The 57,671-nt window shown below is 38.1% G+C and carries 40 protein-coding genes (1 of these 40 cut by a window edge); 6 read left to right on the plus strand and 34 right to left on the minus strand.

The genetic code is table 11. The annotated features are described in order from the left end of the window. Window positions 1-186: 186 nt before the first annotated feature. Window positions 187-1,680: an ATP-binding protein gene (locus J0L83_09355; protein ID MBN8664769.1), complete on the plus strand. Its 1,494-nt coding sequence runs from the start codon at window positions 187-189 to the stop codon at window positions 1,678-1,680. Between the two features lie 343 nt (window positions 1,681-2,023). Here the strand turns inward: J0L83_09355 and J0L83_09360 are convergent, their stop codons facing one another. The 10 genes from J0L83_09360 to J0L83_09405 all read right to left on the minus strand — a co-directional run bounded on the left by J0L83_09360 (window position 2,024) and on the right by J0L83_09405 (window position 18,201). Continuing rightward, the gene (locus tag J0L83_09360; GenBank protein MBN8664770.1) at window positions 2,024-4,102 is read right to left on the minus strand and encodes a redoxin family protein; all 2,079 of its coding nucleotides are present in this window, start codon (window positions 4,100-4,102) and stop codon (window positions 2,024-2,026) included. Between the two features lie 52 nt (window positions 4,103-4,154). Continuing rightward, on the minus strand, window positions 4,155-5,579 hold the full coding sequence (locus tag J0L83_09365) for a RagB/SusD family nutrient uptake outer membrane protein (GenBank protein ID MBN8664771.1): 1,425 nt from the start codon (window positions 5,577-5,579) through the stop codon (window positions 4,155-4,157). Between the two features lie 18 nt (window positions 5,580-5,597). Further along, the gene (locus J0L83_09370; GenBank protein MBN8664772.1) at window positions 5,598-8,939 is read right to left on the minus strand and encodes a SusC/RagA family TonB-linked outer membrane protein; all 3,342 of its coding nucleotides are present in this window, start codon (window positions 8,937-8,939) and stop codon (window positions 5,598-5,600) included. A 158-nt stretch (window positions 8,940-9,097) separates the two neighbouring features. Further along, window positions 9,098-10,552: a thioredoxin family protein gene (locus J0L83_09375; GenBank protein MBN8664773.1), complete on the minus strand. Its 1,455-nt coding sequence runs from the start codon at window positions 10,550-10,552 to the stop codon at window positions 9,098-9,100. 9 nt (window positions 10,553-10,561) lie between these two features. Beyond that, window positions 10,562-11,977: a RagB/SusD family nutrient uptake outer membrane protein gene (locus J0L83_09380; GenBank protein MBN8664774.1), complete on the minus strand. Its 1,416-nt coding sequence runs from the start codon at window positions 11,975-11,977 to the stop codon at window positions 10,562-10,564. 17 nt (window positions 11,978-11,994) lie between these two features. Next, window positions 11,995-15,414: a SusC/RagA family TonB-linked outer membrane protein gene (locus tag J0L83_09385; protein ID MBN8664775.1), complete on the minus strand. Its 3,420-nt coding sequence runs from the start codon at window positions 15,412-15,414 to the stop codon at window positions 11,995-11,997. A 94-nt stretch (window positions 15,415-15,508) separates the two neighbouring features. After that, window positions 15,509-16,714: a FecR family protein gene (locus tag J0L83_09390; GenBank protein MBN8664776.1), complete on the minus strand. Its 1,206-nt coding sequence runs from the start codon at window positions 16,712-16,714 to the stop codon at window positions 15,509-15,511. A 58-nt stretch (window positions 16,715-16,772) separates the two neighbouring features. After that, on the minus strand, window positions 16,773-17,366 hold the full coding sequence (locus J0L83_09395) for a sigma-70 family RNA polymerase sigma factor (protein ID MBN8664777.1): 594 nt from the start codon (window positions 17,364-17,366) through the stop codon (window positions 16,773-16,775). A gap of 62 nt (window positions 17,367-17,428) precedes the next feature. Next, the gene (locus J0L83_09400; protein MBN8664778.1) at window positions 17,429-17,749 is read right to left on the minus strand and encodes a LytTR family transcriptional regulator; all 321 of its coding nucleotides are present in this window, start codon (window positions 17,747-17,749) and stop codon (window positions 17,429-17,431) included. A 275-nt stretch (window positions 17,750-18,024) separates the two neighbouring features. Then, window positions 18,025-18,201: a hypothetical protein gene (locus J0L83_09405; GenBank protein ID MBN8664779.1), complete on the minus strand. Its 177-nt coding sequence runs from the start codon at window positions 18,199-18,201 to the stop codon at window positions 18,025-18,027. A gap of 44 nt (window positions 18,202-18,245) precedes the next feature. Here J0L83_09405 and J0L83_09410 point away from each other — a divergent pair, with 44 nt between their 5' ends. Further along, entirely contained in the window at window positions 18,246-18,416 is a 171-nt protein-coding gene (locus tag J0L83_09410; protein MBN8664780.1) for a hypothetical protein, read from the plus strand. Between the two features lie 25 nt (window positions 18,417-18,441). Here J0L83_09410 and J0L83_09415 read toward each other — a convergent pair whose 3' ends face one another. The 22 genes from J0L83_09415 to J0L83_09520 all read right to left on the minus strand — a co-directional run bounded on the left by J0L83_09415 (window position 18,442) and on the right by J0L83_09520 (window position 53,480). Continuing rightward, window positions 18,442-18,783 carry a hypothetical protein gene (locus J0L83_09415; protein ID MBN8664781.1) on the minus strand — a complete coding sequence of 114 codons (342 nt, stop codon included), beginning with the start codon at window positions 18,781-18,783 and terminating at the stop codon, window positions 18,442-18,444. Between the two features lie 135 nt (window positions 18,784-18,918). Beyond that, window positions 18,919-19,944, minus strand: coding sequence for a hypothetical protein (locus J0L83_09420; GenBank protein MBN8664782.1), 1,026 nt, complete (start codon window positions 19,942-19,944; stop codon window positions 18,919-18,921). A gap of 160 nt (window positions 19,945-20,104) precedes the next feature. Further along, on the minus strand, window positions 20,105-21,412 hold the full coding sequence (locus J0L83_09425; GenBank protein MBN8664783.1) for an MFS transporter: 1,308 nt from the start codon (window positions 21,410-21,412) through the stop codon (window positions 20,105-20,107). Then, complete coding sequence (locus J0L83_09430; protein ID MBN8664784.1) at window positions 21,405-22,076, minus strand: bifunctional 4-hydroxy-2-oxoglutarate aldolase/2-dehydro-3-deoxy-phosphogluconate aldolase; 672 nt, start codon at window positions 22,074-22,076, stop codon at window positions 21,405-21,407. Before J0L83_09430 ends, J0L83_09425 begins: the two co-directional genes overlap by 8 nt. Next, window positions 22,069-23,079, minus strand: a complete 1,011-nt coding sequence (locus J0L83_09435) for a sugar kinase (GenBank protein MBN8664785.1) — start codon at window positions 23,077-23,079, stop codon at window positions 22,069-22,071. The genes J0L83_09430 and J0L83_09435 overlap by 8 nt, the downstream gene beginning before the upstream one ends. 85 nt (window positions 23,080-23,164) lie before the next feature. Next, window positions 23,165-24,286 carry a DUF4861 family protein gene (locus J0L83_09440; GenBank protein ID MBN8664786.1) on the minus strand — a complete coding sequence of 374 codons (1,122 nt, stop codon included), beginning with the start codon at window positions 24,284-24,286 and terminating at the stop codon, window positions 23,165-23,167. A gap of 328 nt (window positions 24,287-24,614) precedes the next feature. After that, a complete protein-coding gene (locus J0L83_09445) occupies window positions 24,615-26,795 on the minus strand; it encodes a glycoside hydrolase family 3 C-terminal domain-containing protein (GenBank protein ID MBN8664787.1) in 2,181 nt (726 codons plus the stop codon). A 3-nt stretch (window positions 26,796-26,798) separates the two neighbouring features. Next, window positions 26,799-28,076: an acetylxylan esterase gene (locus tag J0L83_09450; protein MBN8664788.1), complete on the minus strand. Its 1,278-nt coding sequence runs from the start codon at window positions 28,074-28,076 to the stop codon at window positions 26,799-26,801. A gap of 12 nt (window positions 28,077-28,088) precedes the next feature. Next, window positions 28,089-30,863, minus strand: a complete 2,775-nt coding sequence (locus tag J0L83_09455; GenBank protein MBN8664789.1) for a hypothetical protein — start codon at window positions 30,861-30,863, stop codon at window positions 28,089-28,091. A 54-nt stretch (window positions 30,864-30,917) separates the two neighbouring features. Beyond that, on the minus strand, window positions 30,918-32,378 hold the full coding sequence (locus tag J0L83_09460; protein MBN8664790.1) for a sialate O-acetylesterase: 1,461 nt from the start codon (window positions 32,376-32,378) through the stop codon (window positions 30,918-30,920). A gap of 4 nt (window positions 32,379-32,382) precedes the next feature. Then, window positions 32,383-34,341, minus strand: coding sequence for a heparinase II/III family protein (locus J0L83_09465; GenBank protein ID MBN8664791.1), 1,959 nt, complete (start codon window positions 34,339-34,341; stop codon window positions 32,383-32,385). After that, window positions 34,320-36,113 carry a hypothetical protein gene (locus J0L83_09470; GenBank protein MBN8664792.1) on the minus strand — a complete coding sequence of 598 codons (1,794 nt, stop codon included), beginning with the start codon at window positions 36,111-36,113 and terminating at the stop codon, window positions 34,320-34,322. Before J0L83_09470 ends, J0L83_09465 begins: the two co-directional genes overlap by 22 nt. Window positions 36,114-36,397: 284 nt before the next feature. Next, complete coding sequence (locus J0L83_09475) at window positions 36,398-38,494, minus strand: hypothetical protein (protein ID MBN8664793.1); 2,097 nt, start codon at window positions 38,492-38,494, stop codon at window positions 36,398-36,400. A gap of 3 nt (window positions 38,495-38,497) precedes the next feature. Continuing rightward, window positions 38,498-40,294: a RagB/SusD family nutrient uptake outer membrane protein gene (locus J0L83_09480; protein ID MBN8664794.1), complete on the minus strand. Its 1,797-nt coding sequence runs from the start codon at window positions 40,292-40,294 to the stop codon at window positions 38,498-38,500. Window positions 40,295-40,322: 28 nt separating this feature from the next. Beyond that, a complete protein-coding gene (locus J0L83_09485; protein ID MBN8664795.1) occupies window positions 40,323-43,190 on the minus strand; it encodes a SusC/RagA family TonB-linked outer membrane protein in 2,868 nt (955 codons plus the stop codon). A gap of 23 nt (window positions 43,191-43,213) precedes the next feature. Continuing rightward, window positions 43,214-45,163, minus strand: coding sequence for a RagB/SusD family nutrient uptake outer membrane protein (locus J0L83_09490; protein ID MBN8664796.1), 1,950 nt, complete (start codon window positions 45,161-45,163; stop codon window positions 43,214-43,216). A gap of 26 nt (window positions 45,164-45,189) precedes the next feature. Further along, the gene (locus J0L83_09495) at window positions 45,190-48,588 is read right to left on the minus strand and encodes a TonB-dependent receptor (protein ID MBN8664797.1); all 3,399 of its coding nucleotides are present in this window, start codon (window positions 48,586-48,588) and stop codon (window positions 45,190-45,192) included. Window positions 48,589-48,629: 41 nt separating this feature from the next. Then, window positions 48,630-49,778 (minus strand): FecR family protein, encoded by a 1,149-nt coding sequence (locus J0L83_09500; protein ID MBN8664798.1) that lies wholly within the window; start codon window positions 49,776-49,778, stop codon window positions 48,630-48,632. 80 nt (window positions 49,779-49,858) lie between these two features. Beyond that, entirely contained in the window at window positions 49,859-50,431 is a 573-nt protein-coding gene (locus J0L83_09505; protein ID MBN8664799.1) for a sigma-70 family RNA polymerase sigma factor, read from the minus strand. Window positions 50,432-50,522: 91 nt separating this feature from the next. Further along, window positions 50,523-51,353, minus strand: coding sequence for a 5-dehydro-4-deoxy-D-glucuronate isomerase (kduI, locus tag J0L83_09510; protein MBN8664800.1), 831 nt, complete (start codon window positions 51,351-51,353; stop codon window positions 50,523-50,525). 4 nt (window positions 51,354-51,357) lie between these two features. Beyond that, entirely contained in the window at window positions 51,358-52,122 is a 765-nt protein-coding gene (locus J0L83_09515; GenBank protein MBN8664801.1) for an SDR family oxidoreductase, read from the minus strand. After that, entirely contained in the window at window positions 52,119-53,480 is a 1,362-nt protein-coding gene (locus tag J0L83_09520) for a hypothetical protein (protein ID MBN8664802.1), read from the minus strand. The genes J0L83_09515 and J0L83_09520 overlap by 4 nt, the downstream gene beginning before the upstream one ends. Before the next feature lie 196 nt (window positions 53,481-53,676). On the opposite strand from J0L83_09520, the gene J0L83_09525 reads away from it, so the two are divergent. After that, entirely contained in the window at window positions 53,677-54,690 is a 1,014-nt protein-coding gene (locus J0L83_09525; GenBank protein MBN8664803.1) for a LacI family DNA-binding transcriptional regulator, read from the plus strand. A 41-nt stretch (window positions 54,691-54,731) separates the two neighbouring features. On the opposite strand, the gene J0L83_09530 is transcribed toward J0L83_09525, so the two are convergent. Continuing rightward, the gene (locus tag J0L83_09530) at window positions 54,732-56,018 is read right to left on the minus strand and encodes a site-specific integrase (GenBank protein ID MBN8664804.1); all 1,287 of its coding nucleotides are present in this window, start codon (window positions 56,016-56,018) and stop codon (window positions 54,732-54,734) included. Window positions 56,019-56,268: 250 nt separating this feature from the next. Between J0L83_09530 and trmB the strand changes: the two genes are divergently transcribed. From trmB to J0L83_09545, 3 genes are read left to right on the plus strand one after another with little or no spacing between them, the layout of a single operon-like run. Next, entirely contained in the window at window positions 56,269-56,973 is a 705-nt protein-coding gene (trmB, locus tag J0L83_09535; protein MBN8664805.1) for a tRNA (guanosine(46)-N7)-methyltransferase TrmB, read from the plus strand. Continuing rightward, the gene (locus tag J0L83_09540; GenBank protein ID MBN8664806.1) at window positions 56,954-57,169 is read left to right on the plus strand and encodes a hypothetical protein; all 216 of its coding nucleotides are present in this window, start codon (window positions 56,954-56,956) and stop codon (window positions 57,167-57,169) included. Before trmB ends, J0L83_09540 begins: the two co-directional genes overlap by 20 nt. Further along, window positions 57,169-57,570: an MGMT family protein gene (locus J0L83_09545; GenBank protein MBN8664807.1), complete on the plus strand. Its 402-nt coding sequence runs from the start codon at window positions 57,169-57,171 to the stop codon at window positions 57,568-57,570. Before J0L83_09540 ends, J0L83_09545 begins: the two co-directional genes overlap by 1 nt. Here J0L83_09545 and J0L83_09550 read toward each other — a convergent pair. Next, window positions 57,564-57,671 carry the 3' end of a hypothetical protein gene (locus tag J0L83_09550; protein MBN8664808.1) on the minus strand. The gene runs 342 nt beyond the window's last position, so 108 of the gene's 450 nt are visible here — the last part of the coding sequence; its start codon lies off the right edge, out of view; it ends in the stop codon at window positions 57,564-57,566. The genes J0L83_09545 and J0L83_09550 overlap by 7 nt on opposite strands.

Here is a 57,671-nt window from a genome sequence, read left to right on the forward strand (position 1 = left end):
CCACTAAAGGTTTCACTAATTTCTCAGACTCTATAGGTCTATAAAACTTGAGGCAATCATCCAGATGCTAAATCTTTTATTTATACGCACACTGCATAAGGCTTAGGGCAAACCTTTCTATGTAAAGAAAGGAAAGTAGATTCATAAAATCAGACTAAAATTACAATAATGTACAAATAAGAAGATATGAATCTTCTTAAAAGAGCTATTTTTGTAACTATTGATAAACACATGATCAGTTTAAATCTTATTCCAGAGGATAAAATCATTGAGCGCCTCCGCTATGAAAACCCATGGTGGGCTAGTAAGGAAATACCAGAAGTGTATAGTAAGATGCATAAGCGCTTATATTTTGATTTATTTTATCCTTTTGTAACCGAAAAGCAGATAAGAAGAGCTTTGGTATTAATGGGGCCAAGACGGGTAGGCAAAACAGTCATGCTTTTTCATAGTATACAGCGCTTAATTGAAGATGGTGTTAACCCTCAACAAATTTTTTTTATAGGCATTGATAACCCTATTTATGTACACCTAGGTTTGGAAGACATACTGGACATGTGCAAAAAGGCACTCAGTTTAAAGCATCTTCAAAATTGCTATGTCTTTTTTGATGAGATACAATACCTCAAAGACTGGGAGAGACACCTTAAAGTATTGGTTGATTCATATCAAAATACCAAGTTTGTAGTATCAGGTTCTGCAGCTGCTGCACTAAAGTGGCATAGTACCGAAAGTGGTGCTGGAAGGTTTACTGACTTTATATTGCCACCCCTTACTTTCCAAGAATACATACATCTAAAAAAAATGCAGCATCTCATTTATGATGGCTTTATTCAATATGGCGATAAACCTATTGCCTATTGCCTAACTCATGATATAAAGATTCTGAATCAGGAGTTTGTTAACTATTTGAACTTTGGTGGATATCCGGAAGTAGTGCTTTCTGAAAAGATACAGAGTGATATGGGGCGATATGTAAAAAGCGATATCGTAGATAAAGTTTTACTAAGAGATTTACCAAGTTTATATGGAATCAAAGATGTTCAAGAATTAAACCGATTCTTTACATACTTAGCCTACAATACGGGTAATGAATTTTCTTATGAAGCTATGTCTAAAGATAGCGGTATACAAAAAGATACTTTAAAAAAGTATTTGGACTATCTAGAAGCAGCTTTCCTAATTAAAGTGCTGAATAAAGTAGATATACATGCCAAACGATTAAAAAGGGTAACAAGTTTTAAAGTGTATTTAACTAACCCATCATTAAGGACGGCATTATTTTCACCTATAACAGCCACTGATAATGAAATGGGCAACATGGTAGAAACTGCTATTTTGTCTCAGTGGATGCACCGTGAAAACATGGACTTAACTTATGCACGCTGGAAAGAAGGGCGACAGGAAGGTGAGGTAGATCTGGTTTTGTTAGATGACAAAAAATTTAAGCCTGTATGGGGTGCAGAGATCAAATGGAGTAATCGCTATTATGATAACCCCCAAGAACTGAAAAGTCTGAATCATTTCTGTAAGGCTAATAGCTTTCCGTATGCCTTAGTAACTTCTATTGATCAGCAAGGTGTAAAAAATATTGAGGGCTTACAATTATGCTTTCTTCCTGCCGCCGTATATGCATATAATATTGGCGATATTACCTTGAAAATGAAAACCGGAAATTAGAACACCCAATCTAAAAGATATGTACATTAAGCAGAAGCATACCGTGTGAATGGATGCGCGGTTAAATAATCAAGTGATAGATATCTATCAATCAAATGCAAATAGAAAACCCTTTAGAAACGAATTCTTATACCACTTATTTGTATTAGCCTTCAGTAACACTTCTTGATAACTGATAAAAGTTACAACCCCCAGTAGGCCTTACCTGATATAATAGGTATATATTAAATCACATTTTATGAATAAGCAAATAAGGGCTTTTAATAAAAGCCCTTATTCTAATTTTCAGGAAGAAATGGTTGTATTGGCCCCCGGCTCATCAACAAACCACACTTCCAGATTTTTATTGATTATTAAGAATTTGATTTGTATCAAAAATTGATGATTCCATTGGCTTAAGTTCTGCTTTATCTAACTTAATAGAAAGAATATTAGCCTGATTTACTTTAAATGGAATCATCACGCCCTGAATATTCCGATAATCACTGTAAGTAGTAAATGTTTCAAAGAATCCACCACCTTTTCTTGGCTCTAGTTTATTAGAGAATAAAACAAATTTATCAATCAGGAAAGTCCTTTTGTTGATGTAGTACTTTTCAACGTAATCTTTATAGTTAAGCTTTAATACATATGCACTATCCTTTTCATTATTCTCTTCTGCAAATTTTATTACAGCTCCAAAGACTTGTTTACGTAAATACAAATCGAATCCATATACCCTGTTAACCCAATTACCTTTTACATCAGATTGGGAAGGGAAGTTTGACACATACTTATCACCCGAAAGCAAAGAATATCTTGGTTTGAAATAATCTGCACCCAAGATCATCCTCATTTGCTCAGTTACTTCAAAGAGAAAACTATTCTTTAACTGATTGGGGTATTTAAACCAAAGCTTGTTATTTGCTTTCATACCCGGCAAAGACTGAACATACTCAAAATACAACCCTTGCATTTTTAATTTTTCCGCACCGATAGCCTGAAAGTGCTTTTCTAAAATGCCCTCTGTATTTTTTGCATATAATTCCTCATCAAAAATGGCACTGATCTCCTTTTTATTTTGCGGTTTCATCATGTTATCAGAAATAATATTGCCAGCAGCGTCAATCAATAAATACCGAGGAATAGCATCTACTATATAAGCTTTCGGAAATGGATTTCTGAAATCACCTTCTGCATGCAATACATATCCATGAAGGTCTTCTTCTTTTACGGCTTTCAACCAATCTTCTTTTGATCTGTCAAGAGATACACTTAAAAAAACCACATCCTTACCCTCATAAGCTTTTTCCAACTCGCGCTGGTAAGGGATTTGTGCTCGGCATGGCGCACACCAGGATGCCCAGAAATCAACAAAAACCATTTTCCCTTTAAAATCATCAAGACGATACACTTTACCTGAGGCATCCTGTAATGTAAAATCAAAAGCACGCTTTCTAGCCTTACTTAAATCAGGTAGCTTATTCTTAGTCAACTGGGACAAACGATCTGCATAAAAGTCGCGTACAAATTGATCAGAATTATTCAGTAAGAAATCAACATAAGCTTGATTCTTTAGCCCATTAACCGCTAGCTCAATTTTTAATTTTTCACCATAAAGGTAATTTTTGAGTCCTTGGTCTGTTATGTACTTCTGGATTGCCTCAGCTGCAATAAACTGACTGATATTCTTTTGCTTAATTGCATCAAACGAAATACCATACTTCTCTAAGGTTCTAGCTGCATATGCATTTGTCAAGTCTGTTACATATTCCTTCATAAACGGAATATTAACTACTGTTCTTCCAAGTTTTGCCGCTTGTAAATACCTAAGGTTACTTTCTATTGTTACTAATGACATTGTATCAATTTCCGTAAATCTTCTTAATACAAGTTTAGACAACTGCATATCCTGTTTGAATTTTGGAATAGCATTTACGAGTGGAGATTCCGCTTTCATCGCTGCATCAAGACTTACTTCAGCTTTATTCAACGGTGAATTATCTAGGAATAAAATTTGATGCCAATCTCTAATACTCAGATCAATACCTGTTGCTTCCAAAGCCTTGTAATAAGACTGATATATAGTCTGCAACTTACTTCCTTTAGCATTACCTGAAATACTTATAACACTTTGTTGCAAGGAAGGCTTATCAATCGTGATGTTAAATGACTCTCCAGGCACTAAATAATAATACTGAGATTGCGTATTCCCTGCTTTAATCTCAACAAATTGAGGTTCGTGCAGCTTAAGCTTCCCGGAAAATTGCTGATTAGTACTATCCACTGTAAACTTTTGCATCTTGCCGTCCCTGATCATCTGAACCTCTTTTACCATTTTCGCAATTGGGCCTGTTAGCTTTCCAGCAACTACTGCTTCCTGTGCAATAAGTGAAATAGAAAGGGATAATCCAACGAATAACAGATGTATATACTTTTTCATATTAACTACATTCTAAATTTGATTAAAGCCTTTTAAATTGTACAGGCAAGTGTTAGTATCCCGGATTTTGTGTCAGATTAGGGCTTGTATTCATCTCCGACTGTGTAATAGGCCAAAGGTTATAGTGTGGCTTGTAATTTGCGGCCTTATGCGGCAATGCTCCTAATACTGTGTTTAATCTATTGGTACGTTTCAAATCATACCATCTATGACCTTCACAGAACAGCTCAGTTACTCTTTCTTTTTCAATAGCAGCTAACATTGTTGCTTGTGTTGTTGCTGTTGTATTGGGTAAACCTGCCCGATTACGAATAAGATTTAGATCTTCTGCAGCAGAATTAGTACCTGTAATCTTAGATTGCTGCGCTCTAGCTTCTGCACGAATCAAATACATTTCTGCGAGACGCTGTACAATGAAGTCTTGTGGTGCGGCTGCAATTGTTGCAGCTGCTGCTGAAGTATTATAGAGATATTTATTGGGAAAATTGAATCCAAATAAATTAATCACCCAATTACCATTAACTCTTCTTTGGTCTCCTGTTTCAAAACTGCTGATAACATTGGTAGTAAGGGCACAATAATTGGTGGTTGCATTACCTACAGAAGCAGGGATCGTTAACCATCCAATAACTGTTCTGTTATCGAAAAGTAAACCCGTACCAGTTGAGCCAAAAGAAAAGATCGCCTCTCGTGAACCTCTGCGGAAAACGTTATTGACGCCTGTAACCAGCTGGTATTGCCCGCTACTGATCACTTCACTTGCAGCATTTTCGGCGTTTGTCCAATTGCCAAGATATAAATGAACTTTTGCTAGAAGTGCCAATACTTGATACCGATTATGAATAGTTATTGAATTACTAGCATTAACAGTAGTAGGCAAATCGGCAGCAGCTTCTGTTAAATCTTTAATGACAGCAGCATACACTTGTGCAACAGGTGTTCTTGGTTTGGTCAGATTTTCCGATGTACTGGTAGAAGTAATCAATGGCACGTCACCCCAAGAGTTTGCCATAAGAAAATGCTCATATGCGCGCACATATTTTGCAGCAGCAATGATTTGCTTTTTTTCAGTTTCATTCATAATTGTCGGGTCAACTGAAGGCATTTTAGCAATTAATTCATTTGCTCTATATGTCGGTAAATAGAACCAACTCCAAGGAATCAGGTTGGTATTAGTGGGAACAATATTTCCAGATATTATATCACCCACCTCAGAGCCGGGCATAGGGGTAATAACACCTTCATCAGATATCCAATACGTAAAGCGAATATAGTTGCCATGTAATGCACCTGATGCCATACCATTGTACATACCGTTGACTGCCGAAAGAATGGTTGGCCGGCTTTTGAAAACAGTTTCAGTGGCCAGTTGATCAATAGGCAAAGGTGCTTCTAAAAATTTTTTACAACCCTGTGTAATCAGGATGAAAACGGCAAGAATAAAGATTACTGTATATTTATTTTGATACTTATTCATAACTGATAAATTTTGAGGTTATAAAGTGACCTGAATACCAGCTGTCCATGATTTGATCATGGATCCTCCCCTTGAAAAAACTTGCTCTGGATCTTTGTAAATGAACTCAGAAGTCCAGGTAGCTATATTCTGACCTCTTAAATAAATAACCACTCTAGATAGTTTCGCTTTCTGTAAAAATTCTGTCGGAAAGCTATATGACAATGAAATATTCTTTAGTCGGACATACAAAAGGTCTTTCAATGTAGCAGATGACAATGGATAAATAGCCGTCAACAAGTTGGTAGTTGTATTTGAAGCGGCACCGGAGAATAGCCTTGGAAATCTTGCATTATCACCAGGCTGCTTCCAATACCCGCCTGTAATAATGGATACAGGATTATTTAATTGACCCGGATAGGTATTATTAAACATCCAGTTAGTAGTTAACTGTCTAGAGAACTGGAAAAGAAAGTCTAATTCAAACCCTTTATAACTTAACGTATTACCCAATCCACCAAACGTTCTTGGTATTGCAGAACCAATAAAAGTTCGATCATTATTATTAATTAAACCATCCTTATTTAGGTCAGTAAAAATAGGCAGGCCTGTAGCCGGATCAATACCTTCATAAATCTGTGACCACTCAGCATTTAAAGGTAGTCGTGGGCTATTGACCGGCAGACCAATTTTCATCCTGCTTCCATATGTAGATTTTTCAAGCTCAGGAAATTTCAATAACTGATTCTTCAATAGGGTGATATTGAAGTTTGTTTTCCACTGAAATTTTTTCTGGGGCAAAGTATTTCTTGTAGTCAACTCAAATTCCCAACCTTTATTTTCAACTACAGCAGGGAGATTGGTAATAAAGCTTGAGAAGCCTGTTTGTGTTGGCACTGGCGTACTGGCAAGCAAATTGGTTGATCTTGTTCTATACCAGTTTGCACTAACTAATACACGATCATTAAAGAAACCAAGCTCTAATGCCAAATCTAACTTTCTACTCATTTCCCAACTGATTGATGAATCTGTAAGATAACTTGGAGAAAGACCGGACTGACCATTATAGAAGTTGGAAGAATATAAGCTGGTAAATCTATAATCAGAGATATTATCATTTCCAGTTGTACCAAAGCTGCCACGTATTTTACCATAACTTAAAGCAGGTAAAATATTTTTCATCCATTTTTCACTGGTAAATATCCAACCCAGACCTACAGCACCAAAATCGCCCCATTGCTTTTTAGGTCCAAATCTTGAAGATCCATCTCTCCTGAATGTTAGATTAATCAGGTATTTGCTATCCCAATTGTAATTGAATCGACCAAATAAGGAATTAAAACGATATATATTAGATGAATTGGAGCGTCCCGAAATACTGGTTGCAGCAGCCCAACTCTGTAATAATAAGTCTGAAGTAAAACCATCTAGACTTAAACTATTGTTTGTATTTTTTCGATCGAAAAAGGTGGAGCCCAATAACATATCCACCTTACCCAGACCAAGTTTGGTAGTATAGCTTAATTGAGGTTCAATATTGATTGAAGTAAATACCGCTTTTGACCAGCCTGCATTAGGAATAGTAGTACCAGGATTTAATGGATTGATTGCTGAAGAAGGGGTTGTTGTTTGATTAATACGTTGTTGTTCATTATATCCAAATTGTGTTTTAAAAATTAACCCAGGTAAAATTCTATATGAGATATCCAGATTAGCAATTAGGTTATTCGTACTATTTACCGTTCTAGCTTCTTCAACAGCAAGAGGATTTAGCAATAAACTGTTCTGTGTTATAGATGGCAATGGCCACCAAGGTGTACCGTCTGCATTTCTCATAGGCATATTAGGTGGCATACTTTGTAATAAACCACCAGATCCGCCTCCGCGCGATGGTCGGAGATTCGTTACAGTAAAACTTGTAGAAAAAGCTAATTTAAATCTGTCATTATTTGACGTATGATTCACACTTAGCGAAACAGAAGATCTTTCTAGATTTGGGCTACCACGTGTAATATCAGCTTGTTTGAAATATCCCGCACTAGCGTAGAAACTGAGCTTTTTATCTCCTCCTGATAAATTAGCCTGAGCATTGACAGCTGGTGCTCTATTACCAAACTCATATTTTACCCAATCTGTTGTGGCAAAAATCTGATCCCATGAAATAAGATCGGGCGCGTTAGCTGCTGTAGGTGTAATAGGATTTATTGCCACTCCTGTTGTGGGGTTATGATTTCCCATTGCAAAAGCATCTCTACGCATGGTCAGATATTCAAAAATATTCATTCGGGGTGGCAGATAGGTAGAAGTATTTGCCCATGTATTTACATCGAAGTTGAATTTTGTCGAACCAAGTTTCGCTTTTTTAGTACTAATTAATACCACACCATTAGCACCTCTAGAGCCATAAATGGCTGTTGCGTCAGCATCTTTTAAAATTTCAATGCTTTCAATATCTGCGGGATTAATATTATTCATTGTAGTACTTCCTAGTAACATATAACTACCAACAGCGGTACCTAAACCCCTATTCTGATCAGGCATAACAGCTCCATCTACAATGTACAAAGGTTGATCACCTGCTTCTATGGTATTAACACCCCTAATTCTAATTTCCATACCACTTCCTATAGCACCTGAAGTTTGTGTAATTGATACACCCGCTACCCTTCCTTGTATTGCCTGTAATGGATTTGTAATTGACTGACGATCGATAACATCTGACTTAACTGTTGACACAGCGCCTGTTTTGTTTCTACGTGTTGTTTGACCATAACCAATAATCTGTATATCGTCTAAGGGCGACACTTTAGACTTCACCTCTACTCGCTGAAAAAGGCTTTTGGCATTAACAATATACTCACGCGTTTCAATATTAACAGAGCTTACCACAAGAATGGCAGGCAACTCAATATCTGCAAGCTCAAATACGCCTTTGTCATCTGTTGAAACACCTTTGTTCGTACCTTTTACAACAACAGAAGCACCAATAACTGGTTCATTGCTTTCATTCACCACTGAGCCAATGATTTTAATTTTTGGTCCAAGATCAACAGGCACAGTAGCAACTTGATCAAATGCTAAAACAGATTGCACTTTCGGCTTTATCACAATCGTTTTCTCTATAAAAGAGTAAGTAAGTGGTTTATTATTTAAACATCGATCCAAAGCCTCAATCAAAGTAACATTTTTTATATCAATGCTAACTCTACCTGCCTTATTTAGAGTCTCTACATCATACAGAACATCATAGCCTGATTGGCGACTTATAGAACGTAAAACCTTCTGTATAGAGGCATTTTTCTCAGCCACGCTAATTTGGGCAAAGCCTGCAGCAGTACCTTGCAGTACCATGAATAACAAAAATGAAATCATCATTTTCATACGAAGCAGTTTAGGTCTTGTCAGCTTGAGGGCGCGTGCATTTATGAGTGCGCCTCTAATGCTGAAAAAAATCTTTTCCATAAAGCTGGTTGTTTTGGTTTAGTAAATACAAGTCTTGCCTTTTAATGTATAACGGTTTTGCATTGCCGTGCCCAACCCTAATTTTTCTGTTTTTTTGAAGTAGATACTCTACCTGAAACTTCATCATCAAAGACAGTCCAAGTTGGTTCGCCTTTTTTCATTTTCTCCATATTTGAATTGATCCTGTTTAAAGCTTTTTCATTTCCAACCGAAAGTTTTGCTAATGTTTTTTGCAATTCAGCCAAAGCAATTGATTGCGTTTCCAGTGCATCTACACTCTTACCTAGCTTATACTGCACTCCAGCTTTAGCTTCAAATAGTGTAAAGTTTTGGCTATATGTCAAAGCCTGATTTATCAAGTCTAATGATTGTGTTAACATTTTTTTTTCATCAATCACCTGAAAAACAGAGCGCACGATCTCTCTTATTTTATAGGCATAAATCGTCAGTTGATAATTAGCCCTTGCGTTTCTGGATATCTGAAGAGCTTCTTGAGTTGAAAACTTTAGCTTTCCGGCAGCGACATCTTTATCAAATGCATCCAATGCAAGCGAATCTCTGTACTTGATTTTCTGTACATCATATGCTAAAACACTTGTAGTGTATTTTTTCAGAACATCAGTTAGCGCTTTTCTTTCCTTATTTTGTGTATAGAATTTCATCCTCGCTTCCATCCCTCTCCATTCAACGGGATATTCATCTTTCGGGTCTGGAGGGAAGGAAAGTAAATGGGCTTCTATTTTCTTTAGCAATTCAACATCATTATTCAGTATTGCACGATCTACGTCATTCTTAGCAACAGCAATTAAAAAAGCATCTATCTGAAATTTTCTTTTCATTCTTTGCTCATATAGATTTGCCACAAATGCACGCTCAGATTTTAAGTAATTATACAAAGGCCCATCTGTATTCATATAAATAAACATACCCATATCTGCTAAAAACTCCTGACGCTCTACAGACGATTTACCAACTAGTAGAAAAATTTGATCAAGGATATCTGCTGAATTTAAACGTTGCTTTTTACGCTTATTCAAATATTCAAAAAGAAACTCAACATCATTTTTCTTGCTTTGATATGCTTCTTCCCAAACTGCTAATGGCTTAGGATCTTTGTACTCATTTAATGCAATACCGGCTTCATTTATGAAACGTTCAGCTGGCATGGAACCAGAACTTTTATAGACCAAATTTCCGTTTCCATCTACAAACAAATAGGTAGGATATGCTGTAACCTTATATTTTGCTGCTAATTCAACACCCTCACCTTTCTCAGCATCAATCTTATAATTAATAAAAGAAGCATTAAACTTATCAGCAACCTCTTTTTGTGTAAAGACATTTTTAGACATTTGTTTACAAGGGCCACACCAGCTGGTATAGACGTCTACAAAGACAGGCTTTTCCAAGCGCTTTGCTTCATCAAGTATTTCTTTCCAAGAGCCACTTGAAAATTGAATATCTGTTTGTGCTGTTACAACAGCTGAGACAAATAGGAATGTTAATACAAAGCTTATAATTAGTTTCTGCATAATAATTGTTTAATAGCCTGGATTCTGAGTTAAAGCGGGGTTAGCGAGCAGCTCTCGTGGAGCCACCGGCCATAAATCATAATAAGATTTATAGTTTGCTGCTTTATATGGAACGGCTGAGAGAACCGTATTCAACCGACCAGTTCTCTTCAGATCATACCATCTGTGTCCTTCGTAGAATAATTCGCACACCCGTTCTCTTTCTATTGCTGTAAGAATAGCAGGCTGGCTTGAAGAAATGAAATTTGTTAAACCTGCACGGTTTCTAATTACGTTGATATCTGATACTGCACCCGCAAGATTACTTTGTTGTGCTCTTGCTTCAGCACGGATCAAGAAAAGTTCAGCGTATCTTTGTAAAACATAGTCTTGGGGGTTTGCTGCAGCCTGTGCAGTGGTTGCATTTAGACTATACAAATACTTGTTAGCAAATTTTTTCCCAAATAGTGTAACCACCCAATTACCCTCAACCGCTCTTTGATCACCAGACTGAAAAGTTGCGAGTAAGCTTACTGGTATTGCGCAATTGAGCGTATTTGTATTACCGGCATTAGCTGGAAGTGTATTCCAGCCAATAGCAGTCCTATTCAAAAATGATGCACTTGTAGCAGTCTCAGCCAATGATAAAATAGCCTCTCTAGACCCTCTTCTGAATACATTATTTACTCCTGTAACAATCTGATACTGACCACTATTGATCACTTCTGTTGCAGCGGTTTCCGCATCAGACCAGCTCCCTTGATATAAATATACCCGAGCTAAGAACGCCATAGCTTGAAAGCGATTATGAATAGTTCTTGAATTCGAAACATTCACGGTTGCTGGCAAATCGTTTGCAGCTTCTCTTAAGTCTTTTATGATAGCATCATATACTGTACTTACAGGTGTTCTGGTGATAGATTTATTGATATCAACACTTGTATTCATCACCAAGGGGATATCACCCCATGAAGTAACCAGCATGAAATGATTAACTGCTCTTACATACTTTGCTGCTGCGATATATTGTTTTTTCTCTGTCTCAGTAATAACTGTTAAAGGTACATTCGGTAGTGCTTCAATCAACTGGTTAGCTCTGTAAATTGGTGTATAAAACCAAGACCATGAGGGGAACCACTGATTGGTTGCAACAAGATTTGCGGTAATCATATCTCCTATTTCTGTTCCTGGGGCAGGCGATATTTCACCCTCATCAGAAAGCCAATATAAAGAGCGCATTCTTGTAGCGATGTTGGATTGATTTGCAAATGCACTATACATACCATTCATCGCTGAAAGGATTGTTGGTTTTGTCGTAAAAAGGGTTTGATCAGAAATTTGGTCATTCGGTAAAGCAACATCTAATGATTTGCTACAGGAACCCACCATTAAAGTGAGCATTATACAATAGGCTATTCTCGTAGCGTATATTGATATATTTTTCATGACAATAACTTTAATATTTAAAAAGAAACTTGTATCCCGGCTGACCAACTGCGCATCATCATACCGCCTCTTAACTGTACCAATTCAGGATCTTTATCAATGCGAGTACTGGTCCATGTAAGCAGATTCTGACCTCTTAGATATAATGCCGCCCTACTTAGTTTTGCTCTAGATAAAAAAGCTGTGGGTAGATTATAGGTAATGGAGAGATTTTTAAGTCTTATGTACATTAGGTCTGTTAGTGCAACTGAAGAAGTTGGAAATACTGAAGACATTAAATTGGTTAATGTACCTACTGTACCAGAAAAAGGTCTTGGATACTTGGTTATATCCCCAGGTTGTCTCCAGTAGTTCCCTTCCCATTCTGCTACAGGATTGGATAACTGCCCAGGATAAGTTGAACCATATAGCCAATTACTGGTGAATTGCTGTGAAAATTGAAAGAAAATATCCAGGTCAAACCCTTTGTAAGAAATAGTATTACCTAAACCACCAAATGTTCTGGGAATAGCAGAGCCTACAAAATCAATGTCGGTTGCGTTTATTATGCCATCCTTATTAAAGTCCTTGAAAACTGGCAGCCCTGTTGCAGGATCAACCCCTTCATACTTTTGCGTCCATTCTGCAGCTAAAGGATACCTAGGGCTGTTTACAGGTAAACCTATACGCAGGCGATTTGCAAAGGCAGATTTATCAAGGTCTGGGAACTCCAGCAGTTTATTTTTTAGTAACGTAATATTAAAGTTGGTTCTCCACTGCAGCGTTGCATTAGGACGCGTATTATTTGTTGTTAATTCAAACTCCCATCCTTTGTTTTCTACCACTGCGGGAATATTCGATAAAAATGAGTTGAAACCAGTTGTAGATGGTACTGGGTAATCCGCAAGCAAATCGGTTGACTTGGTACGATACCAGTTGATATTGAAAAGAATACGGTCTTTTAATATGCCCAACTCTAAAGCAGCATCAGTTTTATAACTTGATTCCCATCCAATTGAAGGATCACTCAAATAGGTTGAAGCAAGCCCGGAACCTCCATTATACCAGATATTACTGGCGGTAAAAAGATTCGTCCATCTAAAGTCTGGGATATTGTCATTACCACTTTTACCATAACTCATTCTCAGTTTACCGAAGCTAACAAAAGGAAAGAGTTGCTTAGCCCATTGCTCACTACTGAAAATCCATCCCAGACCAAAAGCACCAAAATCTCCCCACTGTTTATTAGGCCCAAATCTAGAAGAGCCATCTCTTCTAAATGTTAGGTTTAATAAGTACTTATCATTTAGCTGATAATTAACTCGACCGTAAAGAGAAGAAAATTTATACTCGTTAAAAACAGAGCTTCTACTGGAAACATTAGTAGATGCCGACCAGCTTCTCAATAAAAGATCAGATGTAAATCCGTCAAAATTAATCTGGTAAGTTTCACTACTTCTACTAAATGAAGTGGCACCCATTAAAACATCCAGCTTTCCGCTGAAAAGCTTACTGGTATAATTCAACTGCGGTTCAATATTCAAGGATTGAAAAAAAGCATCAACAAAGCTCGCATTAGGAATTAATACCCCGGGATTAATTGGGTTCAATGCTGTAGATGGTACACCACTTTCTCTTGTATTAACTTGGTAGTTAAAGCCGATTTGTGTTTTAAAGGTTAATCCTTTATATATCCTATAATTTAAATCTAGGTTATTTACATAACTTTTTGTAATTGAGCTCTGAGTTGCATTTTCAGGAGCATCTGGGTTTAACAATAAACCATTTTGTGATATACTACTAGATGGAAACCAAGGTGTACCATCAGGATTTCTCAAGGGCATATTCGGCGGCAATGATTGTGTTAAACCACCAAGGACTTGAATAGCCCCCCTTGAAGGATAAAGTTTATCCAAAACATAGTTTGTATTAAAGTTGATTCTCAGTCTATCATTCACAGACACGTGAGCTATATTCAAACTTCCTGAAATTCTCTCCTGATAAGGATTTCCTCTCGTAATATCATTTTGCTTAAGATAGCCGGCACTTGCATAAAAGTTCAGCTTTTTGTTCCCACCAGAGAAATTTGTTTGAACATTTAATACTGGAGCTCTGTTACCAAACTCATACACAGCCCAATCTTGTGTTGCATTATTCTGATCCCATGTAACAAGATCTGGAGCAGAAGAGGCCGTTGGAGTAATTGGATTAATTGCTACACCGGTAGTTGGATTGTAGTTACCTAAATTAAATGCATCATTCCTGAGCTTTAAATATGCAGGCAGACCCATTCTTTTAGGAAGATTAATAACTTGGTTGATACCAGTACTCACATCTACTGTTACCTTAGATGCTCCTAACTTTGCTTTCTTTGAAGTGATGATAACAACACCATTAGCACCTCTTGAACCGTAAATAGAAGTGGCATCAGCATCTTTCAAAATCTCTATGCTCTCAATATCAGCAGGATTAATCGCATTCAAAGTTGATGCACCCCAAGGCATATAACCACCCGAACCTGATCTGTTCGCAGCTGGCAATATTGCTCCATCCAGTATAAACAAAGGCTGATTACCAGACTGTATAGTGTTCACACCACGAATCTGCATTTCGATATTACTACCTAATGCGCCCGATGTTTGTGTAATAGCAACACCTGCCACACGGCCTTGTAAAGCTTGAATAGGATTATATACAGGCTGTTTTTCAATTACCTCAGCTTTAACCGATGTAACTGCACCAGTTTTAAATCTTTTGGTTGTTTGTCCATAAGCAATCAATTGAACTTCATCCAAGGGAGAAAATCTTGATTTAACTGTAATCTGCTGAATCAAACTTTTACTATTGATTTTAAACTCAGTCGTTTCTATATTCACAGCAGAAATAACTAATATGGCTTCAGGATCAACATCAGTCAATTCAAAAACACCATTTTGATTCGTTGCAACACCTTTAGTAGTTCCCTTAATTAATACGGAAGCACCGACTACAGGCTCTTTATTCTCATTCAAAACAAGCCCCGAAACTTTAATTCCTTGACTAAGTTCTTTATTACTGACTAACTGAACTTCATCCTTGGGCTTTGTATCAGCAAGAGGCTTAATCACGATTGTACGATCGATAACTGAAAAAGAAAGCGGTTTTGATGCCAATAGTTTTTCCATTGCCTCATTCAAAGAAACGTTCCTTAGATCTAAGGTGACTTTTCCTGCATTTTCTAAAGAACCAACATTATACAAAACATCATAACCTGCTTGCTTGGCAATCTGCCGTAAAACTTTTTGAAGTGGTGCATTTTTCTCATTAATGCTAACCTGTGCAAATCCAGATGCGTTAGATTGTAGCACTACAAAAAGTAGACAGGAGACTAATAGTTTCATTCTTAGTAGTTTTTCTCTTGCAAGTTTGATCAACATTCCGTTGAGGCTTTGTTGAGCAGCGGAAAAAAAGATTTCCATAACTTTGGTTGTTTTGGTTGATGAATACAAGTCTTGCCGACTATTTTTATCTCCAGAATTTCGCCGGAAGTGTTGCCGCACTTCCGGTTTCTGTTTATTTCTTTTTACTTCCAGAACGCACAATCACCCGCTTATCCTCAATACTACAATGCACCGTACCTGTTAACTCGATCATTTCCAATACTTTGGATGCTGGTACGTTACGTGAAATGCTCCCCCCAATCTTACTATGCACTTCGCCTTCATACACCACTTCTATATCATACCATCTTGCCACCTGACGCATCACATCCTGTATATCCATTTCACTTCCAAAATCAAACTTGCCATTTATCCAAGCCAATACGGCATCCATATCTACCTGCTTGTTAATGCTTATATCATTCGATAATTCAGCCTGCTCCCCCACATCAAGCTTTTGGTATTGCGCAACACCTTGTTTCCTTACTTGTACTTTACCTTCCGCTAAGGTTGTTTTAATAACAGCTTCTTCTTTATATGCATTAACATTGAACTTGGTACCTGTTACTAAAATTTCTGCCCTTTCATCTACCTGAACATAGAATGGCTTACCAGACTTGGCTACATCAAAATAAACCTCACCTGTTATTGTTACCCGTCTTTCAGAATTACTAAAAACAACCGGAAATTTTATTGAAGAGGACGCATTTAGCCATACCTGTGTACCATCTGACAACAATATTTTATACTGCCCGCCTCGGGGCGTAGCGACTGTATTATACAGTTGAGCAGAAATAGTCGATTGCTGATCTTGTTCATAAGCAAGCATTCCATTATCTCCTTGTACAATATGCAATGAGCCTTGTTTCGCAAGCGTATCGGATTTTGTATCATCTAATAAAACTACAGTTCCGTCTGCTAGTGTCAGTACAGCTTTGTCGCCTCCGGGTGCTACGTCAGCTTTTGAAACCTTTGCAGTTGCTGACTTGGGAACTGATTCCTGATGACGATACATCAATGAAAAACCTATCACAAAAATCAAGACAGCCGCCACGGCTGAGAGATAAATTATTAAGCGCTTTGATATCACGGGTTCTTGCTGACGAGACTTTACAAAACCCAATCTCACATGTATATGCTGTAGCATCGCTTCAGCCAATACATGTTCTTCTTCCGTCAAAGGTGTAGCGAGCTGTTGTTGAAATGATTCATACAAAATAATCCTTAAACTATCGGCCTCATCCGTTTGAAGAAAAGCCAACAGCCATTCTTTCTCCCCATCCGTCCATTCCTGCTCATTAATTAGCTGCAATAATTGTAGCCTAAGGCCTTGATCCATAAAAGCACTTTATGGATAAATACAATCGAATTCAAGGAAAGGGGGGATGTATGGCCCACTAACTATGCTGTAAGAGTACAATTAGGGTAATGGCTGCCAGTTTATCGGCATCCTGCTGTGCATGATTTTTAATCTGCAAAATGGCCGCTGCAAGATATTCTTTCACGGTATGCTTCGAAATACCCATTTCCTGTGCTGCCTGCTCATAAGTATAGCCTTGCAGCTTACATAATTCAAATACACGTTTGCGCTGGGGAGAAAGTAGGCTTATTGCTTTCTCCAGAATACTCAATTGTATATCGGTTAAATCATCCTGTGTATCATCTTCTGCTAACTCTTTAGCTGCCTCTTGCAGCAGTACTGCTTCCCGACTCTTCTTCTTCAGTGCGTTAATAGCCCGGTTATAACTGGAAATAAACAACCACCCCCCAATGGATCGCTCTTGATCTAAGCTGGCTCTTTTTTGCCATAAAGTGCTAAACACTTCCTGTACAATATCCTCTGCAACACCCGAATCCTTGGTTAACTTCAATACGTTCATATAAACAGCTTTCTGATACAACCAGAATAGTTGGTCAAAAGCGGCCATATCATCTTTGATAAGACGCGCTACCAAGTCCATTTCAGCTATCGTATCCAGCTTTTCAGTCATGACACATTGAAAATCAATGCACCTAAGATAATGAAAAGGATTGTAGCGCTATATAATGCTTCTTAGATGATTAGTATTTTGTTCTCAAAGTCTGATCTGAAGTTTGCTCCAATTGGCAGATTTACTGCACCAACTTGTAAAGAATAACGATCAAAAGATTTGACTTGTGTAATGTTAACTAGATATGACTTATGGATACGCACAAACTGTGCAACCCCGAATAAGTCTTGTAATTCCTTAATCGTTATATGAACTGCATATGTTTGCCCTAAGGTTACAATCTTGCAATAATTACGGGCACCCTCTATAAAAAGTATATCCTGAATTGCAATTCGCAGATATTTATTGTGCCACTTTATAAAGAAAAAGCCATTACTCGTCATCTGCTTTTTTGAATAAATACAGCACGATGGTTAAAATGGGGGGATTCCGGTTTGACCATTTAATGAGAGAAGGATATTCTATAACACTTATGGTGTCATTGTTATAGGTTCTTATATACTAATTTTTATACCGCTTAAGCGTCTTAGACTTCTGCAAAACTTCGGATAATTTGTAAAAGGTTCGACCACCCATTTGATGTTTTTCTATTAGCCCTTGGTCAGCCCATTTAGTTAGGGTAGTTTTAGAAAGCTTAGGTTCAAATCGCTCACATACTTTAGCTGGCGAAAGTAACTTCTCCGGCTCTTTCTCCAAAGCAGCTCTTACCTCCTCTTGAATGATAGGACGCAAAGCCTGTACCAATAGAGCAGTGAACTCCTCTACTGTAAAGCCAGATAGTATGACTTGTGGGTTCTTCACTTCTGAAATCTTTTCCTCTCTCTATACTCTTCATATTTTTTGTAGGCCAATACAGCTACTAATCCAAAAATCCCACCAATGATTAAGTTTCTAAAAGTCTTTGAATATGACTTACTACCACTCGACGGTGGCATTGGCGGAATATTTGGCATTGTCTGTTGTACAATAGGTGTTATCTGTACGGGTGTTGGTGCAGGGGGCGGCGGCGGCAGAGGCATCTTAGGTGCTGACTTCAATGCATGTAAGTAATCTGCTCTTGATGACAGGACTGTTTTCAAAATTTCCATGTAACAATTTTTTCGTTATCAAAAAGTGTGTACCCGTAGTTGATTAAAATTTTAACAGGTATGCCGTCAATCGCCTTTATTTCAGAATAGACTGCCCAGTTAAAGTTTGAATCCAACAATACTTGCGCGGAAAAAGGGGTATTCCCATATTTATTAAAGGCATTCTTCAAGAGAACCTCATTTTCAAGAAGCGCAATTTTATTCCGATTAAACTCAGCACGATTGCGCTCACGTTCTAGCTTGGCTGCATACGCGCAGTCATCACTACAATAAGATGTTGACTTTCTGAATGGGGGGATTTGCAACCCGCATTGGAAACATGTATACATACGCTCTATTTATAGAGCAAAGCTAGCTGACACATGCACTGAAACCTAATACAGAAGAGGGTTTTATGAATGTTTGCGTACGCCTTAATACGAAGGCGTACGCGTTGTTGTTTTAAAAAATAATATTGACAAAATCTACAACATAATTCGGGAAGGCCTAAACTTCTTATACCTTTCAATTGAATAATAAGGCTTAATATTCTTAACTGCATAATCAAAATCCTTCTCTGTTAGCATAGCATCTGCATACTGTTCAATGTAACAGGCAAAGAAAAAGTAGAGGGCCGATTTAAGATTCCTTTTCCCACCATTTTCTTTGAAGAAAAAATATATACCAGCATCCAAGAACCTCTTAGGAACTTGAGGTGTGTTTCTTAAGGAAATTTTATTTGAAAGCGGCACAGTCGGAATTCTAAGGCCATGTTCAAAAATCACATCAAATTCATCTTTAGTTAAGAGAGTATCGCCGATAGCAGATTTCATTTTATATAGAAAAGAGAAATATTCTTTTACCTCATCATCATTCCAAATACTCGGGATCACATAACCTGGCTTACATAATCTTTTGGATTTCCATTCATCTTTTTGCTTTACACTATGATCGCTCGCATTTTCAAATAGAAGATCATCAACTGATTTAACTTCATCAGAAATAAATGAATTGAGCCCATCGTTTACTTCAGGCAGTTGCCAGCAATTGTCGGCAGTTGCCGGCAAATTCTTCAAGAAATTATCAAACTCATCTTTGTTTCCATAGAAATTATCATAGAGCTGAAAATCAAAGAATTTTGCTAAGTGCGTCTTGTTTGAGTCTTGTATCTCCTCAAGCTTTAGTTGAAAAAACAACCCAAAAACTTCATCACCTACCTCCTCCCTTCTGATGTAGTGAGTTTCATTCAAATCATAGAAATCACCCTGATACTCAAAAAAGTCTGGGACAGTTTTTTCAACTTCCTTGACACTCTCTTGAAGATATCTTTGATAATAATCGTCATCGGCTTGTGCTAGAGTTAAAAATGGCTTATGCGGAATTTCCAAATAAGAGCTGATGGCATATTCATACATATGCTTGGCAGTTGCCGGCATTTGCCTCCCTGATAGAACCTGATCGTTAAAGTAGGCAATGATTGAGGATAGTTCAATATGAAGGTCTACGAACATATAGCTCAATTTATATATAAGTTGTTACTAAAAAAAGCCTCCAAAGCATGGAGGTTTTTTTGTCATCTTAGGAAAATACTTATTTTCTAAGATGACACATAGCAGTATGTTTACAATTTTCAAAACTCTTAGGCGATGCTCATATCCTCTATACCAACTCCTATTTATCCTCTATGATTTGCATTTTAGGAACAAGTAAATGCAATATCATCCAGGCTGTTATGTACGCTAACCCACATACAGCAAACATCACATAGTAGGCAGTCTCAATCTGATTGATAGAACGATAATGCACAAAAAGGGTTTTTTGTACAAAAAGAGACAGAAAAATTCCACCAAAAGCACCAAACATGCCACCAATGCCTGTTACAGAACCTACCGCTCTCTTAGGAAACATATCGCTTACAGTGGTGAAGATATTTGCACTCCATGCCTGATGAGCAGCAGCCGCAACTGCAATAATCAATACAGCCAACCACATATTGATACTTCCCAGCAATTGTGCACTGATTATCGGGATTACCAGAATAGCGTATAATAACATAGAGGATTTTCTTGCTTTAAAAACCGGCCAGTTACTTTTAATCAGGAAAAGTGGTAACCATCCGCCGCCAATACTACCTACTGTTGAAATAGTATATACCAAAGCAACAGGCAATACAATGGCTGTTCCTTTTAACGCATACTCGCTCTCCAAAAAATCAGGCAGCCAGAAAAGATAAAACCACCAGATAGGATCAGTGAGCAACTTACCTAATGCAAAAGCCCAGGTTTGTTTATACCCAAGTAATCTTAGCCAGGTGAAAGCTTTTTTATTCGCAATCTGATCTCTCGTTTCGGCTACCGTATCACTTTCTATATAAGCCAGTTCTTCTTTCGATAGTGAGGGGTGTTGCTTTGGCGCCTGGTAAAACTTATTCCAGAAGAAAAGCCAAATAAAACCAAGACATCCTGTAATAATGAATGCCCATTGCCAACCCATATAGACTGCGATAAACGGAACCGTAAGTGGTGCTACAATAGCACCAATATTGGCACCTGAGTTAAAAATACCGGTGGCCAATGCACGCTCTTTTTTGGGAAACCACTCTGCCACTGCTTTGATGGCTGCAGGAAAATTTCCCGCTTCCGTTAAACCAAGTGCAGCCCTTGCAGCAGCAAAACCAAGAACATTTGCCGCTGCGGCATGTGCAACTGCTGCTGCACTCCATAATCCAGTTGCCCAAGCATAACCCGACTTTGTTCCAACTTTATCAATTATTCTACCGGCAAATAATAAACCAAGCGCATAGGCGACTTTAAAAGAAATTTCAATATTCGCATAATCAGCATCATCCCAGTGCATTTCAGCACTGAGGGTGGATTTAAGCAAACTAATTACTGCCCTATCAAGATAATTGATTGTAGTAGCAAAAAATACAAGACCACATATGGTCCAACGATACCTACCGATAACCTTCTTATCCATGTGGCTGATTTTTATAATCCTGAATAATATGGACGACTTGCCTAGTGGCGTTGCGCAATGCAATTAAAGCTTGTTCATGCTGTAACTGATCAGGCTTAATCAGTTTACTGCCCATGCCCAATACGGCAGCGCCTGCAGAAAGCCATTGTAGAATATTTTCCTGCTCGGGCAAAACACCTCCGGTCACAATGAATATAGTATCCTTGAATAAAGGCTTTACTGCTTTCACAAAAGCTGTTCCCAATACTTCACCGGGGAATAATTTCACCAAATGACAACCATAAGCTAACGCCCGATGAATCTCGGTTGGCGTCATACATCCCGGAATCCATAGTTTCTTTTGCATATAGGCATAGTCTGCAACTGATGCATCAAAGAAAGGGCTCACCAGAAAATCTGCTCCTGCATCCAAAAAAGCGGCTGCTTGCTCTGCATCATGTATGGTACCTACGCCAAGATAAAGGTCCGGTAACTGATATTTCAATTCCACCAATGCAGAAAAATTATGCAGTGCAGCTGTACCCCGATTAGTAAACTCTACATAACGGATACCAGCTTGGTATAAGGTAAGTAAAATATTCCTGCAAAGCTGCGTATCATCAGCATAAAAAAGTGGTAGCACACCTGCCTGAGACAATCCCTTTGCCAGAGCATCGCTATTCATGATTATACATTTTGGCTTCTATTGATTCCACAGTTTGTTTGGTGTGGTCACCCAATTCCTGCAATTTACCTATGGCTGCAGCAGAAGCGAAGTTGACCATATAAGAAGCTGGTTTATCTAATTGCATACAACGAATCAGTGAAGCCATAAAGCAATCTCCACTGCCCACTTTGTCTATTACGCTTTCTGATGTGTAGTTAGCAGAAACTGTTGTGCCTGCTTGGGAGTGCAAGCTGGCAAAATAGTTTACACCCGAATCATTGGTAAAACGAAATGTGTTTGCTACCAACTGTACATTAGGAAACAACTCCTGTATCTGTGCTGCACTATGCGTTGCACCGGCAACAAAAGCTTCTTTTGTACCGGCTTCTAGCAAGCTTTCATTTAGGGGTATTCCCAATAAAGCAGCCGAACTCCAGATATTCCCCATGACAACATCACAATAGGGAAGAATTTGACGCATTACAGATTCGGGCTGCGGGCCGTATTTCCATAAAAGGGATCTGTAATTAAGGTCTACCGAAACAGTAAGGCCAAATTGCTTGGCTTGTTGTACTGCTTCTAAACACACTGCCGCTGAGGTAGCATTCAAAGCTGGCGAAATGGCGCTAAAATGAAACCAACTGGAATTCTTGAGCAATGCCGGCCAGTTGAACATACCTGGTCTCAGTTCCGAAAATGCAGAGCCTGCCCTATCATAAATAACACCAGTATGCTTCAAATCTGCACCCTGTGGCAGATAATACGCACCAATTCGATTGCCCTGCAGTAAAACACTACTGCTATCAATTCCGGATGACTGTAAATGTTGTAAGATTTCTTTTGACAGATAGTTATCCGGAATAGCAGTAAGATACTGCACCGGCAATCCCCATCGCGCCAAAGCATGTGCGACATTTAATTCTGCGCCACCTATATAGGTGTGCATGGATTGTGTATGAATCCAGTCGCCACCTAATTGAGGCGAATAGCGAATCAATAATTCTCCAAATGTGCAAGTCATAATTTTAAACAAGAGCTTTATAAAATCAATCACTACAAAAAATCAATCTAAGCTTAGTATTTACTTTATATAAGCATTAGATCAATTAATTCCTACGATACCAAACTTGAATCGCACCTGTACTTGTTGAAGCTATATTGTCTATGTAACCAATCCACTCTTCAAATTTTTCTATATCCTTTGCTTTATTCCATGCAGCACCTATAAAATATTCTATATAATTCGATTTAGGCTTTACGATAAAAAGGTGATGTTTAATGTCAGAAAAATACTGTGCATTTCTGTTAAGCAGAATAGCCGTACCAGTAGTACCATTTACGGGATCTTCAGGCTCCCAATAAGTTAATAAACCCCTAGCCTCATCAACATGTACTTGACCTGGCAATTTTCTTCTGGTTAGACCAATACAAAATAGACTGTCAAATTCACCAACCACATCGAAACTAAAGTTCACTTTAGATAATTGGCTTGAAGCATCAATAGTAATCCGCTTTTTACACGTTATCAAAGACTTACCTACAGAGAAAGGCAAGTACTCGAGATCAAAAACTGTTCTTAAAGGACCATTGGCAATAATAACTGATCTATAAAAGTTTGGGGAATAAACTATTTTCTCATTTACAACAGGAGCAATATTGCCAGCTCCTAATGTATACCCAACGCTATAGTAATCGAGTCCCTCACCATGATCCTTATGATAATCTGCATTCTTATACCATTTATCAATCACCATTTTCTCTGTCTTCTTTACCCAAACATCAAAGCCATAGGCATTTTCCTTTGTAGCTTCAAGGGCTTTACCATATGCCCTGAAAGCAATTCGATTATTTTCCCAAGCAAAGTCATCGAATCTTTCTGGAACAAACCTTCCATAAGTTAAAGGGGGTAAGACGGCTCTTTTAGCTTTCTTAAATTCAATCTCAACATCTGAATGGGCTGGTAAAGAAAGCATAACCAAACACTCGATTATCTTCCCTGAATCAACAAACCATTGTATAGGTAGTTCTTTCTTGTCCCGTTTATTAATAACTATTAGGCTTGTAGTATCCGCTGCCCGAAAACCTAAGCTATCCCAACTAAGGGATACCAACCTGTTCACTATTGAGTATGCAGATAAGTTTCTAACTTGAATACTGGATACGGTTTTTTGTCCAACAGCATAAACAGAAATACACAATAAGAGAGCAATAATTGTTTGTCGCAGCATAATAATAAACTTTATAGTAAAGCAAATCCCTTAAAACAACTAAATCCAATAAGACTAAATGATGTCACCCAATAAGCCATTCCTAATACTACCATGATACTTCTTGAGCAGTATTCAGATACACGATAAAGAAAACCTTCACTTTCCACATTATTAACATCTTTTCTCTTCACTACTAAATCAACAAAGGATCCAAGTATTGGAAGAGCCCACTTATTTTGAATAGTACTATAACTAATTATATCAGCTTGTTTAACCTTCACGATAAGATAGATACGAAGTAGGTTGACCGTATAACATAAAAAAAATACTATGGTGAATACGGTAGTCATAATTTAGTAATACTAATAATTTGAGGCTGACTTGAACCCAGTTTCTCAGCACGCAGTATTGGCAAACATCCTCCAATAATTAAATTTGCCTGACCTGGTTTTATAACCCGACTACCATCTTCCTCAAAAGTTGAAAGCTCTATATAAGGTAATTTGAAATATACAATACGTGACTCACCGGGTCTTAGGTTTTGCTTTTGTATGCCTTTTAAAATATAGTTAGGTGCACCATCATATAAATGCTGTATGTATAATTGAACTGTCTCCGTACCAGCAACTTTTCCAACATTACTCAACTTACATGATACATAGACAGAATCTCCATTACTAAATGCATTTTTGCTTACACGTATATCGCTGTATGAAAACTTGCTGAATGATAATCCAAACCCGAATGGGTACATTGGCTCTGTTTTCATAAACTTATAAGTTCTGCCTTGCATGCTATAATCTTCAAATGGAGGTAACTGATCCAAAGACATTGGAAATGTTACTGGCAATCTGCCAGATGGATTCGACTTTCCAAAAATGACATCAGCAATAGCATTGCCGCCTTGTTCTCCAGGATACCAGCACAATAAGAGTGCATCAGCCAATTCATGGATTACAGATAGATTCATCGGGCTACCACCTGCAATAACTACAATCACAGGCTTATGGAAATTATTTTTAATTCGCTTCAGATAATCAATCTGGTGTTGAGGAATATCATATTGCAACCTATCTCCCATTGTCCCTGAAGCAATAGCCTCTCCTTCTTCACCTTCAAGTAAACCATTAATACCTAGTACACAAATGACTGCATCAGCCTCTTTGGCTTCATTTGATGCCCAGTCAATTGGATTCACATTAGGCTTATCTAATAAGACACCAGTTCGATATTGCACCTGTGAAGTAGCTGCTACAGCATTTGTAATACCCTCTAAAACAGTAATAAATTTTTTGCTTACACCATGATAATTTCCAATTAACATTTCGATGTTCGCTGCCAATGGTCCTGTGACAAAATACCTACTTAAATCATTTCGCAATGGAAGTACAGTATTTTTTAGCATAACAATAGATGCCTGCGCAGCTCTTCTTGACAAAACACTATGTTCAGTATAGTTCACTTGAGCATGTGATAAACTGGCATAGGGATGCGATTTCTGGTTAAACAGCATACCCAGTTTATGCTTTGTCTCTAGGAGCTTAAATAAAGCGGCATCCACTTCTTTCTCGCTTACCATTCCTTCTTTTACAGCATCAATTAAAGAGGGAAAAGTTGAACCACAGTTAAGGTTTACTCCTGCACGTAATGCCAATACTGCAGCTTCTTTCGAGTTTTTGACAACAGAATGCCCTTTATAAAAATCGACTAAGGCCCAACAATCAGAAACAATATGCCCCTTAAATCCCCATTCTTTTTTTAATATCTCTTGAAGGAGAAAATTATTTCCGCAACAAGGCATACCATTTACTGCGTTATAGGCACACATAACCGCCTCTACATTATTCTGTACCAGTGATTTAAATGCGGGCAAATATGTTTCTCGTAAGTCGCGCAATGAAACAACCGCATTAAATTCGTGTCGTGTTTTCTCCGGTCCGCTGTGTACAGCAAAATGTTTTGCACAAGCAGCTGTTTTTAGGAAATAAGGATGATCTCCTTGCAAACCCTTAACAAAAGCAACCCCCATAGACCCAGTTAGAAATGGGTCCTCTCCATAAGTTTCCTGTCCTCTTCCCCATCGTGGATCTCTAAAAATATTGATATTGGGAGTCCAAAAAGTAATACCACTATATTGCTGACGCTTATCTTTTGCTATAGAACTATTGAATAAAGCTCTAGCCTCTGTAGATATCGCATCTGCAACTTTATGAACCAAATTTGTATCAAAGGTTGCAGCAAGTCCAATTGCCTGAGGAAAAATAGTAGAAGGAGCTGATCTGCCTACACCATGTAATGCTTCATTCCACCAGTTATACTGGGGCACTTGCAATCTGGGTATAGCTGGAGCATTATACATTAACTGCATAACCTTTTCTTCTAAGGTCATTTTAGCAATCAAAGTATTAATAGTTTTTTCGCGCTGCTGCAATAACTCAGTAGAAGAAATTTGGCCTGATTGACCAAAGCAGGTTGATACAGCCAACAGAAACAAGCAGATGATATAATAGAAAATATTCCTCATCATAAATTATTTTAAATGATGAATCAGCCAGAGATTCAGTCCTGCCTTTTGTTCTGGATAAAACCAATGGCCCGTTTCTACATATAAAGCCAATTCTTTTGGGGCCTTAATAGAATTGAAAGCTGCATACATGGAAGAAGGTGGACATGTTTCATCATTAAAGCCCCAAGTGTATAATCCAGGTACATTTAAGCGTTTGGCGAAATTTACCACATCATAATATGCGAGAGATTGTTGTAAAACTTTGGCATCGTATTTTGAAAGATTGGATTCCTGAAAAAAGTGGGGCCAACCACCGGCTCTACCACTTAAATAGGCAGGCAGATCACATAATGCAGGATGAATCGCTGCCAATACTTTTACTCGCTTATCCAGAGCAGCGGTCACTATACTCAATGCACCGCCCTGACTATTACCTGTTACTGCAATCTTTGCAGTATCTACTTCAGGCATCATACTTAAGAAATCAATTGACCGAATACAGCCTAAGTAAACACGCTTATAATAATACCTATCTCTGTGCTCTGGATTAAACAAAAAATAACCTTTTAGTGCACCGGCTTCAAGAGAGCTATATACCTGAGGTTCCATATTTACAGGTATTCCATGAATACCAATACTCAAAACAACAAACCCTTTTTCTGCCATTTCAAGATCAGGTCCATAGGGTCTGATACCAGCACCAGGCAGATTAACAATAGCAGGATACTTACCCGGAGATTTAGGCGAACACAAAGTTCCATACAACCTGCTACCACCAACGTTTTGAATATTTACATAACTAACCTGAACCTTATCCGTAGACTTGTCATAAGCGGGAATCACTTTAACATCAAGAGGAGTTTTAGCTAAATCCGACATTGCATTTTTCCAGAATAAATCAAAGTCTTCAGGGTTAGTAACAACCGGCTGAATCTTTTCTGCATCAATGGCAGCGGTTGCCACCCCTCTATATAGCTTACCATCTATTGTAACACTAGCAATACAGCGTAAAAAACCAGGCACCTGCATTTCACTGTTAACCAAAATGGCATCAGCTTGTATTGTTTCTTCTTTCTGTAAAAATGGGGTTATACGCTCTGGACCAACCTGATAATTTATCTTAATATTTTTAAGCGGATGGCCATTCTTCAGGACCTGAATTTTGAAAAAAACTTTTTCGCTAACCTGATAGACTGCATCAGGTTTATCTGTTTTAATATCTACTCTAATTAAGCTTTGAGCAGGTTGTGCATGTAAACATGTAAACAAAACTGCAGCTATAATGGCTAAACAATATTTCATTGTATTAACTAATTATTTACTAATTGATAAATTATAGCCTTCCATAAGAATATGCGGAACATAATTAAATACACCTGTTAGATCTATCTTTCTTGACTCCCCTGGCATTAAGTGTATATAGCCATCTGAAAATAATGCTGGCAAAATATCTTCACCTCCTTTATCTTTTGCAAAAAACCTGACTCCAATAGCTGGATTTTTGCCCGTATTGGTGACTATAAATCGATACCCATCTTTATGCTTCTCTAAGGAACTTATTACTACCGAAGCTTCAATGAGCGTATTGAAATCTCTGAAATTAAGCTTTGTCCCACTGTTCCAATAATCATTATGGCTGACAATGACATTCTTATGTGAAAGCTGTAAACGAAGTAGCCAAGGCTGATCTACCATCATAATTGGCTTTATCACATTCTCTGAAAGATGCAGAGCACTATTGGCTAAAATTTTTATTGGCAGTGTCGTATCTGAAAGTCTTATACCATTCAGGTCAAATTGCTGTATACGCGCTTCCACTTCTATATGTTTGCTACTATTATTAACAGCAACAATCTTTTTGTCGTGCATATTTTGCTGTATGTGCAATGGCTCTATTGCTTTTTTAGCGCCATAAAAAGATCCAAAGGTTTCATAATCCCATGAATAGGTTTGCCATATCATACTCGGCCATGCCGGGTGAGTCATCCATAGTAATACACCACTTGCATTCTTCCACAACTTATTATTCCAAGCTTCAAAAATGGCTCTGTGACTCTCATAATTAATCAACTGCACTTTTCGGGAAAAATCAGCAAGATTCTTAGGCTTCCCGTACAAACTATCTACTGCATTTAAATAACCTTCTAAATTCTGATTATTACTATGCAGATCATGATAGTGCCAAGCATCATTTATTGGCCACCAATCTTCCTTCTTAAGAAACTTCTGGATTGTTTTCTCAAGTGGAACAGAGAACGTACCAATTTCAGTACTAAATCCATCGGCATACTTTGTGAAATACTCACGTGGATCTTCTACATAATGCCATCCTCCACTCTGTCTTAAATTGATTTCTCTTGAATTTCCAATATAATGTCTTGTTCCATCTTCGTGAGTCAACATATCTGCAAGCTCATCTTCAATACCACTTGGTGCATACCCCTCATTTCTGGGGCACCATATGGCAATACTAGGATGATTTCTAAAGCGCTTAATAACCTGTTCAGCATTCTTTAACCATAAGGCCTGATCGCTTGGATTAAGATTGTATCCTTCAGTGGAAATCCAGAAATCATTCCAAACCAACATGCCATATTCATCCGCGAGTTCATAGAACACTTTCTCAGTAGATTCTCCAGTCCAATTTCGGATCATATTAAAATTTGCATGTTTATGCAGCTTGAATGCAGGCTCAAGAGATGCTCTACTTATTTTTTTCATTGCATCATCCATTCCCCAGTTTCCACCTTTACAGAAAATTCTTTCTCCATTCACCTTGATAACCAAATATGGATGAAACTCGGGAAGTATCTTCAAGCGAGAAGTATCAATACCCGACCTGATAGTTGGAATAAATATCTTATTTCCGACATCTAATCTTTGAACATTATCCAATAATGGAATAGTACTCTTTATATCTGTGGGGCTGTACTCAAATCGCTTTTGAATATGATCGGGAAACTGTGCAGCCAACTCATAACTTAATTCACGCACGCCAAACCGAATGACATCTTTATCAGACAAGACACCATTAATAAACACTTGTGTCTGGAGCGTATACAAATGTTGATTTCCATAACCATTTGGCCACCAAAGTTTAGGCTGCTGAAAGACAAGCTGAGGAAATGATTGCGGATGAAATGCGATTTTTTGAATCTCGCCAGGCTTTAACTCAGCTTTTTGAATAACAGTAACTGAGTCAATACGCGCCACAAACTCAACAATCTGTAATTTATTGGAGTGATTTTGAATTTCTGCTTCTACATGAACAAACGCTTTTGTTGTATCAGGCAAAGGCAAATCAGTAACAACTCTATGGTTTTGTACAGATACCACGCCTTGCATTTCGAGGTATACAGGTTGCCATATACCAATATTTCTATCTCTTATGCCCGGTACCCAATCCCATCCTTCGCTCGATATAAATGTTGGTCCATCCAGACAAAGTTGTCCTCCATTTGGCCCCATACCGGATTTGTAAGACTGTTCATGTGGAATACCAGGATTATGCGGCGGCTGTATCTTAATATATAAATGATTGACCTTTCCTTTTGTAACTAAGTGGGTAATATCAAACCTGCCTTCTACAAATGCCCCTGTCAACCCTCCTAAACAATGCCCATTAAGCCACACTTCTGCTTTGTAGTTAACTCCTTCCAGATTTAACCACATTTTTTTGTCAACGGGAAATGATTTTATTTCAAATGACACATAATACCACCAGCTTTTTCTTGCTAATGACTCAGGAATACTAATATTGTTCAGCCCTATATAAGGATCCGGATATTTTCCTTGTTGGACCAGACTGGTTAATACAGTTCCTGGAACTGTAGCATTGTTCCACTGCTTATATTGACGTACTGGCTCTGACAATGCTGTTTTCTGTTGTAAAAAAATACTGTCCTCTGCGAGTAGCCATCCACGTTTTAGTTCAAACTTCTGCTGCTCAAAATTTACCTGTTGTACTTGGGGTGGGGCTGTAGCCTTGCTTATGGGACGATCAATCATTCCCTTCGATACAGGCATTACTGAGTCGGCCTGCTTTTTTGTAAGCCCAAAATTCAATCTCGACTGAGCATCAGCTGCCATAAGAAAATGTAGTAGTAAACATGTGTATATATACTTCTTCATAATTGCTATATATTATTCCCAATTATCTGTTCTAAATGGGTATGCAGGCAACCCATGCTTATTCTGCAGATTGGTTACAGGAAAGTTGGTAAAAGCGTATCTAACTGCAACTGGAGCTTTTACAAGGGTTGAACTGAGCAGAATGCTGCTTCCCTCAATAAATGCATCCGCTTTATAAAAAATCTTATCCGCACCAGCAATATAGAAATGCCTTGGTGCAGCACCATCATTGGTGTTCAATCCATTTACTACTGTTGACTTCTCGAATTCAATAATTACTTTTTCATTTCGAATAATCATGTTGCGAAAAACTGGTCCATATGGATTCTCCATTTTTCTTTTATATGTATTATGCAAGGCCATCATAGCCAACCTTTCCCCAACAGGTTTTTTATTTGAAGGGTGAATTTGATCAGGGTCTCCTACATCCATCGTACAGACCATGGCAGTATTTTGAACAAGGGTAGTAACTTTGGCCTGAGCCTCGCGAAACAAAGCATACCTAAACTCTGTACTATCATTTTTCTTCCAATTATAGGGAGTCATTTGTACATAATAAAAGGGCATATTTGGCTGTTTGAAGAGACTACGCCAACTGTCAATAAGTTTAGCCATTAGCTTAGGATACATCGTAATTTCACCTGCATTCGATTCTCCCTGATACCAGAGCACCCCTTTGATAGAAAATGGTATTAGCGGATGTATCATGGCATTGTATACATACATCGGGCGTAATACAGGAATTTTATCCTGTGGATTCTTATCGTATGGATCAATATAGACTCTTTTTAAATCAGGATCGCCTGCAAGTACACTCCTACTCATAAAAGCCTGACATGATGCACTGCCGATGGATGATTGAAATAAACCGATGGGCACGTCTAAAACCTCACTCAAACGTTTTCCAAAATAATAAGCAACACCACTAAACATGGCTGCATATTCTGGCAGACATTCTGTCCATTGCCCTTTTGTAAAATCTCTCTGCACAGAATCGTATAATTTTTCATTACGATAAAGTCTTATTTTATCTGAAGCAGCACTGGCAATTTCTTGTGAATTATTCAATACACCCTGATGGTAAGGAGGAACAGGACGCATACTCATTTCCATATTAGACTGCCCGCTACACAACCACACTTCTCCGATAAGCACATCCGTAAGGTTGATACTCGTATCCTTTGTTCTAACTAAGAGCTCATAACGTGTATAATCACCCTTCTTTGCTTTAGGCACCTTAAGTTGGCAGAAAAAAACACTATCCGCTAAGGCCTTTACAATTAATGAGTCTTTTAGCCAGCTTGCCTTTATACTTACCCAATTACCAGGCGTTGTTTTACCCCACACGCTAAAAGGCTGTGCCTGTTGCACAACCATTTTAGACTGCAAAGGTGTTCCAAGCTTTAGCTTTTGGGCAAAAAGCTGTCCTGTATAGATGAACACAAATACGATCATCAATATTAACTGACGCATATACTTATTTATTGAACAGCACAACACTACTATTATCACGAATAACAGCTGTATTGCCGAAATCAATCTTGAATAAAGCTTCTTTAGTGTTATTGATTTTTATCGCCAACTTCTTGAAAGCATTATTCGGCGAGTTTCTCGTTAACGGGAATGACTGGCCCGGTAAATAACTAGCAGACAATACTACAAACGATGCATTTACAGGGCTTCTCAGATATACTTTCATTTGTTTTTCACCCTGCTTCAACACAGCTGTTTTACCATTATCGCTAAGTTCAATATTGGCACCTGTATGCATAGACCACCATATCGTAGATGCTTGTTTACATATGACCGTATCTTGCACGGTGATAAAGCCATTATTTGTATGCATACCAATACTTCGCTGATACAATAGTACATCACGACTATAACAGGAAGTAAGATCGGCTGTATAGAACTGATACCCCTGTTTCAACTGAAGTGGGCTTATTTGTGCAACCCCTTTCTCATTCTGATCTGGTCGTACATCAGGATTAATGACAAGCACATTTTTACCTTCTGCCCTCAATCGATAAAAATGCCATCTACCAGCTGTAGCTTGTATTTCAGGAGTGTCTAAATAATCTGGCTTTGTTGTTTTAGAAAAATAACCTGGAAAAGTATAATCATCCCTACCAAGATTACCAATGGCCCAAACCACTCCGTATGATTGTATGTCAAAACTTCCTGCGTCAAGATGCCCATGATTAGCATTGTTTGCACCACCATGTATTGAAATAAATGCAGCAGTATCATTCCAAGATGATCTGATACTTGCAACTTCAATACCTCTCGTATAATTGGCAAGCGGAATATCTAACCTTTCATTTGTATTCTTCTCTACCAAAGCAGGATCATAATAAAGCAGATCTTGCCAGGTAACATTTCTCTGAGTAATACTATTGTGATAGTTTAATGTGGCCAGCCCTTTATCTTGATAATGTCTAGCGAACCAAAAAAGTGTTTTTGCCTTTTCTGTTTTTATTGGGTCATCACCAATATTCAAGGCTGCTACCGGACCTGACATCAATACAGGAAACCACCCTGTTTTTTTAAAGCCTGAAATTGTATCCAGACCAAAGACTGTGCCCAGTCTTCTTTTAAGTGCTTCAAAAGTAATCGTGGTGTACATTAATCCATAACCCCAGTACATTAACCCTTCTTCGCTTTGCCCATCCGGAGAAAAATGCTGAATATATGTAGGTAATCTGTTCACTGCTAGGCTGATCACCTCTGCACACAAGGCCGGATTGTACTCAAATATTGCTAAAGCAGCCATGATGATTCCCCCATTACATATTCCATTCCAGTTATGATTGGCAGTTGACCACCATATATTCTTTCGCATTTGCTCTCTGCCGGGTATTAGCACAAACTTCATTACCGCATCGGCAAGCAGTTTTTTTTGTTCCTCTTTGATATAAGTTCTCAATCCGTTAATAGCAAATGCGACATCAAAAGCACCAATACCTGCATCTAAAAAATGGCGGTTAGCTCCCCAATCAGGGTAATTTGCCATTAATGCTAATTGTTTCCATGCCCTTGCAGCATAAATAGAATCTTTAGTAATCTGATAACTAAGTATCAGTAAAGGTAATTGCGACGCGAATTGATGGACCGCTTTTACCCTTAGCTTGGCTTCATCCAAAGAATATTCCAATAATGGTTCTTCCAGAATTTTATTTGCTTCATGTATTGCTTTCCTGACTCCCAAAGCAACCAGTGAGTCTTTTGACTGAAGTTCATTAATACGCTTAATATCCTGATCATTGAAAAAAAAACCTGTTTTATCTGCTGAGTGGCTGTTTGTATGCAGATAGCTTATTTGTTCGGGAGTGGTAATTTGAAAAACCTGTGCAGGAACACACGGAATGTAACTAAAGCATACAAAAAGCTGAATGAGAAATTTATTCATTTCTTTTATTTTAGAAAAGATGACCAATTTCCTGAGTAATAGGCTTTGTCTAGTTGTTGCTTTAGTTGTTGGTCATTACGGATTATTGCAGCATAACGCATATCCTGGTATAAATAAAAACTCAGCCAAAATCCATAGTCATATTTCTCTTGCAACGAATTAGGCGCTTTATAAAAAGCATACCAATATGTATTTATACCAGCAGCTTCAGCTATTTGAACAATCTGTTTAGCAAGTGTCCATTTTTTCTCTACTTGTTGCTTGAATAAAGTAGATAACTGTTTATTGGTAGTTGTACCCGTTAGTATCAGCCTTTGTTTGTCTGAAATACCCAGCTTCTTAAATGAGACAGAATCTTCGAATACTTTATCACCATCTAAATCATATAAAAGTTTGTCTACAAAACCATTTCCATCTGTATCCTCATACTTAATTACTGCAAATTTTTCGGGCATCAATTGCAGTCTTTTTCTATTCCATTTTTCGTAGAATCCACCGAATCCTTGATAGGAAAAGGCTGTTTGGTCGATACGCCACGCCCCCCATTCAGCTCCAAATAAGTGAATTTTCCCATCAAAAGCACCAAAATAGATGGCGCCTTTACCCGAGTTATCCATATCAAATTCGCCTCTATCGCCTACTGCATCGGCTTGGCTATTATGGTCCAATCCGCCATTTTCAACCCCTGTCTTCCATAAATCCAGCGGATCATAAAATTCAACTCTCTCCCATCTGTTACAATCATCGTCTTCATCAAAAACAAGCCTGCATTGTTGCCAATCTCCATTTTTGAAAATCATTGAATAGGCGGTATCTCGATCTGGGTAATAGAGCTGATCAATTTGTCGCCATCTTGGATCATAAAAAAAGGAATCAGCCGCCTTTAATCCTCTTAGGTACTTATACCGATGCACTTGGTTTTCGTATGAAAACCCTTTACCTCTAAACAACAAACTCATATCAAAGTCAAACTCATTACCTGCAGAATTATCATTATCAATATCCCATGTTATTGCAGCATAATCGATTCGCTTTGTGAATGCTACGTCATAAACTGTGTCAATTTGGTGAAAATTATTTTTCTGTGGTTGTGCGGGATCCCTGAATACGGGGGAGTCCACCAAGCGTATAGCCATCTCCGTAAGCTTATCTCCATCAGTATCATAAAAAATAAAAGGGTTCTCCCAGTTAAACCTCAGATCATTTATTCTAAAACTTGAAGCATGCATCTTAAGGAAAGTAGAATTACCATGGTAATCTTTATAAAAGTTACCGTGCCCGTAATGTTCCCATGCACGCATCATTATAAGATTCCAATCAACATAGTGCATGATTTGGTCCTTATCAACATCCAATACATACATAAAATCAGCACCCCAATCATAATAGTTGCGCACTTTCGTTCCTGCATTATTCACAATCAATTGTACATCGGCTTTACCATCTCCATCTTCATCACTCCAATCTATAGAGAAATCATGTGGGCCTGCGAAAATTCCATCTTTGTTTTTATCTATCAAAAGGCAATCGTTGTCAGTATCTCCTTCTGTAGCATTTTTAAGCATATCATCATCATCGTCAATCCAAATAATAGGAATTGAATCATTCAGCATTGACTTAAGCACATCAGGATCCCCGTCTTTATCTAAATCAATTCTTTGAACAGATGTAACGACAAAAATCGGCCTCCATGGAATCAGCTGCGTTTGCTTATTCCAGTATGTTGTTTGCTTTTCCTGTGCTATTGCAGCTCCACTGAAGTATGCAATGCAAATCATCAATAAAACTATTTTCTTCATACAGATCATTAATAAAGCCCTTTATACCCCTAATCTATTTTTTCTCATTAAACCGTTTAAAGGAATCTGTATCCCACCTGTATTCCCTAACTAATTCCACACTTCTATTCGCAATGCGCTTATCATATCTTGATATTCCCGTTGACCATAAAGGTTATTTTTTCTCCTATATATTTCAACAAATCATACAATTCATTTAAACATTAGATAACAAGTATACTGTGTACAAAAAGGAATCAGGGAAATAACAAGCTGTTTTAAACGTACTTCTCATTACATCTGGTTTAATTAGTTGTTGTCCAGTTATCCAATGGCACTAAATCTGTTGTAGCTGTCGTAAGAGAGGTCACAAAATCAACACGAATTGTTGTTGCAGCAGAAATGCCTGTTAAACGTATTTGCAGTTTTCCATAAAACGGGTTCAGTGAATTCTTTCCAGACATCAGCGTTCCGAATATTGGTGCTGTTTCATTAAGGTAAAGGACAGTTGAAGTAGAACGATCCACTTTTTCGAATACCGCTGTAGCCGGTGCCTTTAATACTGCATATATTGTTTTCCCATTCCGAACCATTGTAGCGGTTTTGCCATCCGGACTTAAAGTAATTCCATCTGATGCAGGTGTCTGCATCAGCCAATACACAAGTGATGAAGATTTTGGCGTGAATTCGTCTTGAACAGTAACCAAACCTCTTGATCTGTTCAGCTTGATCCCTCTTCTATATGCATTAACATCTCTGGTATAACAATCTCTCAAATCAAGCAGAAAAAAACCGCCGGATGCGTCCAGATCACTTTTGGAAAGAGAAGCTTTGCCTGCAGGATTTTGCTCTGGTCTTGCGTCAGGATTAAATACAAGGCAATTTTTACTTTCTGTTTTAATTCTGTAATAATAGAACCTACCGGTTGCAGCGGCTGTATTGGTAGGGGCTGAAGTATACGCCGGATTGGTTACAGTAAAATAATCAGCTGGGTAAGGATCTTGCCTTCCCAGATTACCAATACCAAAATTCTCTCCCAAAGCCTGCAGATAAAAAGACCCTGCGTCTAAATGACCATGACTAGATGCATTGTCACCACCATGTATTCCAACATAAAGGGCATTATCATCATTATGTTTTTCTAATACATACATATATTCTAGGCCACGAATATATCCTCCAAGCGGCGCTTGAGTTGACGAACCTGATCCAACTAACTCTTTTGGATAGAAAAGTAAATCTGTCCAACCATTCATTTTAACAGTTCTGGATGCATTAACCGCCAAGCAAGCATCATAATGCATTTTAGCCAAATTGGCATCATTGAAATATTTTGCAAACCAGAAATAGGATAAAAACTTATTACTCTTACCATTATATAGGTAATCATCACCAATTGATACCGTACCTACAGGTCCAGATACCTGATAAGGAAACCATCCAGTTTTCTTAAAGCCTGCACTTTCCGCCAGACCATATGTTGTACTCAAACATCTTTTAAGACTTTCAAAAGCGAGAAAAGTATTGTTCAACCCATAGGCCCAATATGACATACCTTCTTCACTTGCGCCGTCTGGCTCAAGCGATTGCATATATCTAGCAATTCCATTTGCACTCATAGCAATTACAGTGCTATTAAATGTAGAATCATACTCATAGCCAGCCAGAGCAGCCATCAGCATTCCTCCATGACAGATTCCATTCCAGTTATCATCAGACAAGTACCATTTCCATACACCAGTATTTGTTTCAATTTGTGTTTTACCAGGTTGAAGTACAAAAGACTTTACTGTATTGTATATGCGGAGACGTTGTGAAGATGACAAATAATCCCATAGACCGTCTAAAGCAATGGCAACCCCTTTCGCTGCAATACCAGCATCAAGAAAATGACGATTTGCCCCCCAATCAGGAAAGCCACAAAGCGCATCGACTTGTTGCCAACATTTAGCCGCATAGCGCGCATCTTTCGTAAACTGGTATGCTAAAACGAGATAAGGAATTTGATCATTTGATACTGTATGTATGGATGGTATTCTTAAACCAGCTCCATCCAAAGCATAAGTCGGAAGCGCAGCGCCCAACAATGCATTCGCCCTTGATATAATATCATCATAATTGGATTTTGCAAAGGCGTCAGCAGCTGAAGTTTCCTTAATCCGCGTAATATCAGCATTTGAGAAAAGAAGGCGGGGGTGTACATCTTTTGTTTTCATTCCATTAAAGCACTCTCGTATAGTTGCTGCACTAACAGGAATTACAGCATTGGTTGTAAATACACTACCTCCCCCTGTATTACCGCCACCGCCTGTTCCACTTGTACCGGGTACCACATCTTTCTTTTTGCATCCGATAGCAAATGCCAAAAGCACTACAAGTAGTATGTATTTACCACGAAACATAGATTACCATCCTGGATTTTGTTGAATACCCCCATTGGATTTTGCTACTTCCGCAAACGGAATTGGATACCAATACATTTTGGGTGAGAACACTCTAGGCTCTACTACAAAAGGCTCGTATGAAAAACTTGTTGGTCCCGAACGTCTTACACGCATACCACGTAAAGGCTGGTTCTCTGTTATTTCAGCAATCTTCCATCTTCTTACATCAAAAAATCGATGTTCTTCAAACGCCAACTCCACCCTTCTTTCGTTTCTGATTCTATCCCGCAATGCCTCCTGTGTAATACCCGCAGCAATTGCAGGCTGGCCGGCCCTTGCTCTGACCATATTAATAGCCTCGCGAGCAGAACGTATAGCAGGTGTACCATTGAGCAGAGGTTTTGCTTCCGGACCAAAGGCTTCATTTGCAGCCTCGGCATAATTCAATAAAACTTCTGCAAACCGCATCAGAATCCAGGCCTTCGCTCTTGTTCCTGCCAAAGCAAGATTATAGTTCTCAACACACATTTTACGTAAGTAATATCCAGTAGTTGTGGCACCAGCTTTTGCACCAATTCCATCAGCACCATCAATAAAAGATTCAACAGTTCTAGCAGTATTATTGGTATTTAATCCCATAGTTGAACCATTCAGCACTACTATCCATCCCAATCGCTGATCGCGATTCAGATAAGGGTTCGCAGGGTCATAACCAGATCCCGGGGCGCTGATGGGCAAACCAGTTGTTCTCATTTCAAATGCATCAACAAGATTCTGAGAAGGACAAGTGGCACCTTCGCCACCATTCACCATTCCGACAGGATAATTGGCTCTTTCGAAAGTGTTAGAATTCAGCTGAAAGGGTCGTGTTAAGATTATCCCTGAATTCCAACCTTTTCTTGGTGTTAAATTATTCGTCGTATTCTGAGACATAAATAAGTCCCGATAGTTTGCACTAAGAAAATTTACGTGTGCACAGTTTGGATCGGTGAAAAGTTGTTGCGCAGCTTCAGCAGCCCTTAGCCATTTAGTAACACTATTTGCTGCATTATTCAAGGGACTAGCAGCATATAGAAGTGCTCTTAGTTTTAAAGCAACAGCAGCAGGCTTTTCAATTCTACCCAATCTATTGTTATCAGTACCAGCATCTCCTCTTCCAATGGTTTGTCCGGCAGGAATGCCATAATTGATATAGTGATTGGTTAAATCAGGATATGCTAGATTGCATTGTTCTACAATAAAGTCAACGCACTCATCAAAAGTTGCTCTTCGAACATTAAATGCCTCCTGCTCAGTCAGCACTTTTGTTACGATAGGAACCCCACCATATCGCTTAATAAGTTCCATATAAAAGTAAGCTCTGAGGAATCTCACTTCAGCTCTGAGCTTAATAAAATCATCAACATCAATGACATAATTAGCCTTGTTATTTATTGTATCCTGCACAAGAAGCCTTCTGAAATCTTCTGTTTTCTCCAGGAAGAGATTTGCATGTCTTATACCTCTGTAATACTCGGCCCACACATCGTCTGGATTGGTGAATGGATCCCACGCTCCTGCATTAAATCTTTGAATGTTGTTAAACCGCGCATAATCTGCTTCATCAGAAGCATTTGCCATCAAAGCATTACCGCCGAAGCGGTTTAGTTGCGGCAGATAATTGTAAACACCCATTCCAAAGGCTTTCAGGTTCGCCGGACCTGAATTGAGAAATAAATCTTCATTGAAGTTTTGCTGAATTTGTGTGTCTAAAAAGTTTTTTCTGCAAGACATGAGAAAAAAACCAGCTAGCACAAATAATATTAATGTCTTTTTCATGACAACTCATTAAGATTTTAAATAATCACTACATTTTAAGTGTAAATCCAAAATTGAAAGACTTAAGCGGAGGGTGTACAAAAGGATTCATTACCTCTGGATCTACATTTATTTCATCAATACGATCTATTGTTAATAGATTATTTGCACTAATGAAGAAGCGTATACCATCCATTCCAATCTTATTGCTCCACTTAATTGGCATCTGATATCCTATTTCAACTGTTTGGAGTCTCAAAAAAGATCCATCTCGTTGCCATAATGTTGAAGCCCTGTAGTTATTGTCATTTTGCTCTGTGGTAAGTCTAGGGAACTTTGCCATATCCATTCTAGTGCTTGTCCAATAATTGTTTTTTACCCATGGAGAGGGCTTTACACCTCCATTTAAAAAGGGTACAATCATGTTATTATCCAATAATGAAACAGTTCTTTGGGCAGCACCTTGAATCGCAACAAAAAAATCAAATGATTTATAATTTAAACTGGCATTAGCACCATAGAAAAGCTGAGGCAAGGCTGTATTTCCAAACGGCTTGCGATCTCTATTATCAATAACACCATCACCATTTTGGTCTTTATACTTTATATCCCCCGGTCTTACTGAACCAAACAACTGTTGAGGGCTTGAATTGATATCGGCCTGATCTCTAAAGAACCCTGCAAATTCTAAAACAAATGGCTGATTGATCGGATTTCCTCTAGCAACAAGATATGGATCTGAAGGAGTAAATTCAGCGATATCGATTATTTTATTTCGAGCAAATGAAATGTTACCACCAATATTCAGTGTTACATTACTGATTTTCTCTTTATAGTTTAACTCCAGTTCGGCTCCATATGCTTTAGTTTTTCCTCTGTTAACAGCAGCAAAATTCACACCCATCACTGATGGAATATAGCTGGACGGATTCAGGAAAATGTCTGTTCTGCGCTCATAAAAATAATCGAAGGCAACAGAAAGCTTATGAAACAAAACGGATTCAAAACCTACATTGATACGATTTGCTTTTTCCCATGTAACATTTCTATTGGCTAGGTTTCCTTGGTTAAACATTGGCGCGTTTACCCCTAAGTTGTTACCAATAAGATAATTACCAGTTCCTACATAATTCTGGTTAAAAATAAACCTACCTGCATTGCCAGTATTATCATTACCTAATAAACCCCAAGAAGCCTTCATTTTAAGAAAATTGACGAAATCAACTTTCTGCATAAAGGACTCATCACTCATTATCCAACCTGCAGACAATGAAGGGAAAAAACCAAATCTGTTTCCTTTAGGAAAATTTTCAGAGCCACTATATGCATAACCTAACTCAGCAAAATATTTGCTTTTAAAGTTATACATGACTCTACCCATAATTCGTTGCTCAGCAAAAGGCATTTCAGATCCTTCTGCACGAAATGTTTCTTGATAGTAAGATGTGGTCGCATAAATTTCATGATTGCCAAAGCTACGTCCGTATTCAAACCCACTCAACATAGTTGAGCGGTTAAACTGTGTACCATTCCCTTGAGTGATGGTAAAGTTATTATCTACAGTTCCTCTTGTCACTTTATCATATGGCAAAACCCCCGGAGTCGTTATCAAGTCAAATCTTGGAATAACTTCATCATAGTAAAGAGATCTTGTTTTATTATACGTATCGAAGAAGAAATTGCTAAAGTTGATTTGCCAATAAGCTTTCAAACCTTTTGTAATAAAATCAAGTTTTCCAATCAATTTCACATTTGCATCTACTGTTCTATCATTAATAGACTGATAACCTCTTTGTATTATTGTCGCTTTAGGGTTATCTGCATATCCCTGCGTTCCTCCCCAGCGACCATCTTGAGTTATAACAGGATAAGGATTAAATAATGAAAGTGTACGCCATAAAGTATTCTCTGATGCATTAGGGAAATATTTATCATTTATAGTTCCTCTGAAATTTGTCTGTGCGGAAAGAAACTTTGTAATATTCACATCAAAGTTTACACGAAGATTATACCTCTTTAAATTGTAGTTACTATTGGTAACCCTCTTTGTTTCAGTACCTGCATACAAACCTTGGTAGTCAGCAAATCCCAATGCCACAAAGTATTTAGCATCCTGCCTGCCACCGCTAAAGCTTAGGGCATAATCTTGACTCAAAGCATTTGGCCTAACCACTTCTTTATACCAATCTACATCTGGGTACAAAAAGGGGTACTCGCCTGTTTTAAAAAAATTAACTATTGAATCATTTCTAAAATACCCTTCACGAATTGTTTTGCCATCACTAATAAGGCCTTCATTGAACATTGTTGCATAATCACCATTGTTCACCACATCTGGTAAAAATCTTGGAGAATGAACGCCAAAACGTGAAGTGAAATTTATCTTAGTTTTGGAAGACTCAGTGCCTCGTTTAGTAGTAATAAGTACTGCACCATTCGCCGCATCCATTCCAAACTGAGACAAAGCAGCTGCATCTTTCAATACAGATACACTTTCAATTTCTTCAGGCAAAAGAGAAAACCAGTTTGTTTCAAATCCATCCACAAGCACCAAAACATTATTATCTTGAAATGTTTGTCGACCTCTAATGAATAACCCTGGAAAATCAGTATTACCCTGGGCACCTCCAGACTGAGAAACATAAAGACCGGAAAGTTGGCCCATCAATGTATTTCCCAATGTTGGCGTATTAATACCTTTCAAACGATCCCCTTTTATCATGGAAAATGCAGCTGTATTCTTCCTACTTTCTATAGTAGGACCAAAGGGAAGATGCACTACATCATTATTGAATGAAACAAGCTTTGTTTGCTTATTTGCTTTAGATGTATCAGCTGGATTTGCAAATACATTAATAACGGAATAGAGCATAAAGCCCGTTAAAAATGTAACCTTATCAATATTATATAATTTCATGTCAGGTTGATTTAATGTGTGATTTACCATCCAGGATTTTGCTTTAAAAATCCTTTGTTAACTTCTGCTTGTGGAAATGGATAGAAATACATTTTATCTTCCCACACCCTTGTTTCAAAAGGCTCTATACGATAGGATAATCTGTTGTCATTAGCAAGACGCTGAGCAGGGGTCATACTCGTAGTTGGTGGCACATATGCCGTTGAACTGTTTTCGTAAAGAAAGATTCTAAAAAACTGACCTTTCATAACCCCATCATTACCTGCAATTTTCCATCTTCTGACATCAAAGAAGCGATGCTCTTCCCCATAGAGCTCAACAGCTCTTTCACGCTGTATATACTCCCTTGTTTTTGTTTTATTACCAAAAATATCCGCATAAGTAGGGTTACCAGGAGCCAGATCGGGTAATCCACCTCTTCGTCTAATAACATTTAATGAAGCATAGATTGCAGGATCAGATGGATTTATTTCATTCAAAGCTTCAGCATAGCCTAAGTGAAACTCAGCTAATCTGAAAATTGGCCAGTACAAATTGACTGTACCATTGTTTGCATTAACAAGATTGATATACTTTTTCTGGTGTATACCATTTGGAATACCATTACCTATTAATTGGGGTCCTGCTCCAGTCTGGACAAAAGCTCCATTAATATTTGTTCTCTTGTATAAAAATTTTGCCGTGTCGTTACCGCCCTGACCATTCATTAATCCAGTATTTGTATACTGAGAGCCAGGCCACCAGGCTACAGCATGGAAACGAGGTTCCATCCTCCGCATGATAGACTTAAGCTGTGTAAAGCTGCCATCTGTAGGAAGTGATATATCATTACCGTTTACATCACGGAATGTCTTTGTAATAAAGTTCATCGGTAATGCCATCACTGTATTACCCCAAGAGAAATAAATTGGACAACCCCATCTCACAACATTTGCGCCACCAGCCTGCTGCCCGTGTGATTTATCGTAAAGAATAAGCTCTCTGTTTCTGGGGTCAAGTGCTGCACCAGTAGCATAATTGTAACTTTCGGATTTCCCTAAAGCTGGGTCATCAAGTAAGCTGTATCCATTTGTTGCTGACCAATCTAACAAGGCTTTATGTGCCTGAGCAGCATCTCTCCATCTATTGTTATCGCTGCTTTCAAGACAATTTAAACTATCCGCTCCACCAGAAACCGGCGGTGTAATTGAATTGGCTAAAGGACTTGCAGCCCACAAAAGTGTAACGGCCTTCAATGCTAATGCAGCACCTTTATTAATTCTACCAATATCTGATGCAGGATAATTATCTGGTAAGTTCGGAATGGCTTCATCACAACTTTTAACAATGAAATCAATTACCGACTTCAGTGATCTTCGTGTTCCAGCAGGGACTACTTGAGCTTGGTTCACACCACCAACATTACTGATGATCACTTTTGGAGTCTGGTCAATTATAGGGATTCCTCCATAGCGAATCATTGCTTCGTAGTGCATCATAGCACGAAGCACTCTCGCTTCCGCAATTGTCTGATCCCTTAATTGTGCTGTCCAGTTAAAGGTTCCTGTATTTGTAAGTGGAACTCTTTCAGCATTTTCAATAAAAATGCAAGCGTTCCTCATACCTACGGTTACTCTATTATAAGAAAACTCATCCTGAAAATTTGCTCCCCAGGTTCCCGCATTAAAAGCATTAGCCCTTCCACCTGTTCCAAACTGATCGCCCTCATCACTTGCAGCCAGTAAGAAACCATCAACTGTTCCCGCATCACTTAAGCCACTACCACCATCTCCAGTAACAAAGCCATTAATTACAGATGTGGAGTACACATTCCATAATGCACGCATCGCCGCATCAGGTGTAGCAAAAACAGAATCAATTGTAATAGTACTACCAGAAGGTTGTTCCAGCATTCGCTTACATGAAGTTGCCGCACTGATAAACAAAACAACCAGAGCAACTATTGTGATGTATTTAAAGTTACGCTTCAGCATATTTGCATTTTTTGTTTTGTTAATAATTAGAATTGAACATTTACACCAAAATTGAAAACCCGCATCATTGGATATACAGCACCATTTGAACTGGGTATTTCAGGGTCGAAATATTCCATTTTTGTCCATGTAACTAGGTTTTGGCCATTCATATATACTCTAAGGGATTTAAGTGAAAGCTTTTGAATGATTTTAGGTGCAAAAGTGTAAGCTACTTCTACGTTCTTAAGGCGTAGGTAGGAAGCATCCTGCATCCAAAAAGATGACACACGATAATTATGTCTGTTTGCATCAGGTGCTGCTGTAAGTCTTGGCAAAGTGATTTTTTGTCCATTTGCAAATCTTTCTGCTGACCAACTTTCCTTTGCACGCTCAAATGCTGTCTTCGTTCCTGCTATAAAAGGCCAGGCGGATTCTCCTGTGAGATAAGTAGACACTTGAGCTGCTCCCTGGAAGAATAAGGATATCTCGAATCCTTTCCATTGAGCGCCAACAGTAGCACCGTAAATAATACCTGGTATATTGGGATTGCCAATGTTACTTCTATCGTTATCATCAATGATGCCATCACCATTTACATCCTTGTAGCGAATATCTCCAGGAACAAGACCTGCACCCTCCCAAACAGACTTAGGCCTTTTAGGATTATTAATTTCTTCCCATGTATTATAAATACCTTCTGCAATGAGCCCTTTTGGCTGTCCGATTCTATTACCAGTCATTGCTAGCCCAGCAAATGGCTGAGGCGCCTCATCCATATAGACGATTCTATTCCTTGTATATGTGAAATTGGCATTAGCATAGTAGGTAAGTTTTGAGCTCTTGATTACATCACGAAAACCCATTTCAATCTCAAATCCCTTATTCTCAGCAACACCAATATTGTATGGAGATATCAAGTTCGTTGGACCGAAAGTGATTGGTACGTTCAAATTCCATAAGATCTTTTCCCGCTTCTCACTAAATACATCAGCAGCAACAGTAAGCTTATCTTTAAAGAATCTGAAATCACCTCCGATATTTAATTTCTTTGCTACTTCCCATGTAACTCCTGGATTACCTATGCTAGCTTCTCTATAACCTGTCATAGGTGTATTTGCTAAACCCAAGAAGTATGAAGCTCCAGAAGTGAATGAAGATGGAAGAAAAAGAAATCTATTACCCCCAATTTTATCATTACCAACCATACCATAAGATCCTCGAAGCTTCAAATAACTAAAGAAGTCTGATTTGGGAAAGAAGCTCTCCTGAGAAACAACGTAACCTGCAGATAACGAAGGGAAGAAACCAAATTGCTTGCCTACTGCAAAGTTTTCAGAACCGTTGTAACCAATATTAACATCTGTAAAATATTTGTTCTTATAGTTATATGTCAATCTGGTAACCAAACCCATATAATTGAAGGGTAATTGATTACCTCCATCATAGAATCTTTCAACTGTACCAAGCATTAAGGCTGTAACATTATGCACTCCAAAAGATCTTGTATAATCGATCGCTGCTTCAGCATATAACTTTCTGTTCTTTGCAAAACTTTCACCAAGGAAGCTAACTGGACCTTCAAAAGCATTCACAACTGGTATGGGTATGATTGAATCCTGAAATGTTGTAGCCCCAGGATTTCTTCGTAAATCCCACAATGGAATAGCCTTTCGTCTTGATACATTCTGTAGATAGTAGCTATCATATGCAACCATGGTTCTAACAGAAAGCCCCTTAGTAATCCTATCAAGTTTTACCTTACCGCCAATATTCATATTAAGCCTACTGCTAAAGTTGGTATTAAAACCATTAAACAGCATTTGATATAAAGGCGCATTAGATATTTGCCAAGCTGTTAATCCCTCTACATTTCTTACCAGTTTTCCATCATAAAGAACTGGACTCATAATTGGGTTAGCAGAGAGGATAGTTGAAAATATGTCGCTTGTAGCACTATTAGAATAATTTGAGTTTTGGATTTCAGCAGAAGACTTAATAAAAAAGGAAACATCCTTAGAAATATTAAAATCAAAATTGCTTCTTATGTTATAGCGTTTAAAATTGGGATTAGCACTAAAATCTCTAAAGAGATTACCCAGCTTATAAATACCATCTTGATTCAAATAACCTAATGATACAAAGTACTTTGTATCAGCCGTCCCTCCAGACACATTTAAATTATACTGCTGTTGGGGTGCATAATCCTTAAGCATATAATCCATCCAGCGGATATTAGGGTGGAAATATGGATCATCACCTTTTCTATATCGTTCTATGTCATAATCACTAAATCTTCTAGCAGTTGGATTATTTTGATCATTTGCCTCCGCTTCGTTCCTCAATAGAGCATAATCAACAGCATCAAGTTCTTTGGGCAAACGAATTGGGTTTTGCCAAGCTAGATTACTCGAAAAAGTAAATTGAGGTTTACCAACCTGACCTGTTTTTGTTGTGATAATTATTACACCATTTGCACCCCTAACACCAAAAACAGCTGTTGCTGAAGCATCTTTCAAAATATTAAAACTCTCAATTGTATAAGGATCAATACCTGCCAAACTTCTTTCAACACCATCCACTAAAACTAAGGGTCTTGCACTGTTTCCACCTGCGAAAGTGGCTACACCTCTAATAAAAATGTCAGCAATGTCTCTTCCAGGTTCACCACCTCTCTGAACCGTGATGATACCAGGTGATCTACCAGCAAGTGCATTTGCAACACTTGCAACAGGAGATCTTAATATTTCAGTTGTAGAAACAGATCCTATTGAACCAGTAACAGTTACTTTCTTTTGAGTGCCATAACCTACCACTACAACATCGTCAAGACGGCTTGAAGAGGGAGTTAGAAAGTACTGAATAGACTGCTGAGCGCCAACGGAAATTTCAGCAGTTTGGTATCCTGTATAAACCAATACCAAAACCGTATTATCATCTTTAATTGAAAGAGAAAATCTACCATCATTATTCGTTGTAGTACCAGTCTTTGTACCTTTTACCTGAACCGAAACTCCAGATAATGGCACCCCTTTTTCATCTGTAATAAGACCATTGATCGTTCGGTCAACCTTAGCATTTTCAAGCTTATTCTGGCTTGCGTCAAAAGTAACGATCTTATCTGCTGTACTTAAGTCACGCTCCTTCACAAGTACGATCTCACCATTGACTTCACAATTCAAATCAAAATCTTTGGAGATTCTCGCAAGAACATCATTAAGTGGCTTGTCAATAAAAGAAACCGTTACTTTTCTTGAAGCCTTAATTTTCTCTGCGACATAAACAAATCTGACTGAAGTTTGCTTTTCAATCATCTCAAAAACGCGCTTCAATTCAGTGTTTTGCAGTTGAAGAGTCACCTTTTTATCCAAAAGCGTTTGAGATACAGCAAATACACTAAGCTGCATACAGAATAGAAAAATCAGCGGTAGCAATGATTTTTTCATGGCAAGTTGTTGTTTTATATATATTAAAGCTGATGTAATGCCTATTGAGCAGTACACCCCTTAGCGGAAATAATTACTTTCCCATCAATGACTTCGTAATCACCGTTCATCACCCTACAAATCAGACTAAGTTGTTCATATAATGAGAAACCCTCTAGATTAGCCTTCAAGGAGCAATTACCAAGAAGTATCTCATCAAAAACAATTTCAATACCATAAGCCCTTTGTAATCTGGCAAACACCACTTTTAAAGCTGTGTTATCAAAATCAAACAACTCTGTATCAATAGACTCTGGATTTAAAATGATTGGGACATCAATTAATGTCTTCACAAAACTCTCGTTAGACTTAGTATAAGTAACTTTTTGATTTGGAGACAATACGAAACTCGATAAAGGTTCTTTAGCCTTAGGTGTCTCTAAGGCCAAATCATTCGAGGCAAAAACAGATACCTTCCCAGAAGCAACTTCTACTGTTGCCTCTTTATCGGCTTCATAAGAGCGCACTTTGAATTTTGTACCTAACACCTTCGTGACAAGGCCATTAGCAAAAACATAAAAAGGCTTCTGTGGATTTCTCTTAATATCAAAAACTGCTTCTCCACTTAGATATACAACTCTATCATCTGTAGAAAGAAAGTTTTTATCATAAGATATAATAGACTGCTTACTCAATAACACGCTAGATCCATCTGGCAGTGAGACCATAAGAGGCACCTGCTGTTGATTGATCTTTTCTATCATTTGATTACTACCCTTTTTAAGCAGCTGATAGCTTTTACTTGAAGACTTTTGAGATTCCAGTTTTGGCATTAACAAAGTCCAAGCAATTACACCAATGATAAAAATTATGCTAGCTGCTGCATAATAGGTATAGCTGAGACGGGGCGATTCTGAACGAACTAATAATTTTTTTTCAAGGCGCCTACTTGTATCTTCTTCGCAGATGACACGTTTGGTGTCTGCAATAACCTGATCTATTTCATTGGAACTAAAGTAATCCTGCTTAACGCGCATCGCGATGATCAGGTCACGCGCAGACTCAATTTCTTTCTTTTTTTGAGGATACCTTTCTACCCAACGATCAAATACAGACGAATCTTGGGGTAATCTTTCAATAGAGGCCCTGAATTGTTCATCCCAAACAAAATCATAGATACAATAGTCCAGATATTTATCTTGAATGTGCATTCGTTAGCGGTATAATTGTATTAGAGCACTTTTTTGAGAACTAATACCAAAAAAAACAAGCCTTTTTTTTATTTATTTAACTATAATCTAAAAATTGAGTCAGGAGTAGCTACCCTTAGACGATTCAAAGCAATCTGAAGTAAGTTTGATACAGTTTGAGGTGTGATTCCCAATATTGAGGATATCTCTTCTCTTGAAAATGACTGAAAAAACTTAAGGTATATAACCTCCCGTTGTCTCTTAGGTAAACTCTCTATGAGCCCGTTAAAGTGGTTAGAAATTGCATTAGAACTCTCATTTGCAATTATTGCCTCATCTATCGTTACCGAGAAACTAAAATTCTCTACTTCTAGATCTTCGCTTGTAATTAAAGAAACACGTCTTAGCTCTTTTACTTTCTTATAAATCAATCTCCTTAAACAGGCAAAGAGGTAAGGCTTCACCTGAACACTTTCGCTTAGATAAGTACGCCTCTCCCATAAATTGAAGAAAAGCTCTTGTATAACATCCTTGATTAGTTCCTTATCATTGGTAAACCGCATTCCATACTGAGCCAAATCTTTAAAGTATATGCGCATCAATGCAGATACAGACTCACTTTCCCCTTGAAGGAAGGATATCCATAATTCAATATGTTCCCCAGACTTACTCATATTTAGGAATCATCATTCTTATTATTTGTTCAACTCTATTCATTACTACTTCCAAAAGCATAGTGTCTAGTTACTATTATGTTTAATTTCTCTATACAAGATTTTGAATAGGTAATGGATCCATATCTGTATACTCTTTATTTTCACCTGCCATACCCCATATAAAACCATATGCTGAAGTTCCACATCCAAAATGCGTACTCCATGGCGGCGACAATACTGCTTGATTATTAGCAATAACAACGTGTCTAGTTTCTATCGCATCACCTACAAAATGGAATACCCTGTTACTATCCTGAAGATTAAAATAGAAGTACACTTCTGAACGTCTTGTATGTGTATGAGGAGGAAAAGAATTCCATACACTTCCATCAGATAATAATGTTAGCCCCATTACAAGTTGACAACTTTCTACTCCTTGCTGATATATATATTTATACACAACCCTCTCATTAGAATTCATTGAACCGCCCATTAACTGAGGAGAGGCATCAGCTTTACTCACTAAAGTTGTTGGAAAAGATTTATGTGCCGGCGCTGATAAAAGATAATACATAGAAGGTTTCATTAAATCCTCTGATGTAAAAGAAACCTCTTTAGCTCCCATACCTACATATAGACAGTCTAAGTGATTTAATTCATACGATTTGCCGTCGACGATAACATTTCCTGTTGAACCAATATTAATGACGCCTAATTCACGCCTTTCCAAAAAATATGCTGATTTGAATTCATTAGGGGCTGTTAGCTGAAGGGGTTCTTGCGATGGTACTGCAGAACCCAATACAAGCCTATCATAGAATGTATACGTTAAGCGAATAGCGTTGTCTTGCATCAGATCACTTATAACGAAGTGATCATACAGCTGAGCTCTAGTCAACTGCATAGTTTCATTTTGGCTTACTGCGTATACTTTTCTCATATAATTATCTTGCTAACCACCCTCCATCAACAACGAGAATGGCTCCATTTACATAGTTTGATGCTGAAGAAGCCAGAAAAATAGCTGCTCCACTTAAATCTTCTGGACTACCCCATCTCCCACAAGGGATCCTGCTTAATATTGATGCATTCCGTTCTTCATCTTCTCTTAAAGCCTTTGTATTATCAGTAATGATGTAACCAGGGGCAATGCCATTCACATTGACGCCAAAAGCAGCCCATTCATTTGACAATGCCTTTATTAATCCTGCTATTGCGGATTTTGAAGCTGTATAACTTGGTACATTAATACCCCCTTGAAAACTTAGCAAAGAGCATATAAAAATTATTTTTCCTTGCTTCTTTTCAACCATCTGCTTACCAAATGCTTTTGACAAAATAAATTGAGCATCCAGATTAATTGATAACACTTCATCCCACATTAAGTCATCATGATCTGCAGCAGGCTTTCTTTGTATTGTTCCGGCGTTGTTGATGAGTACATCAATACTTATTTCCTTTTCTATGATTTCGTTTATCGTTGCATAAATATTATCCCGATTGGCCAAGTCAAGTCTATAGACAGATAAACTGTAGCCATTCTCTTTACAAAAATTATCCAGTTTTGAAATATCTCCACTTCTGTATGTTGCAACAATATCTGCTCCTGCGCTCGCTAAAGCACAAGCCAATGAAAAGCCTATTCCTCTATCAGCGCCGGTAATCAATACTTTCTTACCCTTTAAACTGAATAAGTCTAATCCATTCATTTTTTTAATCTCCTCCCTGCATTATTTAAAAGCTGTTCAAAATAAGCTCCAGCAAAACTTTTTGTACCATCTGGCCTGATTAGCCAAAAACCTCTCATCTCATCAGTCAATCTTGTATCTGTCAGTTTTCGTAATGCTTCATTTTTAGGTTCATTACAAAAAAGCTCCCACTGCATTATATAAGGCACTTTCAATGCAAGACAAACACCAATGTATATGTCCCATTTATCAATAACAGACTGTTTAGTCATAAGTCCTTCATATCGCTGTTCCGGTATTCCGATTTCTCCTAAAAAAACAATTTTCTGTCCCCGCATATAATCCGTGGGTTGCAAATACTTTTTTATGTATTGAATTCCCTTATACAATGCCAAACCCGTACTATCCATACCGTCATAACAAGACCATGACACCATATCTGTTTTTACTATAGGCAAGACACTATTCACGATTCCAGGAATACCATTCTGGCTGTCCAAAACCTTATTTACTTCTATTGCGTGAAACACTTGACACTTCGAATCTTTCACTTCCATTCTTGCTCTATCAACACCACGTTGTCGGGCATTAAACCATAATGCCATAGCATTAATCCTCTCGGTGGAATCTGAAGGAACTAAAACAGTATATCTATCACCGTCAACTGCTTTGAAAAGCTCACCTGCTTTTCTTGACCACCTAGCATTATCTCCTGTACCACCGCGCATTACCCAATCTCCCTCCCAGTTATGTAGAATAAAGGTGATTTTCCTATCCTTATATCTCTCTAAAAGCGTTTTGGCCAATTGATAAAACTCCTCCTCTTCTAGCTTTGCAGATGTATTAGTAGTCTTAACCCCAGCGCCATCAACACTTAATGCTATGGTAGAAAAAGGCATTTGAAAAACTTCTCGCCAATAAGGATGATTCACTAGTTCTGCCAAAGACAACTCTTTGGGTAGTTTCCAATCAGAATTGTAATAGTAACCTGTGCCAGGATCCTTTCTAAACCAAAACTTTCCTATCCCATATCCAAGCTCAATAAGTTTATCTGCACCTTCTATAAGATAAGGCTTATTAGAAAAATAGTACTTACCTGCAACATGTGTAGCACCAAGCTTCTGCCTTATATCCTTAGGTATCTTTCCGCCTTTTAGAGGTTGATGCTTTTGAATAAGACGAATTATTTTATAGTCATTTTGCGCAATGATTACATTACTAAATAGAAGTGTAAACGCAAAAAGTATAATAAAGACAGAAAAACAAAGTCTAAAAAAAGAGGACTTTGGAAGTCCCCTTTGCTTGAACCAGAATCTAACGACTGCGAAAAGTTTTAGGAATAACAAAAAGTATTTGATAGTATGTTTTCTGTTAATCATTAGCAGCATCGCGTTTAACCTTCTTTACAAGTTTGCTCAAGTAAGTTTGCTATAGCAAAACTTACATATCAATAATCTAATTAGATGAAATTAATTTTAATAACAGACTCACTAAGTAAGATGACATGACTTTCTTTACGCAAAGGTTTGCGTAAATTGTAATTCACTAAATATGTTTTACATTCAATCTCTATAAATGCAACAAACAACCATTGTAGATATTGCCAAACTGATAGGTGTTGCCCCATCAACTGTGTCTAGAGCGCTTAACGGAAGTCATGAAGTAGGCGAAAAAACTAGAAAGCTGATTCAAGATGCAGCCAGGAAACTAAACTATGTTCCAAATAAAGCCGCTTTAAGCTTATTACGAATAAAAACAAAAACTATTGGCGTTATTGTACCCAACTTAAGTTACCACTATTTTTCAGCAGCACTACAAGGCATTGAGAGCGAGGCTTCAGAGAGGGGGTTTACAGTTATAGCAAGCCAAAGCATGGAATCAGAAGAGAAAGAAAAAAAAGCAATAACAGATATGCTGAGAGGAGGTGTTGATGGCGTGCTAATATCACTAGCTCAATATAGCAACAGACTGGAACACCTTATTGATTTACAATCAATATTACCTGTGGTAATGTTTGATAGAGTAGCTGAACATTTTAACTGCTCCAAGGTGACTGTCAATAATGTTACAGGAGCATTTAGTGCAGTTGATCATCTTGCAAAGATTGGTTGTAAGAGAATTGCTTATATGGCAGGTCCAAAGGACTTATTACTTAGCAAAAGGAGGCAAGACGGATTTCAAATGGCAATGTATAAGCACCATCTGGAAATAGATAACTCATTAGTTATTCATTGCGAATTTGATCATCAAAAAGCTCTGAAGGCGGCTACTAACTTATTATCCAGAAAAGACAGGCCAGATGGCATTTTTGCAGTAAGTGATAGAGTAGCAATTGCTGCTTTATGTGCAGCTAAAAAATTAAACTTGAAAGTTCCAAAGCAAATTGCCATAGTTGGTTTTAATGACGAGCCCATATCATCATTAATTACTCCATCTTTGAGCAGCGTAAGTCAACCAGCATTTGAAATGGGTAAAACTGGCGCGAAAATCCTTATCGATCAAATTGAAGCAAAGTCAAAATCAAAACTGGTTATTAAATCTTTTACTACTAAGTTGAAAATTCGAGAATCTACTTCTATTAAAAAATAGTAGCTATTCTATAGTTAATTTAGAAAAAAGAAGTTATTATTCTACAATTGACTAATCAGCTTATTCTTCCAATTCAGTTTTATATGCTCGTTTAACCTCTTAGCTGTATCTAACTTGCTAACCCTAATATATTTCAAGAAGGAACGCTCGGTTTTGTGCCCGGTTATTTTCATCAGGTCTATTGGGGGAAAACCTTGCAGGTAATGATTGGTTGCGAATGATCTTCGGGCTGTGTGAGAAGACACCAAATCGCATAATGGCAATTCAGGTGTTTTTGACAATCTTCCCTTTTCTGTAAGTCCAGCCAATGCACAAACCTCTTTGATATAATCATTGAACTTTTGGTTGCTCATAGCCCTTGGTAACATATTGGCATTGGTCTCATACTTATTAAAGATTTTAAGCACGATAGGATTACAAGGTATGATGACCAGTTCTTTTGTTTTCTGCGTCACCATTTTAATGAAGTAGTCATTATCCATCTTCACTATATGCTCTGGCTGAATATTGCTAAAGTCTGAATAACGCAAGCCCGTCCAAGCACCTACCAAGAATAGATCTCTTACCCTGTCTAATTTCTTATTCGTGATCTCTGCTTGCTGAATCCGCGCTAATTCATCTTCGTTCAAGTAAATCTGTTCAGTTTCCTCTTCGTTGTATGAAAACTTTTTATGACGAAACAGCATATTCTCTGTGTAGCCTAAGTCAACCGCTTCACCCATAAACACTTTCAGTATAGCTATGTCTTTGGCAATGGTATTTACGCCTAATCCTTTCTTTTCTAAGAAAGAGACATAGGAATAAAAGAAATCCAAATTAATGTTATCAAAATCAACTACACGTTTGCTGTACGTTTGATATTCTCGCAAGTGCTTGGTTACCGCATGATAATTTTTTAGACTGCTAACACTTTTGCTCTTTCCTCTAAACTTGATTTCCCCATTTATAAATCTTTGGGCCAAAGAGAACAGGGTGGGTTTAGAAGCTTGCTCCTCTTTAGCCGTATGATTGCGATTGATAAAAGCTTGCATGGCTTCCTTGAGTACTTCTGGTTCTGGTATGCCATCCTTCAAAGACTCGGTATATGTCTTAAGGCAAATCCTCTCCAGATTATCCAACAGGTCATTCAACGCAAACTTTCCATCAGCCGTGGTTGCCAACTTATTTTTAACCCGTTGCTTTTTTTCGTTCCAATCTTCAGGTCTTACAGATTGCCCGAAAGAATAAAACAACCTGCGACCTTGATAAATGAACTGGAGATAGACAATAGATTGACCATTACTATCTTTTGGCTTCAAGCGAAAATGTACAACTGGTTGGCGGGGCATGGTGTAGGATTTCTACACCAAAGCTAATAAGTTTCACTAAAAGTTTCACTAAAACTTCATTTGCTTGTTATTGACAAAATCAATCATGAGATTATATTATTGATTTTCAATGTATTTAATACTGATTTGATATTTTCAGTATCAAATCAAGACAAAAGGTTACTGTACTCCCCCTACAGCATTTTCCTTTGCAGTTTTAATTCAGCCACCGACAAACCGGTGGCTTTTGTTTTTCCTACTTTTGCGCCCCATGGGCCAAAATAAACTGGAACGTTTCGCAGCAATCAAGACCTATCCCAATGTACTGGAATACCCACAGGGTATGGCCGGACAATGGCATCAACACTTTGGTAATAATCACCCAATTACCTTAGAACTCGCTTGCGGCAAGGGTGAATATGCCGTTGGGCTGGGCAGATTGTATCCGCAACGGAATTTTATTGGTGTGGATGTGAAGGGTAACCGCCTTTGGCGTGGCGCTACCACCGCCTTACAAGATGGTCTTAGCAATGTTGCTTTTCTACGTACCCAGATTGAGCAGATTGGACAGTATTTTGCACCGGGTGAAGTGGCTGAGATCTGGATTACCTTCCCCGATCCGCAGTTGAGGGCTTCTAAAGCCAAGAAAAGGCTCACACATCCTAGATTTCTGCGTTACTATCAGCAGTTTCTACAGCCTAACGGCACGATTAACTTGAAAACAGACAGCCCAGACCTGTTCAATTTTACCAAATTGGTGATCAACCTATACCAACTTGAGTTGTTAGTGGAATACGATGATGCTTATTCACTGGCAAACATTCCACAAGACTTGCGTATTCAAACTTATTACGAGAGTTTAGATATCGCTAAGAGTAATAAGATTCATTACTTACAGTTTCGGATCAACAAAACCCTGAACGAAGCAACAGACAACACACTCAAACAACTCATTGGTGGCGAACAAAATGGTTGAACATATTGATTTTTACTACGACGAACAGGGCTATATGGTCTTTACAGAAAAATACCACCTTGAAAAAGGCTATTGCTGTGGTCACGGCTGCAGACATTGTCCCTTCGATTATGAATCTGTACCAGAACCACGCAAGAGTATTGCCATGCGCATGCGCGAAGAATCAGTCGCAAAGCATGTATCTTCCGGTAAATAATTCATTTGCCCCGAAAACCTATTCATACAGAGAAGCTACCTGTTCAAAAAACTGGTGCTGATACGCAAAGATCTTTTTTTGAAGAAGTCTATGCTGTTGTTCGATTGGTACCAAGAGGTCGCGTAACATCTTATGGTGCTATTGCCAAGTTTCTCGGAACCGGTAAATCAGCGCGCATGGTTGGTTGGGCTATGAATGCTGCACACATGGTGAAACCAAAAGTGCCAGCACACAGAGTAGTTAACCGCAATGGTATGCTCTCGGGCAAAATGCATTTTGCTACACCCACATTGATGCAGGAATTACTAGAAAAAGAAAAGGTGGTAGTCAAAAAAGATACGGTTCAAAACTTCGACAAACTATTCTGGGATCCTGCGAAAGAAATCGGCCTCGATTACTGAAACAAATCTTCCTTGCGCACATCCAGCTGATGCATTAACAATGCTACTGTAGGTCTTTGTGCTGCAAGTATGAATAAAACACCAAGTGCACAGAGATAAAA

This window comes from Chitinophagales bacterium (assembly GCA_017303835.1).
Classification (GTDB): Bacteria; Bacteroidota; Bacteroidia; order Chitinophagales; family Chitinophagaceae; genus JAFLBI01.

Excerpts from the sequence above, each read along its gene's own strand:
- J0L83_09505 (MBN8664799.1), bottom strand. The coding sequence starts at position 50,431 with ATGAGTAAGTCTGGGGAACATATTGAATTATGGATATCCTTCCTTCAA.
- J0L83_09405 (MBN8664779.1), bottom strand. The coding sequence starts at position 18,201 with ATGAAGAGTATAGAGAGAGGAAAAGATTTCAGAAGTGAAGAACCCACA.
- J0L83_09390 (MBN8664776.1), bottom strand. The coding sequence starts at position 16,714 with ATGGATCAAGGCCTTAGGCTACAATTATTGCAGCTAATTAATGAGCAG.
- J0L83_09365 (MBN8664771.1), bottom strand. The coding sequence starts at position 5,579 with ATGAATAAGTATCAAAATAAATATACAGTAATCTTTATTCTTGCCGTT.
- J0L83_09450 (MBN8664788.1), bottom strand. The coding sequence starts at position 28,076 with ATGAAATATTGTTTAGCCATTATAGCTGCAGTTTTGTTTACATGTTTA.
- kduI (MBN8664800.1), bottom strand. The coding sequence starts at position 51,353 with ATGAGAAAAGTATACGCAGTAAGCCAAAATGAAACTATGCAGTTGACT.
- J0L83_09430 (MBN8664784.1), bottom strand. The coding sequence starts at position 22,076 with ATGAATAGCGATGCTCTGGCAAAGGGATTGTCTCAGGCAGGTGTGCTA.
- J0L83_09525 (MBN8664803.1), top strand. The coding sequence starts at position 53,677 with ATGCAACAAACAACCATTGTAGATATTGCCAAACTGATAGGTGTTGCC.
- J0L83_09495 (MBN8664797.1), bottom strand. The coding sequence starts at position 48,588 with ATGAAAAAATCATTGCTACCGCTGATTTTTCTATTCTGTATGCAGCTT.
- J0L83_09380 (MBN8664774.1), bottom strand. The coding sequence starts at position 11,977 with ATGAAAAATATATCAATATACGCTACGAGAATAGCCTATTGTATAATG.
- J0L83_09410 (MBN8664780.1), top strand. The coding sequence starts at position 18,246 with ATGATTAAGTTTCTAAAAGTCTTTGAATATGACTTACTACCACTCGAC.
- J0L83_09530 (MBN8664804.1), bottom strand. The coding sequence starts at position 56,018 with ATGCCCCGCCAACCAGTTGTACATTTTCGCTTGAAGCCAAAAGATAGT.
- J0L83_09485 (MBN8664795.1), bottom strand. The coding sequence starts at position 43,190 with ATGAAATTATATAATATTGATAAGGTTACATTTTTAACGGGCTTTATG.
- J0L83_09520 (MBN8664802.1), bottom strand. The coding sequence starts at position 53,480 with ATGATTAACAGAAAACATACTATCAAATACTTTTTGTTATTCCTAAAA.
- J0L83_09440 (MBN8664786.1), bottom strand. The coding sequence starts at position 24,286 with ATGCTGCGACAAACAATTATTGCTCTCTTATTGTGTATTTCTGTTTAT.
- J0L83_09360 (MBN8664770.1), bottom strand. The coding sequence starts at position 4,102 with ATGAAAAAGTATATACATCTGTTATTCGTTGGATTATCCCTTTCTATT.
- J0L83_09515 (MBN8664801.1), bottom strand. The coding sequence starts at position 52,122 with ATGAATGGATTAGACTTATTCAGTTTAAAGGGTAAGAAAGTATTGATT.
- J0L83_09475 (MBN8664793.1), bottom strand. The coding sequence starts at position 38,494 with ATGTTTCGTGGTAAATACATACTACTTGTAGTGCTTTTGGCATTTGCT.
- J0L83_09470 (MBN8664792.1), bottom strand. The coding sequence starts at position 36,113 with ATGAAGAAAATAGTTTTATTGATGATTTGCATTGCATACTTCAGTGGA.
- J0L83_09370 (MBN8664772.1), bottom strand. The coding sequence starts at position 8,939 with ATGAAAATGATGATTTCATTTTTGTTATTCATGGTACTGCAAGGTACT.
- J0L83_09435 (MBN8664785.1), bottom strand. The coding sequence starts at position 23,079 with ATGACTTGCACATTTGGAGAATTATTGATTCGCTATTCGCCTCAATTA.
- J0L83_09490 (MBN8664796.1), bottom strand. The coding sequence starts at position 45,163 with ATGCTGAAGCGTAACTTTAAATACATCACAATAGTTGCTCTGGTTGTT.
- J0L83_09500 (MBN8664798.1), bottom strand. The coding sequence starts at position 49,778 with ATGCACATTCAAGATAAATATCTGGACTATTGTATCTATGATTTTGTT.
- J0L83_09445 (MBN8664787.1), bottom strand. The coding sequence starts at position 26,795 with ATGATGAGGAATATTTTCTATTATATCATCTGCTTGTTTCTGTTGGCT.
- J0L83_09385 (MBN8664775.1), bottom strand. The coding sequence starts at position 15,414 with ATGGAAATCTTTTTTTCCGCTGCTCAACAAAGCCTCAACGGAATGTTG.
- J0L83_09400 (MBN8664778.1), bottom strand. The coding sequence starts at position 17,749 with ATGACGAGTAATGGCTTTTTCTTTATAAAGTGGCACAATAAATATCTG.
- J0L83_09460 (MBN8664790.1), bottom strand. The coding sequence starts at position 32,378 with ATGCGTCAGTTAATATTGATGATCGTATTTGTGTTCATCTATACAGGA.
- J0L83_09455 (MBN8664789.1), bottom strand. The coding sequence starts at position 30,863 with ATGGCAGCTGATGCTCAGTCGAGATTGAATTTTGGGCTTACAAAAAAG.
- J0L83_09355 (MBN8664769.1), top strand. The coding sequence starts at position 187 with ATGAATCTTCTTAAAAGAGCTATTTTTGTAACTATTGATAAACACATG.
- J0L83_09425 (MBN8664783.1), bottom strand. The coding sequence starts at position 21,412 with ATGGATAAGAAGGTTATCGGTAGGTATCGTTGGACCATATGTGGTCTT.
- J0L83_09395 (MBN8664777.1), bottom strand. The coding sequence starts at position 17,366 with ATGACTGAAAAGCTGGATACGATAGCTGAAATGGACTTGGTAGCGCGT.
- J0L83_09420 (MBN8664782.1), bottom strand. The coding sequence starts at position 19,944 with ATGTTCGTAGACCTTCATATTGAACTATCCTCAATCATTGCCTACTTT.
- J0L83_09480 (MBN8664794.1), bottom strand. The coding sequence starts at position 40,294 with ATGAAAAAGACATTAATATTATTTGTGCTAGCTGGTTTTTTTCTCATG.
- J0L83_09375 (MBN8664773.1), bottom strand. The coding sequence starts at position 10,552 with ATGCAGAAACTAATTATAAGCTTTGTATTAACATTCCTATTTGTCTCA.
- trmB (MBN8664805.1), top strand. The coding sequence starts at position 56,269 with ATGGGCCAAAATAAACTGGAACGTTTCGCAGCAATCAAGACCTATCCC.
- J0L83_09415 (MBN8664781.1), bottom strand. The coding sequence starts at position 18,783 with ATGTATACATGTTTCCAATGCGGGTTGCAAATCCCCCCATTCAGAAAG.